At 69.0% G+C, this 44,649-nt stretch carries 51 protein-coding genes (1 of these 51 only partly in view); 20 read left to right on the top strand and 31 right to left on the bottom strand.

The window, feature by feature from the left end:
* Positions 1 to 79 precede the first annotated feature (79 nt).
* Positions 80 to 955, bottom strand: a complete 876-nt coding sequence (locus ACFO5K_RS02600; RefSeq protein ID WP_378555495.1) for an alpha/beta fold hydrolase — start codon at positions 953 to 955, stop codon at positions 80 to 82.
* An 87-nt stretch (positions 956 to 1,042) separates the two neighbouring features.
* On the opposite strand from ACFO5K_RS02600, the gene ACFO5K_RS02595 reads away from it, so the two are divergent.
* Positions 1,043 to 1,627 carry a CGNR zinc finger domain-containing protein gene (locus ACFO5K_RS02595; RefSeq protein ID WP_378555494.1) on the top strand — a complete coding sequence of 195 codons (585 nt, stop codon included), beginning with the start codon at positions 1,043 to 1,045 and terminating at the stop codon, positions 1,625 to 1,627.
* A gap of 104 nt (positions 1,628 to 1,731) precedes the next feature.
* Here the strand turns inward: ACFO5K_RS02595 and ACFO5K_RS02590 are convergent, their stop codons facing one another.
* The 4 genes from ACFO5K_RS02590 to ACFO5K_RS02575 form a co-directional block, all read right to left on the bottom strand.
* Positions 1,732 to 2,547 (bottom strand): SDR family oxidoreductase, encoded by an 816-nt coding sequence (locus ACFO5K_RS02590; RefSeq protein ID WP_378555493.1) that lies wholly within the window; start codon positions 2,545 to 2,547, stop codon positions 1,732 to 1,734.
* A gap of 18 nt (positions 2,548 to 2,565) precedes the next feature.
* Positions 2,566 to 3,327, bottom strand: a complete 762-nt coding sequence (locus ACFO5K_RS02585; RefSeq protein WP_378555492.1) for an ABC transporter permease — start codon at positions 3,325 to 3,327, stop codon at positions 2,566 to 2,568.
* Positions 3,324 to 4,319, bottom strand: a complete 996-nt coding sequence (locus tag ACFO5K_RS02580; protein WP_378555491.1) for an ATP-binding cassette domain-containing protein — start codon at positions 4,317 to 4,319, stop codon at positions 3,324 to 3,326. The genes ACFO5K_RS02585 and ACFO5K_RS02580 overlap by 4 nt, the downstream gene beginning before the upstream one ends.
* A 186-nt stretch (positions 4,320 to 4,505) precedes the next feature.
* A complete protein-coding gene (locus ACFO5K_RS02575; protein ID WP_378555490.1) occupies positions 4,506 to 5,072 on the bottom strand; it encodes a VOC family protein in 567 nt (188 codons plus the stop codon).
* Between the two features lie 80 nt (positions 5,073 to 5,152).
* Here ACFO5K_RS02575 and ACFO5K_RS02570 point away from each other — a divergent pair, with 80 nt between their 5' ends.
* Together ACFO5K_RS02570 and ACFO5K_RS02565 are read left to right on the top strand one after the other, a co-directional pair.
* Positions 5,153 to 6,139, top strand: a complete 987-nt coding sequence (locus ACFO5K_RS02570) for a helix-turn-helix transcriptional regulator (RefSeq protein WP_378555489.1) — start codon at positions 5,153 to 5,155, stop codon at positions 6,137 to 6,139.
* Positions 6,140 to 6,192: 53 nt separating this feature from the next.
* On the top strand, positions 6,193 to 6,432 hold the full coding sequence (locus ACFO5K_RS02565; protein ID WP_378555488.1) for a DUF6480 family protein: 240 nt from the start codon (positions 6,193 to 6,195) through the stop codon (positions 6,430 to 6,432).
* Positions 6,433 to 6,438: 6 nt separating this feature from the next.
* On the opposite strand, the gene ACFO5K_RS02560 is transcribed toward ACFO5K_RS02565, so the two are convergent.
* From ACFO5K_RS02560 to ACFO5K_RS02540, 5 genes are all read right to left on the bottom strand, one after another.
* Positions 6,439 to 7,608, bottom strand: a complete 1,170-nt coding sequence (locus ACFO5K_RS02560; RefSeq protein ID WP_378555487.1) for a zinc-dependent alcohol dehydrogenase — start codon at positions 7,606 to 7,608, stop codon at positions 6,439 to 6,441.
* 2 nt (positions 7,609 to 7,610) lie between these two features.
* The gene (locus ACFO5K_RS02555; protein WP_378555486.1) at positions 7,611 to 8,129 is read right to left on the bottom strand and encodes a hypothetical protein; all 519 of its coding nucleotides are present in this window, start codon (positions 8,127 to 8,129) and stop codon (positions 7,611 to 7,613) included.
* The gene (locus ACFO5K_RS02550) at positions 8,126 to 8,305 is read right to left on the bottom strand and encodes a hypothetical protein (protein WP_378555485.1); all 180 of its coding nucleotides are present in this window, start codon (positions 8,303 to 8,305) and stop codon (positions 8,126 to 8,128) included. Before ACFO5K_RS02550 ends, ACFO5K_RS02555 begins: the two co-directional genes overlap by 4 nt.
* Positions 8,306 to 8,327: 22 nt before the next feature.
* Positions 8,328 to 9,419, bottom strand: a complete 1,092-nt coding sequence (locus ACFO5K_RS02545) for an Rv2629 family ribosome hibernation factor (RefSeq protein WP_378555484.1) — start codon at positions 9,417 to 9,419, stop codon at positions 8,328 to 8,330.
* 79 nt (positions 9,420 to 9,498) lie between these two features.
* Positions 9,499 to 10,677, bottom strand: a complete 1,179-nt coding sequence (locus ACFO5K_RS02540; protein ID WP_378555483.1) for an AI-2E family transporter — start codon at positions 10,675 to 10,677, stop codon at positions 9,499 to 9,501.
* Between the two features lie 219 nt (positions 10,678 to 10,896).
* On the opposite strand from ACFO5K_RS02540, the gene ACFO5K_RS02535 reads away from it, so the two are divergent.
* Genes ACFO5K_RS02535 through ACFO5K_RS02525 form a run of 3 tightly spaced genes read left to right on the top strand, consistent with a single transcriptional unit; the run spans position 10,897 to position 12,752 of the window.
* A complete protein-coding gene (locus tag ACFO5K_RS02535; RefSeq protein ID WP_378555482.1) occupies positions 10,897 to 11,703 on the top strand; it encodes a nucleotidyltransferase family protein in 807 nt (268 codons plus the stop codon).
* Positions 11,704 to 11,707: 4 nt separating this feature from the next.
* A complete protein-coding gene (locus ACFO5K_RS02530) occupies positions 11,708 to 12,442 on the top strand; it encodes a metallophosphoesterase family protein (protein WP_378555481.1) in 735 nt (244 codons plus the stop codon).
* A gap of 40 nt (positions 12,443 to 12,482) precedes the next feature.
* Positions 12,483 to 12,752: a hypothetical protein gene (locus tag ACFO5K_RS02525; RefSeq protein WP_378555480.1), complete on the top strand. Its 270-nt coding sequence runs from the start codon at positions 12,483 to 12,485 to the stop codon at positions 12,750 to 12,752.
* Here ACFO5K_RS02525 and ACFO5K_RS02520 read toward each other — a convergent pair.
* The 11 genes from ACFO5K_RS02520 to ACFO5K_RS02470 form a co-directional block, all read right to left on the bottom strand.
* Entirely contained in the window at positions 12,691 to 14,070 is a 1,380-nt protein-coding gene (locus tag ACFO5K_RS02520; protein ID WP_378555479.1) for a UDP-glucose dehydrogenase family protein, read from the bottom strand. The two genes, ACFO5K_RS02525 and ACFO5K_RS02520, sit on opposite strands and share 62 nt — an antisense overlap.
* Positions 14,063 to 15,013, bottom strand: a complete 951-nt coding sequence (locus ACFO5K_RS02515) for a glycosyltransferase family 9 protein (protein WP_378555478.1) — start codon at positions 15,011 to 15,013, stop codon at positions 14,063 to 14,065. Before ACFO5K_RS02515 ends, ACFO5K_RS02520 begins: the two co-directional genes overlap by 8 nt.
* Positions 15,004 to 15,693 carry an SDR family oxidoreductase gene (locus ACFO5K_RS02510; protein ID WP_378555477.1) on the bottom strand — a complete coding sequence of 230 codons (690 nt, stop codon included), beginning with the start codon at positions 15,691 to 15,693 and terminating at the stop codon, positions 15,004 to 15,006. Before ACFO5K_RS02510 ends, ACFO5K_RS02515 begins: the two co-directional genes overlap by 10 nt.
* A 22-nt stretch (positions 15,694 to 15,715) precedes the next feature.
* Entirely contained in the window at positions 15,716 to 17,107 is a 1,392-nt protein-coding gene (locus ACFO5K_RS02505) for a PfkB family carbohydrate kinase (protein ID WP_378555476.1), read from the bottom strand.
* Positions 17,104 to 17,667 carry a D-sedoheptulose-7-phosphate isomerase gene (locus ACFO5K_RS02500; RefSeq protein WP_378555475.1) on the bottom strand — a complete coding sequence of 188 codons (564 nt, stop codon included), beginning with the start codon at positions 17,665 to 17,667 and terminating at the stop codon, positions 17,104 to 17,106. Before ACFO5K_RS02500 ends, ACFO5K_RS02505 begins: the two co-directional genes overlap by 4 nt.
* Positions 17,664 to 18,704, bottom strand: coding sequence for a glycosyltransferase family 9 protein (locus ACFO5K_RS02495; protein WP_378555474.1), 1,041 nt, complete (start codon positions 18,702 to 18,704; stop codon positions 17,664 to 17,666). The genes ACFO5K_RS02500 and ACFO5K_RS02495 overlap by 4 nt, the downstream gene beginning before the upstream one ends.
* Positions 18,701 to 20,197, bottom strand: coding sequence for an HAD-IIIA family hydrolase (locus tag ACFO5K_RS02490; protein ID WP_378555473.1), 1,497 nt, complete (start codon positions 20,195 to 20,197; stop codon positions 18,701 to 18,703). The genes ACFO5K_RS02495 and ACFO5K_RS02490 overlap by 4 nt, the downstream gene beginning before the upstream one ends.
* On the bottom strand, positions 20,194 to 21,816 hold the full coding sequence (locus ACFO5K_RS02485) for a carbamoyltransferase family protein (RefSeq protein ID WP_378555472.1): 1,623 nt from the start codon (positions 21,814 to 21,816) through the stop codon (positions 20,194 to 20,196). The genes ACFO5K_RS02490 and ACFO5K_RS02485 overlap by 4 nt, the downstream gene beginning before the upstream one ends.
* A gap of 101 nt (positions 21,817 to 21,917) precedes the next feature.
* A complete protein-coding gene (locus ACFO5K_RS02480) occupies positions 21,918 to 22,883 on the bottom strand; it encodes a UDP-glucuronic acid decarboxylase family protein (RefSeq protein WP_378555471.1) in 966 nt (321 codons plus the stop codon).
* On the bottom strand, positions 22,880 to 24,094 hold the full coding sequence (locus ACFO5K_RS02475) for a glycosyltransferase (protein WP_378555470.1): 1,215 nt from the start codon (positions 24,092 to 24,094) through the stop codon (positions 22,880 to 22,882). The genes ACFO5K_RS02480 and ACFO5K_RS02475 overlap by 4 nt, the downstream gene beginning before the upstream one ends.
* Before the next feature lie 31 nt (positions 24,095 to 24,125).
* Positions 24,126 to 25,103 carry a glycosyltransferase gene (locus ACFO5K_RS02470; protein WP_378555469.1) on the bottom strand — a complete coding sequence of 326 codons (978 nt, stop codon included), beginning with the start codon at positions 25,101 to 25,103 and terminating at the stop codon, positions 24,126 to 24,128.
* Between the two features lie 130 nt (positions 25,104 to 25,233).
* Between ACFO5K_RS02470 and ACFO5K_RS02465 the strand changes: the two genes are divergently transcribed.
* The 5 genes from ACFO5K_RS02465 (at position 25,234) to ACFO5K_RS02445 (ending at position 29,581) form a co-directional block, all read left to right on the top strand.
* Positions 25,234 to 26,625 (top strand): aldehyde dehydrogenase family protein, encoded by a 1,392-nt coding sequence (locus ACFO5K_RS02465; RefSeq protein ID WP_378555468.1) that lies wholly within the window; start codon positions 25,234 to 25,236, stop codon positions 26,623 to 26,625.
* Between the two features lie 17 nt (positions 26,626 to 26,642).
* The gene (locus ACFO5K_RS02460) at positions 26,643 to 27,533 is read left to right on the top strand and encodes a polysaccharide pyruvyl transferase family protein (protein WP_378555467.1); all 891 of its coding nucleotides are present in this window, start codon (positions 26,643 to 26,645) and stop codon (positions 27,531 to 27,533) included.
* Positions 27,530 to 28,405, top strand: coding sequence for a glycosyltransferase family 2 protein (locus ACFO5K_RS02455; protein ID WP_378555466.1), 876 nt, complete (start codon positions 27,530 to 27,532; stop codon positions 28,403 to 28,405). The genes ACFO5K_RS02460 and ACFO5K_RS02455 overlap by 4 nt, the downstream gene beginning before the upstream one ends.
* Positions 28,406 to 28,408: 3 nt before the next feature.
* A complete protein-coding gene (locus tag ACFO5K_RS02450; RefSeq protein WP_378555465.1) occupies positions 28,409 to 29,305 on the top strand; it encodes a glycosyltransferase family 2 protein in 897 nt (298 codons plus the stop codon).
* A 90-nt stretch (positions 29,306 to 29,395) separates the two neighbouring features.
* Positions 29,396 to 29,581: a DUF2795 domain-containing protein gene (locus ACFO5K_RS02445; protein ID WP_378555464.1), complete on the top strand. Its 186-nt coding sequence runs from the start codon at positions 29,396 to 29,398 to the stop codon at positions 29,579 to 29,581.
* A gap of 90 nt (positions 29,582 to 29,671) precedes the next feature.
* Here ACFO5K_RS02445 and ACFO5K_RS02440 read toward each other — a convergent pair whose 3' ends face one another.
* From ACFO5K_RS02440 to ACFO5K_RS02430, 3 genes are all read right to left on the bottom strand, one after another.
* Complete coding sequence (locus ACFO5K_RS02440; protein WP_378555463.1) at positions 29,672 to 30,841, bottom strand: thiolase family protein; 1,170 nt, start codon at positions 30,839 to 30,841, stop codon at positions 29,672 to 29,674.
* Between the two features lie 146 nt (positions 30,842 to 30,987).
* Entirely contained in the window at positions 30,988 to 32,487 is a 1,500-nt protein-coding gene (locus ACFO5K_RS02435) for a MutS-related protein (RefSeq protein WP_378555462.1), read from the bottom strand.
* Positions 32,478 to 34,007: a MutS-related protein gene (locus ACFO5K_RS02430; protein WP_378555461.1), complete on the bottom strand. Its 1,530-nt coding sequence runs from the start codon at positions 34,005 to 34,007 to the stop codon at positions 32,478 to 32,480. Before ACFO5K_RS02430 ends, ACFO5K_RS02435 begins: the two co-directional genes overlap by 10 nt.
* A 204-nt stretch (positions 34,008 to 34,211) precedes the next feature.
* Here ACFO5K_RS02430 and ACFO5K_RS02425 point away from each other — a divergent pair, with 204 nt between their 5' ends.
* The 3 genes from ACFO5K_RS02425 (at position 34,212) to ACFO5K_RS02415 (ending at position 35,520) form a co-directional block, all read left to right on the top strand.
* Positions 34,212 to 34,730 (top strand): TetR/AcrR family transcriptional regulator, encoded by a 519-nt coding sequence (locus ACFO5K_RS02425; RefSeq protein WP_378555460.1) that lies wholly within the window; start codon positions 34,212 to 34,214, stop codon positions 34,728 to 34,730.
* A gap of 125 nt (positions 34,731 to 34,855) precedes the next feature.
* A complete protein-coding gene (locus ACFO5K_RS02420; protein WP_378555459.1) occupies positions 34,856 to 35,170 on the top strand; it encodes a DUF2795 domain-containing protein in 315 nt (104 codons plus the stop codon).
* Positions 35,171 to 35,184: 14 nt separating this feature from the next.
* Positions 35,185 to 35,520, top strand: a complete 336-nt coding sequence (locus tag ACFO5K_RS02415; protein ID WP_378555458.1) for a DUF3140 domain-containing protein — start codon at positions 35,185 to 35,187, stop codon at positions 35,518 to 35,520.
* A gap of 87 nt (positions 35,521 to 35,607) precedes the next feature.
* Here the strand turns inward: ACFO5K_RS02415 and ACFO5K_RS02410 are convergent, their stop codons facing one another.
* Together ACFO5K_RS02410 and ACFO5K_RS02405 are read right to left on the bottom strand one after the other, a co-directional pair.
* Entirely contained in the window at positions 35,608 to 36,693 is a 1,086-nt protein-coding gene (locus ACFO5K_RS02410) for an NAD(P)H-dependent amine dehydrogenase family protein (protein ID WP_378555457.1), read from the bottom strand.
* A gap of 10 nt (positions 36,694 to 36,703) precedes the next feature.
* Positions 36,704 to 37,495: an SDR family oxidoreductase gene (locus tag ACFO5K_RS02405; protein WP_378555456.1), complete on the bottom strand. Its 792-nt coding sequence runs from the start codon at positions 37,493 to 37,495 to the stop codon at positions 36,704 to 36,706.
* Between the two features lie 90 nt (positions 37,496 to 37,585).
* On the opposite strand from ACFO5K_RS02405, the gene ACFO5K_RS02400 reads away from it, so the two are divergent.
* On the top strand, positions 37,586 to 38,488 hold the full coding sequence (locus ACFO5K_RS02400; protein WP_378555455.1) for a helix-turn-helix domain-containing protein: 903 nt from the start codon (positions 37,586 to 37,588) through the stop codon (positions 38,486 to 38,488).
* A 27-nt stretch (positions 38,489 to 38,515) separates the two neighbouring features.
* Here ACFO5K_RS02400 and ACFO5K_RS02395 read toward each other — a convergent pair whose 3' ends face one another.
* Entirely contained in the window at positions 38,516 to 38,809 is a 294-nt protein-coding gene (locus ACFO5K_RS02395) for a hypothetical protein (RefSeq protein ID WP_378555454.1), read from the bottom strand.
* A gap of 96 nt (positions 38,810 to 38,905) precedes the next feature.
* Positions 38,906 to 39,346, bottom strand: coding sequence for a nitroreductase family deazaflavin-dependent oxidoreductase (locus ACFO5K_RS02390; protein WP_449289676.1), 441 nt, complete (start codon positions 39,344 to 39,346; stop codon positions 38,906 to 38,908).
* A gap of 200 nt (positions 39,347 to 39,546) precedes the next feature.
* Here ACFO5K_RS02390 and ACFO5K_RS02385 point away from each other — a divergent pair, with 200 nt between their 5' ends.
* Positions 39,547 to 40,629, top strand: a complete 1,083-nt coding sequence (locus tag ACFO5K_RS02385; RefSeq protein WP_378555452.1) for a fatty acid desaturase family protein — start codon at positions 39,547 to 39,549, stop codon at positions 40,627 to 40,629.
* A 71-nt stretch (positions 40,630 to 40,700) separates the two neighbouring features.
* On the top strand, positions 40,701 to 41,519 hold the full coding sequence (locus ACFO5K_RS02380; protein ID WP_378555451.1) for a PIG-L family deacetylase: 819 nt from the start codon (positions 40,701 to 40,703) through the stop codon (positions 41,517 to 41,519).
* 277 nt (positions 41,520 to 41,796) lie between these two features.
* On the opposite strand, the gene ACFO5K_RS02375 is transcribed toward ACFO5K_RS02380, so the two are convergent.
* On the bottom strand, positions 41,797 to 42,324 hold the full coding sequence (locus tag ACFO5K_RS02375) for an SRPBCC family protein (RefSeq protein ID WP_378555450.1): 528 nt from the start codon (positions 42,322 to 42,324) through the stop codon (positions 41,797 to 41,799).
* 94 nt (positions 42,325 to 42,418) lie between these two features.
* Between ACFO5K_RS02375 and ACFO5K_RS02370 the strand changes: the two genes are divergently transcribed.
* Positions 42,419 to 42,991, top strand: coding sequence for a TetR/AcrR family transcriptional regulator (locus ACFO5K_RS02370; RefSeq protein ID WP_378555449.1), 573 nt, complete (start codon positions 42,419 to 42,421; stop codon positions 42,989 to 42,991).
* Positions 42,992 to 43,119: 128 nt separating this feature from the next.
* Here the strand turns inward: ACFO5K_RS02370 and ACFO5K_RS02365 are convergent, their stop codons facing one another.
* Positions 43,120 to 43,521, bottom strand: a complete 402-nt coding sequence (locus tag ACFO5K_RS02365) for a PIN domain nuclease (protein WP_378555448.1) — start codon at positions 43,519 to 43,521, stop codon at positions 43,120 to 43,122.
* Positions 43,518 to 43,742, bottom strand: a complete 225-nt coding sequence (locus tag ACFO5K_RS02360) for a type II toxin-antitoxin system VapB family antitoxin (protein ID WP_378555447.1) — start codon at positions 43,740 to 43,742, stop codon at positions 43,518 to 43,520. The genes ACFO5K_RS02365 and ACFO5K_RS02360 overlap by 4 nt, the downstream gene beginning before the upstream one ends.
* A 191-nt stretch (positions 43,743 to 43,933) precedes the next feature.
* On the opposite strand from ACFO5K_RS02360, the gene ACFO5K_RS02355 reads away from it, so the two are divergent.
* Positions 43,934 to 44,317 (top strand): DUF1304 domain-containing protein, encoded by a 384-nt coding sequence (locus ACFO5K_RS02355; protein WP_378555446.1) that lies wholly within the window; start codon positions 43,934 to 43,936, stop codon positions 44,315 to 44,317.
* A gap of 215 nt (positions 44,318 to 44,532) precedes the next feature.
* Positions 44,533 to 44,649, top strand: partial view of a lipase family protein gene (locus ACFO5K_RS02350; RefSeq protein WP_378555445.1) — the start only. Its footprint extends 1,209 nt past the window's final position; only the first 117 of its 1,326 coding nucleotides appear in the window; it begins with the start codon at positions 44,533 to 44,535; its stop codon lies beyond the right edge, outside the window.

Here is a 44,649-nt window from a genome sequence, read left to right as displayed (position 1 = left end):
TGTCGCGACTCGTTACGACAAGCTGGCCTGCACCTACCGAGCCGGGATCGTCATGGCCCTTACGGTCGAATGGTTGAAGCTATTGGGAGACATGACCTAGGCGATCCAGGAACGTGGCGATGAGTGGGGCGATCTGGTTCAAATGGGTTTCCAGGGCGAAGTGTCCGGTGTCGAACAGGTGTAGTTCGGCGTCGGGGAGGTCGGTGCGGTAGGCGTGGGCGCCGGGGGCGGGGAAGAAGGGGTCGTTCGCGCCCCAGACGATCAGGGTGGGTGGGGTGTGGCGGCGTAGCCAGTCCTGCCACGCCGGGTAGCGGGCGATGTTCGACTTGTAGTCGAAGGCCAGTGCGACCTGTGCTTCCTTGCGGCCGGGCAGGTCCAGGAAGTACTGGTCGAGTAGCCACGATTCCGGGGGCAGCAGGCTCGTGTCCGTCACGCCGGTTTCGTATTGGCCGCGGGTGCCCGCGAGGGTGAGCAGTTGGCGGATGGTGTCTTCGGCGCCGTCCTGTTCGGGACGCAGCGCGGTGAACTCGCGTGCCGCCTCGGAAAGCCCGGCCTCGTAGGCGTTCGCGTTCTGCACGATCACGCCGGTGATCCACTCCGGTCGGCGTTCGGCGAGGCGGAAGCCGACCGGCGCGCCGAAGTCGAAGACGTACACGGCGAAGCGGGTCAGGCCCAGGCGTCGCACGAAAGCTTCGGTGACATCGGCCAGATGGTCGAACGTGTACTCGAAATCGGCTGGGGCGGTGGTGTTCCCGAAGCCCGGATAGTCGGGTGCGATCAGGCGGTAGTGATCACCCAGTACGTCGATGAGTCGCCGGAACTGGTGTGAGGCGGACGGAAAACCGTGCAGCAGCAACAGGGTCGGGGCATCGGTGCGGGTGGGCACCGACTCTCGATAGAACACGCGCACGCCGTCGACATCGAGGTGGCGGTGGTGGACCAGCGGCAGGCTCATGGTAATCACATTCTTTCTGGTCGAGATGATGCATTAGGTGTAGCGCACTGGCACTAATGGGTCAATAGGGTTATGTATCATTAGGTCATGAGTGAGGGAGCGTTCCTGATCGGCGAGCCGCTGGCGCTGGATCTGGTCAATACCCGTCCGGCCGACGCGGATCTCCTGAGCACCCCGGAGCAGTTGGCCGACTGGCTACGGAAACAGTCCGATCGACTGCCCGAACCGCCGCCCGAACACCCGAGCGCCACGGATCTGCGCCACGTACGGCAGGTCCGCGACCACATCTCAGCCGTGCTCGCGGCGCTGCGGCACCACCGTCGCCCGCCGGCTGCGGCCTTGTCCGGACTCGACGCCGCTCAATCCGCGGCACCGGCGATTCAGCATCTGGAATGGGACGGCGCCGCGCTCACGGCCGCGGTGCGCCGCAGTGGGGCCGCCGGTCCGCGACTGGCCGCCGCCCTGGCCGTGGCCGCCGTCGAACTGCTCACCGACCCGGCGATCGCCCGCCTGAAACAGTGCGAGGCCGACGGTTGTGTCCTACTGTTCCTGCCCGCGCACCCGCGCCGACGCTGGTGCTCGGCACAACGCTGCGGCAACCGCGTCCGGGTCGCGCGCTACTACGAGCGTCACACCGCCGAGCACGTCGATGGTGGCGATACCGTGGTCTGATCCTCGGACCCGTGGCTCATCGAGCGGTGGCCCACCTGCGTCATCCGCTCGAACGCCCGGGACCGGCGGCGCCGGATGGCGCGCGCCGGTCCTGGAACAGCGCCCTAGGTGAACAGGTGGGCGTGCTCGGTCGCCCATCGACCGAATGTGCGGGCAGCGTGACCGGTCACCTTCGGCACCGTGTCGAGAACCGCGGCCGCGGCCGCGGGCGGATGTTTCGCCAGGCGGAGGCCGAATTCGACATAGTCGTCGCCGAACCCGTGACCGGCCAGACGCGTGCGCTCCTGCGCTTCGGTGAGCTGTCGGTGGGTGAGTGGCTCTCCGATCGCGGCGGCCAGCAGCTGTGTTCGTTGCGCCGGTGTCAGCGCCTCGGGCCCGGTGAGACGGTAGGACTTGCCCGCGTGGCCGTGCTGAGTCAGCGCGCAGCGGGCGACCGCGGCGATGTCGGCTTCGTGGACCATGGCGCTGGGCCAGTCGGCCAAACTCGAGACCGTGCGGTGTTGTTCGATCTCGTCGAGCCAGTCGAAGGTGTTGTACATGATCTCGACGGGTTCGAGGCGGGTCCAGGCGAGGTCACTGCGCCGCAGCGCGGCTTCGACGCTGGTGGTGGACCAGCCGCCCAGCACCGTGGCACGTCCGATTCCGCAGCGCTGGGCGAGGCCGACGATATCGCGGCCGTTGGTGAGGTCGGCGCCGTCGTCGCCGCCGAAGGTGATGAGGTGAACAGCGTCGACCCCGGAAAACGCCGCTTCGAGGGTGGCGACGTCGGTCAGGTCGCCCCGCACACCGAGCGCGCCCGGTGGCAGTTTCGCGGCATGCGGGTCGCGGGACAACGCCCGCACCTGATGGCCGTCATCGAGTAGCTGCTCGACGAGGTGGCGGCCGATGTGCCCGGTGGCGCCGCAGACGAGAATTTCCATGGTGCAGTCCTTTCCTGCTCAGCGGGTGCTCTTGGCCAGGGCGCGCAGGCCGACCGCGATGCCGACGACCGCGGTGAGTACTGCGGCCAGCCAGCCCAGGGCGACGTCGGAAGTCAGTTGGCCGGCGAACAGATCGCGCTCTGCGTTCACCACGTGGGTCAGTGGATTCACCTGCGAGATCGCCCGCATCCAGCCCGGAGCCTGTTCGAGAGGCAGCAGCATGCCGGACAGGATCATCAACGGAAACAGCAGCGTCTGGTGCACTGTCCAGAAGATCCAGTCCTGGTCGCGCACGACGATGGCCAGCGCGTAACTGAACGAGCCGATGCCCAGGCCGAGCACGCCCAGCAACAGCACGCCCTGTACCGCGCCGAGCGGGTCCGGTCGCAGCCCCAGTGGAATGGTCACCGCGATGATCAGCACCGCTTGGGCCACCAGCGGGACGAACTCCTTCACCGCGCGTCCCAGAAACAGCGCCGAGCGCGCCAGCGGGGTGACCAGCAGCCGCTCATGGGTGCCGTTCTGCAGGTCGAACTGCAGGTTGGACCCGGTGCCCGCGGTGCCGAACAGCGAGGTCATCACGAGGATGCCGGGGACGAACCACGCCCACGGCGAGGTGCCGTCACGCGCCAGCAGCGGCCCGAACAGCAACAGGAAGAACAGCGGCTGCACCAGCCCGAACACCACCGAGAACGGGTCGCCGAGCACCGGGCGCAATTCACGGGTCATGACGAGCACAGTGTCGGCCACGACATTGCGGCGCGGTGAGGTGGTGGTCATCGGAGTTCCTCCGGATCGTGGTTGCCGGTCGCGGCGATTCCCGCATCGCGCAGGCTGCGGCCGGTGAGTTCGAGAAAGACGTCGTCGAGGGTGGGTTCCCTGGTCGCGACGGAGATGACTTCGATGTCGTGCGCTCGCGCGGCGGTGATCAGGGCGGGGACTGCCTTCGGGCCGTTGGTCAGGTGCGCGACGACGGTTGTGCCGGTGTGCGTGACCCGGTGCACGTCTTCGGCTCGGCCCACCACCTCGGCCAGTTCGCCCGCCCCGGTGGCATCCCGGGTCTCGAGGGTGACCTGATCGCCCGCGTGTTCGCTTTTCAGCGTGTGGGGCGAACCGTCGGCGATGACGCGTCCGTGATCGACGATCACGACCCGGTCGGCCATGTGGTCGGCCTCGTCGAGGTAGTGCGTGGTGAGCACGATCGTCATTCCGGACTGCTCGCGGAGCCGGGCGATGTGGTCCCACAGGTTGGCCCGGTTGTGCGGGTCCAACCCGGTGGTCGGCTCGTCGAGGAACAACAGCGAGGGCTGGTGCACCAACCCCATCGCCAGGTCGAGGCGACGCCGCTGCCCACCGGACATGGCCTGGGACCGCCGTGGGCCCAGGCCCTCGAGGCCGAGGGCGGTGAACAGCTCGCCTGCCCGGACCCGCGCGGCCTTGCGGTCCAGCCCGTGAATCCTGGCCTGGGTCACCACCTCGTCCATCGCGCGCTGGGTGTGGCCCGCGCTGTTGCCCTGGCCGACGTATCCGATCACTCGGCGCACCTGCGCGGGCCGGCGTCCCACATCGTGGCCGCCGATTTCGGCGGACCCGCTGGTGGGCGGAAGCAGCGTGGTGAGCATGCGCATCAAGGTCGTCTTTCCGGCCCCGTTCGGTCCGAGGACGGCCACTACTTCTTCCCGCGCGACGGTGAGATCGATGCCGTCTACCGCGCGGACTTCGGTTCCGCCGGGACCGTGGAAGGTCCTGGTCAAATTCCGGGTGGTGATCATGTCCTGCCTTTCGATGGGTACAGGATGATCAAATCCCCAGTTGCGGACGATATATGACCGCAAGTCGATTCTGAGTGGAAGTCGTCCGAATCGAAATATGTTGAGGGGCAGGGGAATACACGAAAACCCTGCGGCGAAGAGGTGCCGCAGGGTGTTTTCCGGGTACTTCGATTCGGCTGGGACAGATCAGCGGGTGCGCGGATCCCGCAGGGCGGCCATCGCCTCCATCAGCGAGGAATGAACGGCCGTCAGCTCCGGCGTCGCGAACGACTCCCAGGACTGCTCGTCGGCGCCGGATTCGGCCTGCGCCCATTCGGATCCGCTGTCGGAGCCCTCGTCCCAGGACGCCGCGGCGGGGTTGTGCTTGTAGACCCACCACAGGTGGCCGAACGGGTCCGCGAAGCGCGACAGCACATCACCCCAGAAGTCGGTCGGCTCGGTGACGATCCGGGCGCCACGATCGGCGGCGCGTTGCAGTGTGGCCTTCGGATCCTCGACATAGACCCGGACGAACGCGGGCATGTACGGCCAGCCGGGTTTGCGATCGGCGATCGTGAGCGTCGAGTCGCCGATCCGCAGCTCGGAATGCAGCACCAGGCCATCGGTGTCGGCGGTGCGCGCCTCGGGGACCTCGAGCGCGCCGAACACCTCGACCAGGAAGCTGATCAGACCTGGCGCGTCATCGGTCCAGATGAAGGGATCGACCGTCGCCGAGCCGGCGGGCGCCGGGGGAACTGCGGGATTGTCGGACATGCTGTCTCCTTTGGTTGGTGACCCCAGTCTTGCCCCACTTCCGGACAGTATGTGTCCACAAGTTCGCCTAATCTCGAGGTGTGTCCACCAGTACTCGCGCCCTCGCCCTACTCGGCCTGCTGCAGAGCCGCCGCCATTGGTCCGGAGCCGAGCTCGCGCGCCGCCTCGGCGTCGGCGAACGCACGGTCCGGCGTGATGTGCTCGGTCTCCAAGAACTGGGCTATCCGATCGTCACCACTCGCGGAACCGGCGGCGGCTACCAGCTCAGTGCCGGTGCCGCGCTGCCGCCGCTGGTATTGAGCGAGGAGGAGGCCGCGGCCACTGTCCTCGGTCTCAAGGAGATCGCGACCGGTATCCACCCGGCCTCCGCGGAAGCCGCCATGAGCGCGATGGCCAAGATCGTCCAGGTACTTCCCGCCCGGATTCGCCGCCGCATCGACAGCCTGCGCACCGTGGCCACCCCGGCGGGCGAGGGATACCAGCGGGCCGCCATCGACGACGTCACCGCGTTGACGACGCTCGCGCTGGCCTGCCGCGACGCCGACACCGTCGCTTTCACCTACCGCGACGGCGAGCGCGCGCTCTCCGACCGTACGGTCCAACCGCATCGGATCGTCAATGTCGAGAACCGTCTCTACCTGGTCGCGTGGGACCTGGACCGTACCGACTGGCGCACGTTCCGCGTCGATCGCATCGCGCGACCACACCGCACCGGCGCGCGGTTCGCGCCGCGCGACCTGCCCGGCGACGACCCGGTGGAATACGTGCGCAATCAGCTCGGGTCGATGCCGGCCAGATACCGGGTGCACGCCACCGTCGAGGCGCCGGCCGAACAGATCAGAGCCGAGATCGTGCACTACGGCACCGTCGCGGCCCTCGACGCCCGCTCCTGCGATGTCCACATCGCCGCGGAATCGCTGGACTGGGCGGCCTTCTGCCTGGCCTCCATCGGCGCACCGTTCGTCGTGCACGGACCACCCGAAGCGATCGAACTCATCACCGGGTGGGGAACCCGGCTCCTGGCCGCCACGGAGAACGGACCCGCACCTGCCACCCGGGCTGATTGAGGGTCTCCCGCAGGGGTAGAGCGGTCGTGAGCGACTGCTGAGGAGGTATGCCCATGGCTTCGACCGCTGACGATCCCGATCCCGATCCCGCACGCACTCCGGATCTCGACCCGGGCGGTGGCGTGCCGCCGGGTTCGACACCGCCGGAGTCGGCGCAGACTTCGGGGCTGTCCGCGCCGGAGCCCCGCACCCGGCACCACTTTCCGCCGACCGGGGTCGCCGCCGTCATCGTCACTGTGCTGATCGTCGCCATGTTCCTCGCCGCGGCGGTGGCGATGCTGTTCGCCTTGTAGGACGGCTCAGTGGCGGAAGACCGCGCGCAGGCACTCCCGCTTGTTGTCCTTGAAGGCCGCGTAGCCCGCGACCGCGTCGCGCAGCGGCAGGTCGTGGGTGATCAGGTAGGTGGGATCGAGCGCCCCGCTGGTGATGAATCCGAACATCCGCTCGATGTCGCGCTGGCCGGACTGCTGGGCGGTGCGCAGCGTCAGCCCCTTGTTGGTGAGCACACCCGTCGGGAACTTGTCGGTGAGACCGTAGACCCCGAGCACCGACACCACACCGGTCTTACGGCACGCCATGATCGCCTCACGCAATGCGGTGGCACGGTCGGTCTCGAGTCGCAGCAACTGCTTGGCGCGGTCGTAGAGCTGCTGCACACCGGTGCCGTGGGCTTCCATGCCGACGGCGTCGATGCAGGCGTCGGGGCCGCGCCCGCCGGTCATCTCGCGCAGCGTCGCCGGAACACTGTCGACGCTGGTGTAGTCGATCGTGTCGGCGTCGCAGTGGCGTTGCGCCAGCGCCAGCCGTTCGGCGAATCGATCGATCACGATCACCCGGCCCGCCCCGAGAATGCGGCTGGTCTGCGCGGCCATCAGCCCCACCGCGCCGCTGCCCCACACCGCCACGGTGTCGCCGGGGGAGATGTCGCAGAAGTCGGCGCCCATCAAACCGGTGGGCAACGCGTCGGAACAGAACAGCGCCTGCTCGTCGGTGACGGCCTCGGGGACCGGGAAACAGTTCACGTCGCCGAAGGGCACGCGGATGTAGTCCGCGTGCGATCCCTGGTATCCGCCGAACGGATGGGTGTAGCCGTAGATTCCGCCGCTGGGCGTACCGAGGATCGGTTGCTGCAGGGCGGCGTTCGGGTTGGTGGTGTCGCACGCGGAATAGTGGTCGGTGTCGCAATAGGCGCAGGCGCCGCAGCCGATGAACGAGGGCACCACCACCCGGTCACCGACCGAGATCCGGTCCACTTCCTTGCCCGTCTCCACGACCTCACCCATGAACTCGTGGCCGATCACATCGCCGGCGCGCATGCCGGGCAGATATCCGTCGATGAAGTGCAGATCCGACCCGCAGGTGGTGCTCAGCCGCACCGCGATGATCACGTCGTGCGGATTGACCAGCCGCGGGTCGGGCACGGTCTGCACCGCCAGGTCGTTCACACCGTTCCAGCACAGTGCGCGCATGCTCAGGCCTCCTGGTCCGCGGCGTCGCGGCGTCCGCTCGGATTGTGCGCCAGCGTCGGCGCCTCACCGGTCTGCAGCAGCGCCCGCGCGCGATACAGGGCGGTGAAGGCAGCCGGCGCGGTGAGCTGTTTCGGCAGTGGGCCCGCGACCCGGATGGTCACTTCGGTGCCCAGATCCTTGGGGGCGTCGGCGAAGAGCAACCGGATCTGGGATCGGCCGGCCGAGTCGTGGCTGCCGACGAACCGGATCTCGTCGGCGGCCACGACGGTGTGGGTCACCCACTGCGTGGCCGCGGCGGTGCCCTCGGCGAACGACCAGGTCAGCCGATCGGAGTCGGTCGCTGTCACCTGCGCGATGCCGTCGAGCACGGCCGACAGGTTGTCCGGATCACGCCAGAACCGCTCGACGGTCGCGCGCGGCCGGGCGATGGTCACCGCCTGGGTGGCCACGCCGGCGGCCGGTGCGACGATCTTGCTCAGCAGCCGTCGCGTCTGATCCTCGAGCGGACCGGCCCAGTTCACGGCGATTCGACGTCGGGCCGGATGCCGACGTCGGGATCGTCGTCGGCGGGCGGCTCCGGGTCCCGCCATTCCTCGGCCCGGTTCGACCGGTTGCCCCGGATCGTGCCTTCCAGCTCGTGGGCGAGTTCGTCATCTTGCGCGGGGCCGTGTTTGGTGTTGCCTCGTTCGACAGCCATGTCGAGCTCCCTTCGGATCGTGTCAGCGGTATCGCACCAGCGCCGCGACGCCGTCTTCGGACGGCAGACCGCTGGTGACCGTGACTTCGGCGCCGGTCAGCAGCGCCGCCACGGGCAGCGCCTCGTCGGCCCGGCAGGTTCGGTGGTCTGCGGTGTCGCCGGTCCAGCCGACCGGTGCATCCAGGTCGACGCTCACCTGGGCTCGGTCGTCGCCGACCAGGACAGTGCGGTCACCGAGCCGGTCGGGGTCGATCAGCAACCGGTCGACTCGCGCCGTCCGCAGTGCTTCGGCCGTGGCACTCAGACCGGCGACGGCGAGCCCGTCCGGGCGCGCGATCTCGGCGGTGAGGGTGTCGAGCACCGCTGCGCGGTCGTGGCGCGATCGCGCGGCGACGACGTCGTGGACCGCGTCGGCGAGTTCGCCGGGGTCGCTGCCCGGCGCCCGGGCACCGGCCTCGACCTCGACGACGTCGGCACCGTGCTCGGGCAGCGACCGGTGCAGGGCGCTGCGCGCGGCGACTTCACCGGCCACCACGATCACTTCGGCGTGCACATGGTCGGCCTCGGCGGCCACCTCACCGGCGAGTTCGTCGATGGTGTGGCGGGTGGTGTCCTCGACCCGCTGCTGGATCGAGCGATGCGACCAGGCGCCGCCGCGGGGTTTGTGCACCGGATACGGGTCTTCGTCGATCACCCGTTCGGTGATCTCGCCGTGTTCGTCGACCGCTTTCAGATCGCACCCGGTCCGATCGACCACGGCGACGACGTGGGGGATCACCGCCTCGTGATGGCGCAGGATCGGCAGGAGATAGGGCAGCGGGGAGACCCGCACGACCTCCTGACCCGGCGGTTCGGGCAGCAGTTCGTCGACGTGGACCGCGGTGTCATCGATGATGAGAACCCGGCCCGCGCGCCCGCGGCCCGGCGGTCCCTCGGCGATCGCCCGGTCGAACAGCGCCAGCATCTGCTCGCTCGCGCCCGCCTCGTGCAGCCGGGCGTGGATGGATCGACGGCGCAGTTCCAGCTGTTGCGCGGCGTCCTCGGTGTCGTGTGACGCGTCCATGTACACGACGGCGAAGGGCCCGCGCCGTTCCGCGATTTCGTTGATGGTCATGTCAGTCACGTCACGCGCGTACCCGGCTCATCGCGTCCGAATCGGATCGGCGGGATTTCTCTGCTCGGTCCCGCTGTGCTCAGCGCACGGGCAACGACTGTTCGTCGCGCTGGTCTTCGTCTTCGTCTTCGTCCGGTACGGCCGGTGCGGTGGCGGTGTCGATCTGTTCGCCGACATAGCGCACGACCACCGCGATCATCGCGACGACCGGCACGGCGAGGAAGGCGCCGGTGATGCCGTAGAGCGAACCGCCCGCGGTGACCGAGAGCAGCACGATGACGGCGTGCAACTCCACGGTCCGGCTCTGCAGGACCGGTTGCAGCACATTGCCCTCCAGTTGCTGCACCGCGATCACCACGCCGAGCACGATCAGCGCGGTGGTCAGACCGTTGCCGACCAGCGCGACGAGCACCGCGAGCGCACCGGCGACGAAAGCGCCGACCATCGGCACGAATCCGCCGATGAAGGTGATCACCGCCAGTACCAGCGCCAACGGAACACCGAGGATGAACAGCGCGGCGCCGATGAGGACGGCATCGACCATGCTGACGATCGCCTGGGTGCGGATGAACCCACCCAGGGTCGTCCAGACTCGCTCCAGCACGGCTTCGAGGTGGCGGCCGCTGCGGTCACCGCACACCTTGTTCATCCAGGGCAGCAGCCGCTGACCGTCCTTCAGGAAGAAGAACACCAGCACCAACACGAGGAACACGGTGATCAGCACCGATGTCGCGGTGGACACGCCGGTGAAGACCCCGTTGGCGATCTGTGTGCCGCTGGACTGCAGACGATCCACGATCGCCTGGACCGCGGAATCGAGTTGTTCGTCGCGGATGTTCAAGGGCGGCCCCTGCGCCCAGTCGCGCACCTGATTGACGCCGGCGGTGGCCTTGTCGGCGAGTTGGGGCGCCTGATCGGCCACCGAGGGCACGATCAAGGCGATGACCCCGCCGAGCAGGGCGAGGAAACCGACCAGCGTGATGGACGCGGCCAGCGCGTTCGGCAGCTTGTGCCGGGTCAGCCACCGAGCCGCCGGCCACAGGACCGTGGTGACCACGACCGCGAGGACGATGGGCAGCAGCACCACCCACAGCCGCGCGGCTATCGTCCCGAGCACCCACGCGCCCAGCGCGATCGCGACGATGCACAGTGACCACTTGGCCAGCCACAGGAGCCCACTGCCGATCACGTCCCCGCGCTCACGCACCGGCCGGCTGTTCGACTGCGTCTTCACGGATTTCTCAACCGTCTCGCTCACCTCGCCAGTCTGGCATGCTCGCCCGACCTGCGGCACGGTCGACGACCGTGCCGCCATCCCGGAGTGTCCCGCCGGTACGGGGCGCCCCGTACCGGTGTGGCGGCACGATGGCACAGAACCGCGTGATTGAGGTGCGGGCAGGCGGGTAGAGCGACCATGTGGCCGTCGAAAAGGGCCACCGAGCTCGGCCCGAGTCCGCATCCGAAAGGTGGTGACCCGATGACCGCCGAGATCGACGACCTGCTGCACACGTTGACGCTGGTGGTCAACACCTTGCAGCGCAGCGGCATCCGTTTCGCGGTGGCCGGTGGTTGCGCGGCGTACGCGCGCGGCGGACCACCCTCGGACCACGACGTCGACATCTTCGTCCGGCCCGCCGACGCCTCGGCGGCGCGATCAGCGCTCGTCGCGGCCGGTCTGCGGGCCGCCGACCCGGTGGAGGACTGGCTGACCAAGGTCTACCACGGCGACATCCTGGTGGATCTGATCTTCCGCACCAACCACCGCACCATAGACGACGAGCTACTCGACCGGGCCGAGCACATGCGGGTCGGTCCGGCGACCGCGCCGGTGCTCACGGCGACGGATCTGCTGGTCGACAAGCTGATGGTGCTCGACGCGCACCGCCTCGACTTCACCCGGTTGCTCGCCACCGCACGTGCGCTGCGCGAGCAGATCGATTGGGCGCGAGTACAGCGCGAGACCACCGAATCGCCGTATGCCCGTGCCTTTCTCGGGCTGGTTGATGACCTCGGCATTCACCGGGGTGGTCTGCACGCCGAGCCGCCGCAGTACGTGGTGGCCCACATCCGGCGCGCGTTCGCCGAGGACCCGCGCACCGCCACGCTGGGCGTGCACGTCACGGTGCGCGGCGATGTCGTGGTGCTCACCGGTGAAGTGTCCGACGAGCAGTGCCGCGACGCGCTGGAAACAGTGCTGCGTGAGCAGATCGGCGCGTTGCGGGTGCACAACGACGTCCGCGTCAACCGGCCGGGCGCGCCGAGCGAGCCGGAAGTACTCAGGTGAGGCCATGCGAGTAGCCGCGGTCGGCGATGTTCACCTCGGCGCGGATTCGCGCGGGCGGTTGCGTCCCGCGCTGCTGGACCTGCCCGCACATGCCGATGCGCTGCTGCTGGCAGGTGACCTCACCCGTCTCGGTACCCGAGCCGAAGCCGAAGCTGTCGCAGCCGAATTCGGTGACCTGGCGGTACCGGTCGTCGCTGTGCTGGGCAATCACGACTATCACAGCGACCTCGCCGAGGAGATGACGGCGTTGCTGGTCGCGCACGGGATCACGGTGCTGGAGGGCGAGGCCACGGTGCTCACGATCGGGGATCGCACCCTGGGTATCGCGGGTACCAAGGGCTTCGGCGGTGGGTTCGCCGGCAAATGCGCGAGCGCGTTCGGCGAACCGCAGATGCGCGAATTCGCCGACCACACCGTCGAACTCGCCGACGGCCTGCACGCGGCGCTGAGTGAGTTGCGCACCGATGTCACGATCGCGCTGACGCACTACTCGCCGATCTCGGACACCCTGCACGGTGAGCCGCCCGAGATCTATCCGTTCCTCGGGTCCTACCTGCTGGGCGAGGCGATCGACGCGTGCGAGGTCGATCTGGCGGTGCACGGTCACGCCCACGCGGGCATCGAGCGGGGCACCACCCCGGGCGGGATCCGGGTGCGCAATGTGGCCCAGCCCGTGATCGGCGCCGAGTACGCGGTCTATGACCTGGCGCCGATCGGCGACCCGGTGGCGGCGGAGTGAGCCGCCGTCCCGGCACGATCCGACAACGAAAGGACATGCGATGAGCACTACCGAAACCGGCCGTTACACCGGGACGAAGGACAAGGACTACGACCTCATCTGGTTCGTGGAAGCCTGCTTGAGCAACGCGTTGCGCATGGAACAGTACGGCGCCGACGCCGAGCGCAACGGTGACAGCGAACTGGCGGAATTCTTCCGGCGCGCCCAGGGCGAAAGCCGCAAGGGCGCCGAGCAGGGCAAGGCGCTGCTCACCCGCCGCCTGGTCGGCGACTACGGGAACACTGAGCCGGTTCCGCCGACCAATCCCTGAATCGGGCCGCAGCGGATGACCCGATTCCCGAAATCGTGAACCCGGTGCCGCTCAGCAGTTGTTCATCGAGCAGGTTCCGGGTGTCCACGATGACCGGGCGTTCGACGTCGCCGGCGAGCTTGTGCCAATCGAGGGCCCGGAATTCGGGCCACTCGGTGAGCACGACGATCGCGGCGGCGTCTTTCGCCGCGAGGTAGGGGTCGTCGACGACCTGGATGCCGTCGGGGTCGGCCGCCAGGTCGTGCGCCCCCGACTGTGGCACGCAGGGGTCGTAGGCCGAGACCACGGCGTCGTGATGGGCGAGCTGGCGGGCGATGGCGACGGCGGGGGAGTCGCGCAGGTCGCCGGTACCGGCTTTGAACGCGAGCCCGAACACCCCGATCCGCATACCGGCCAGGGAGCCGTCGACCGCGCCGGTGACCGCGTGCCGGACTTTGCGCAGCACCATGGCCCGCTGGTGTTCGTTGGCGCGCACGGCGTCGCGAACGATGGCGAAGTCGACCCCCGAGGACTCCGCGACCGCCAGCAGCGCCCGGGTGTCCTTGGGTAGACACGATCCACCCCAGCCGGGGCCCGGCGCCAGGAACGCCCGCCCGATCCGCTCGTCCATGCCCATCGCGTCGGTGACCTTCGAGATGTCGGCGCCGACCTTTTCGCACAGTTCGGCGAGGGTGTTGACGAAGGAGAGTTTGACCGCCAGAAACGCGTTGCTGGCGTATTTGGCGAGCTCGGCGCTGGCGGTGTCGGTGCGCCGGACCGGTGCACCGGTGCCCACGTACAGCGCCGCGACGCGGTCGGCGGCGTCCTGGTCGTCGTCGGCACCGATGAGGACGCGGTCGGGGTGCAGGAAGTCGTGCACCGCGTAACCCTCGCGCAGGAACTCCGGATTGCTGACGACCGGATGCCGGTGACCGGTCAGCGTGGGGATGCGTGCCGCGGTGCCCACCGGGACGGTCGACTTGGTGACCAGTACGCACTCGGGCGACAGCAGCGGTCCCAAGTTCCGGAGGGCGTCTTCGAGGACTCCGAGATCGGCGGTGCCGCCGGCGCCCATGGGGGTGGGCAGGCACAACAACACCACTTCCGACTCCGACAGTGACCGTGGGTCGGTCGTGAACGCCAAACGGTCCTCGGCGAGTCCTTCGCGGACCAGTTCGGGCAGCTCCGGTTCGACGATCGCGACGGTACCCGCGCGCAGCGACTCGACCTTGGCCTCGTCGTTGTCCAGACAGGTCACATGATGGCCCAGGTGGGCCAGACACGCGGCGCTGGTGAGGCCGACATATCCGGCGCCGACCACGCCTACCCGGTTACCCATGACGCACCCCCTGTCCGACGAGTTCGGTTGCCGCTGACAGCACTTGTTCCGGTGTGATCGAGAGCAGGCCGGGGTCCGGCCGGTCGGCATGCGGGTCGCCGGCTGCGCCCGCCCAGAGCGCGATGTGGTTGCCCGCGTCGGCGGGCGGCCCCCACGCCTGCGGCGGGGTCGGACCGAAAAGCAGCACCGATGGTGTGCCGAACGCGGTGGCCAGATGACCGACACCGGTGTCACCGCACACCACCAGCGCCGCGTCCGCGACGATCGCGGCGAGTTCGGCCAGGTCGGTGCGCCCGGCGTACACCACCGACGGCGACAGTCCGGCATCGCGGGCGAGCGCGGTGGCCAACGGGACCTCATCGGCCGAGCCGGTGATCACCACGCGATGGCCCTGCGCGCCCAGCGCCCGCGCCACCGTCGCGAAATGCGCTGTGGGCCATCGTCTCGCGGCCGACGCCGCGCCGGGATGGATGACCACCACATTCGACTCCGCGGCGGCCATGTTCGGCGCGGGCAGCGCCAGTGCGCGCGGATCGGCAGCGATGTGGGCGTACGCCAGCAACCGGCACCACCGCCGCACCTCGTGCAGTTCGTCGGGCCACCGCGGTCCGGGGAACTCGGGAAAGTCCGGATGCCGGTGTGTCAGCAGCGTTTGCGCACCCACTGCCGCCAGGTCCCGGATGCTCTGTGGCCCGCGGCCGTGCAGGTTCACCGCGACCCGTGGCGCGCCGCCACGCCACCGGAGCGAGCCCAATCCGGGGGTCGGCAGCAGCTCGTCGACCGCATCGATCAGCTCGACCAGCGGGCGCAGCGGCTCCGGCGCGGCGAGTACCAGATGATCATCCGGGTACGCCGCCCGCAGCCCGCGCAGGGCGGGCACGCCGGTCAGCAGGTCGCCGAGTCCGAGCGCGCGGAGCACCAGAATGGTGCCGGTCAAGGCCACGACCCCTCTTCGGAGGCGCAGATGACCATTTCCCGCACCTCGCATCCGGGCGGTTGGCTCAGCGCGAAGGCCACCGCGTTGGCGACGTCCTCGGGCTGGTTGAGTTTGGCGTCGGCCGGCGGCTTGTACTGCTCGTCGCGGTCGTCGAAGAAGGCGGTGTGCATCCCGCCGGGAATCAGCAGGGTCACGCCGACACTGCCCGCGGTTTCCGCGGCCAGCGCCCTGGTGAATCCGACGATGGCGAACTTCGAGGCGCAATAGGCCGTCGCGTCGCCGACCGCCTTGATACCCAGGGTCGACGCGCACGTGACCACCGTGCCCCGGCTCTCGCGCAGCAAGGGGAGCGCGGCACGGACGACGGCGGCTGTGCCGAGCAGGTTCACCCGGATGACCTGTTCCCACTTCTCGGTCGAGACCTTGTCGAGCGGCCCGCAGGCATCGGTGCCCGCGGCGGTGAACACACCGTCGATCCGTCCGCCCGCGCGTTCGGCGATCTCGTGCACGGCCTGCTCGGCGGCGGCGCTGTCGGCCAGGTCGGCCCGGACGAAATCGACCGGTGTCCCTGGCTCCACCCGGTCGATCACGAACGGGCGACCCCCGTTCTCGCGCACGGCGGCCACGACCGCCGCACCCAGGCCCGAAGCACCACCGGTGATCAGCACATTGCCAAGATTTCGCATCCGGACTTCCCTTCTTCTCGATTCAGTCGTGGGCGCGGGTGGCGGCGACCAACCGCGAGGTGGAGTAGCCGTGCACCGTGGGGACCAACGCGATCTCGCCGCCGTGCCTGCGCACGACGTCGGCCTCGGGCAGTTCCGCCCCGGCGTAGTCGCCGCCCTTGACCCAGACGTCGGGGCGCAGCCGTTCCAGCAGCGCGGCCGGCGAGGATTCGTCGAACACGGCGACGGCATCGACGGAGGACAATTCGGTGAGCAGCCGCGCGCGGTCGCGTTCGGGCACGATCGGCCGGGCCGGGCCCTTCAGTCCGCGTACCGACGCATCGGAATTGAGGCACACCACCAGTGCGTCGCCCATCGCGCGGGCCCGGCGCAGCAGCGTCACGTGGCCGGGATGCAACAGGTCGAAACAGCCGCCGGTGGCGACGAGGCGCCCGCCGCGCGCCCGGACGGCGGCGGCCAGCTCGAGGGCCGACCCGTCGGCGTGCGCGGGCGGGAGTCCGGGCACGGCGGTGGTGTCCCCGTCGCGTGCCGACAGGGTCGCCGCACCGCCCGCGGCCACGAACCTGGCCGCCACCTCGACGGCATGGTCCACCGCTTCGGCCACGGTGGCGCCGGCGAACAGGGCCGCGGCCGCCGCCGAGGCGAAACGGTCACCGGCGCCGCAGGTGTCGGCGGCACCGAGGTGATCACCGTGGCGTACCTCGGCGGGCACCGGCACAGCACTGAGACGCTTGCCGTTGGCCAGCACGGCACCGCCCGCCCCGATGGTGACCGCGACGGAATCGGCCGACCACTCGTCGCGCAGCACCTTGGCCAGCTCCTCGGGTTCGGTGTACCCGGGAGCGAACTGGCGGGCCTCTTTCATGTTCGGTGAGACCAGCGAGACACCCCATACCGGCTGCGGACCGCGCGGGTGCGGGTCCCACACGATCGGCACCCTGCGGTCGAGTTCGCGCAGCAGGCGGCGGATCTGCGGATGCGCCGCGACACCACGGCCGTAGTCGGCGACGAGGATCGCGCCCGCCGACCGCAGGGTGTCGACCACCGCGGCACCGAGCGGGCCGCCCTCGGCCACCCCGTCGCCGGTGTCGAGCCGCACCAAGGACTGGCCCGCGGCGCGCACGCGTGCCTTGCGGACGGTCTCGCCCCGCAACGGCATCGCGACGACCTCGACGTCGCGGTCGAGCAGGTGCCGGAGCACGCGACCGTTGGCGTCATCGGCCACGGCCGTGATCAGCGCGACCTCCGACACCGACTCGGCCGCCAACGCGGCGGCCAGGCCCGCGCCGCCGGGACGCATCCGCTGACGTTCCACATCCACCACCGGCACCGGCGCTTCGGGGCACAACCGCTCCGCGGACCCTTCGATATCGACATCGAGGATGGCGTCGCCGAGCACCACCAGCGGCCTCATGTCGGGACTCCCAGTGCCTCGTCCAGCGCCGCGCACAGGGCGTGCACCATCGCCAGGTGGACTTCCTGCACCGTGGCCGTGCTCGGCGCCTCCACCGCCAGCGCGTCGTCACACAGTGCCGCGAGCGGATTGGGCGCGGGCCCGGTCATCGCCCAAGTGAGCACACCGATCTCCTGGGCGGCCTTGGCCGCGGCGACCACGTTCGGGCTGGTGCCGCTGGTGGACAGCGCGATGAGCACGTCCCCGGTTCGGCCGTGGGCGCGGACCTGGCGTGCGAACAGCTCGGCCTCGCCGTAATCGTTCACGATCGCGGTGCCCGCCGAGGTGTCGGCGTGCAGCGCGATCGCCGAGAGCGGCTGTCGCTCGTTGCGGAAGCGACCGACCAGCTCGCCGGTCAGATGTTGGGCTTCGGCGGCGCTGCCACCGTTGCCGCAGGCCAGCAATCTGCCGCCGTTGTCGAGTACTGCGGCCAGTTCGCGACCCCACCTGCGGAGTTTCGGTGCGAAGGAACTGTTGCGTTCCAGCGCTGTGCACAAGGCGGCGAAATGATCCTCGATCACGACATACCTCCTGTTCGCAGACACTCACGTCCGGCGGTGAGTTCTTCGGCCACGGCGACGACCTGCTGGGGGGAGATGGACTCCAGGCACGGATGCCCGAGCACGAAGCACTCCCGTGCCCGGCTGTCGCGACACGGCGCGTCCTGATCACCGAGCATCGCCACCGGCACCCCGTAGGGCGCCCAGCGTTCGGCGGGCACGACCGGCGCGAACAGCGACACCACCGGTGTTCCCACCGCGGCGGCGAGATGAGCCGGCCCGGTGTTGGGCGCCACCACCACGCCGGCGGCGTCGAGTACCGCGGCGAGTTCGGCCAACGAGGTGGCGCCGCCGAGGTCGATCGCGTGCGTACCGGCGACCGCCGCGGTGAGCGACCGTTCGGACGGTGCGCCGGTGACGACCACCCGATGTCCGGCCTCGGCCAGTGCGGCGACGATCGAGGCCGAACGCAACGCCGAGGGTTGCCTGGCCGGTACCGACGCGGCGGGGTGGACCACCACATAGCCCGGCTCGCCGGTGAGGCCCTCCACTTGCGGCAACGGCCGTCGGACGGCGAGTTTCCCGTCGTCGCCGGGCGGCAGCCGGAACCCCGCCGCTTCGGCCAGCGACAAGGCCCGCTCGGCCTCGGGCGGGTCACCGTCGACGCGGTGGCGCAGGTCGAGCAGCGAACCGGGGTAGTCCTCGGAGATCGCGCCGATCCACCCGACACCCGCCATCCGCAGCAGCAGTGCCAGCGGCAGCGGTGACTGGTGGAAGGAGGTGAGGATCAAGGCGGTGTCCACGTCGAGGGCGCGGATCCGGTCGATGAACGCGTGCGCGTCGGCGGAGGTGAGCGGCGGCGGCTCCGGATCGATCCACGGTGCGCACCAGGAGATGACCTGATCGACTCCGGGCAGCAGTTCGCCGCCCGCGCGACCGCGCGGGCCGGTCAGCAAGGTCAGCGAATCGACGTGTGCGGCCACCGCGCGCACGCACGGACCGGCCAGCAACACGTCGCCGACGTTGTCCATGCGCGCCACCAGCGCCCGCGTGCTCATCGCGCACCTGCCATCGCCAGTCGCACGGCTTCGGAGATGTCACGCGCCACGATCGCTTCGCGGCGCGCGCGGTGCACCTCCTCTGGCAGGGTGCGCGCCGTCGGCACGAGGATCGCCCGCGCGCCCGCGGTGGTCGCGGCGTCCACGTCGGCACCGGTGTCACCGATCAGCACGCACCTGCTGACGTCGACACCCAGGTGCGCCGCCGCCCGCACCACCATGCCCGGACGAGGTTTGCGGCAATCGCAGCCGTCGCCGTCGCCGTGCACGCACACCTGCCACGTCTCGAACGGCCCCAGCATCTCCTCGACCCTGGCGTTCACCGCGGCGAGCTGTTCGGTACTGATCAACCCCCGCGCGACACCGGACTGGTTGCTGACGATGCCCAACGCGATCCCGGCCGTCCGTAACAAGCGCAGCGAATCGAGTGCACCCGGCATCGGTTCGACCTTCGACGGGTCACCCAGGTAGGGGACGTCCACGATGAGGGTGTCGTCGCGGTCGAACAGCAGGGCCAGCGGTGCGTCGTGGGTCGCGTGCCGGTGCCGTACCTCGCCGCGGGCCCGATGCCAGCACGCGGCGGGCGGGATCAGCGCACTGCTCAGCACCATCCGGCCGATCTCGTCCCGGGTCCGGGGTCCCGGTGCGATCCGGCGCGCGGCGAACCGGGCCGTCAGCGCCGTCCAGGCGGCCGCGAACCCGAACGCGGTGCGCCACCGGCGCGCGACACCGAACCCGAGGGCGCCCGCACCCAGAGCCGCGGTGAGCGCGTGGTGGCCCAGCATGCCGGGTTGCTCGCCGATTCGCTGCCGCCACCGCCGCCCGTACTTGCGTCGCATCAGCGCGTTGTCGGCGTTGCCGCGCTGGGCGCGAACACTGGCCATCGGCCCGGATCGTCGGGCCGGATGGCAGGTGACCCGCTCGCCCCGCACGATGTGGTAACCGGCCAGGCAGACTCGCATCGCGAGGTCGGCGTCCTCGCGGAAGGCCCGGGGGAAGCGTTCGTCGAACCCGCCCACCTCGGCCAGGACCGACCGGCGATAGGCCATGTCGGCGGTGATCCAGCGGGCGGTGGCCAAGCCCGCCGTGCCGCGTTCGTCGTCGGTGGGTTTGCGGTCGGTCGGCAGCGGAACCTCGATGTGCGCGGTGGACGCGGCCGTCAGCTCGTCGAGGCCCGCCAGGTCGGCGGTCAGACGCAGTGGCCAATCCGATGCGGTGACGACATCGTCGTCGAGGAAGGCGATCCAAGTACCCGCGGCCTGCCGCCAGCCCGCGTTCCTCGCGGCGGCCGGCCCACGACCACCGGAACGGATCACCGTGACCCGAGGCTCGGTCTCCACCAGCGGCAGTTCCGCATCCGCGGGGCGATCGTCGACCACGATGATCTCCCTGGGCCGGGGCCCGGTCGCGGTAGCGAGGGCCCGCAACAGGGTCCGCAGACTCTCCCGGCCGGTGGTCGGGATGACGATGCTGTAGTCGATGCCCGGATTCATCGGCGTCGCACCAGGAACGGGCCGATGGCGAGCAGGTCGATCGGCGCGGAACCGAAGCATTCGAGTGCGTCGCGGGGAGAGTCGACCATCGGCCGGCCCGCGGTGTTGAGGCTGGTGTTGATGACGACGGGCACCCCGGTGCGCCTGTCGAACTCCGACAGCATCCGGCCCAGCAGCGGGTTGTCGGCGCGGTCCACCGTCTGTACCCGGGCGGTGCCGTCCACGTGGGTCACCGCGGGAATCCGGTCGGCCCATGGTGCGGCGACGTCGTGGACGAAGAGCATGTAGGGACTGGGCAACGGTCCGCGCGAGAATATCTGCGCCGCTCGATCGGCGAGCACCATCGGGGCGACCGGCCGGAACTGCTCGCGGCCCTTCACATCGTTGAGGCGCTCGAGGTTCTCGGCGCGACCGGGGTGGGCGAGCAGCGAACGGTGCCCGAGCGCGCGCGGACCGAATTCGGCGCGGCCCTGGAACCAGGCGACGATGCCGTCCTCGGCGAGGGTCCGCGCGACCTCGGCGGCGACATCGTCGGAGCGGGTGTAGGGCACTTTCGCGGTGCGCAGCACGGCTTCGAGTTCGGAGTCGCTCCACTCGCGGCCGAGGTCGGCGCCGCGCATCGGCGCGGCCGGTTCACCGAACTCCGCGGCCAGTTGCAGCGCCGCGCCCAGGGCCGTGCCCGCGTCGCCCGCGGCCGGTTGCACCCAGATGTTGTCGAACGGACCTTCGTCGTGCAGGCGCGTATTGGCCACGCAGTTCAGCGCGATGCCGCCGGCGAGGGTGAGGTTGGGCTGGCCGGTCTGCTGGTGCAGCCAGGTGATCAGCTCGAGCAGCACGTCCTCCAGCCGGCGCTGGACGGTCGCGGTCAGGTCGGCGTGGTCGCTGGTGAAATCGCCGCCACGACCGGCCGGCGCGAATTTGTCCCACGGCACCGGTTCGGTGCGGAATCCGCCGTCGCCGGTGGTGTACAACAATTCCCGGAATTCGTCGAGGAAACGCGGCGTGCCGTAGGACGCCAGCGCCATCACCTTGTATTCGTCGCTGGAGCGCTCGAATCCGAGGTGCTGGGTGAGGTCCTCGTACATCAATCCCAGCGAATGCGGCAAACGCTGCGAAGCCAGTTCCACGAATTTTCCGTCGCGGTATTCACCGGCCGAATAGGACGTGCTCTCGCCGCGTCCGTCGGCGACCAGGACCGCCGAATCACCGATCGGCGCCGCCAGCGCCGCCGATGCCGCGTGCGCGACGTGATGGCGGACGAAGCGGACGATCGAGGGGTCCAGACCGGGCAGCGCCGCGCGCAGGAAGGCGGGGGCGCGACGCGCGTAATCGGTGCGCGTCCGCTCGCTGTGCTGGTCGAGACCGCCGAGCGAATGGTCGACCAGGCTCGGATCGTAGGAATAGCCCACCGCGTCGAGCTCGTCGGGACCGATGCCCGCCTGTTCCAGGCACCACGCGGCCGACTGCTCGGGCAGCTCCCACGCCGAGAAGGGCACCGGCCGCTTGCCGTGCTTACGACGACTGAACCGCTCCTCTTCCGCGGCCGCGACAATCTTGCCGTCCACGATCAGCGCGGCGGCGGGATCGTGGAATACCGCATTGATTCCGAGAATGCGCAACGGGTCGCCTTTCTCCTCGAGGACGCGGGAATTTCCCCCGCCGCTACTTTCCTACGCGCTACCCGGTGAAGTCAGCGCTAAACCGTCGCAAGACGGCCTGGTCAGCGCACTGGCTGCGCGGCCACCACCGCAGGCCGGCCGGCGAACCACTCGATCGTGCGACGCAACCCCTCGGTCCGTGGGATCAGTGGCCGCCAGCCCAATTCGCGGGCCGCCAGCGAGATATCCGGACAGCGCCGCTTGGGATCGTCGACTGCTTCCGGGATGTATTCCAGCGACGACCGGCTGTGGGTGGCGCCGCGGATCTCCTCGGCCAGCGCGCGCACGGTCAACTCGTGCGGATTGCCGATGTTGATCGGTCCGGGATGATCGGCGGCCGCCAGCGCCCGCAGCCCGAGCACGGTGTCTTCGACGTAGCACAGCGAACGGGTCTGCTCACCGGTGCCGGCGATGGTCAGCGGGGCGTTCGTCAACGCCCGTGCGATGAACGTGGGCACCACGCGGCCGTCGTCGGCCCGCATCCGCGGCCCGTAGGTGTTGAAGATCCGGGCGATGCCGGTATCGACTCCGCGCTCGCGGCGGTAGGCCATCGTCAACGCTTCGGCATACCGTTTGGCTTCGTCGTACACACTGCGCGGGCCGATGGAATTGACGTTGCCCCAGTAACTCTCGGGCTGCGGGTGCACCACCGGATCGCCGTAGACCTCGCTCGTCGACGCCAGCACGAAACGCGCGTGATCACGTTCGGCCAGTTCGATGGCGTTGGCCGTTCCCAGCGAGCCGGCCCGCAACGTCTCGAGCGGCAACCGCAGGTAGTCCGGCGGTGAAGCGGCCGAGGCGAGGTGGTAGACGACGTCGAAGGTGCCCAGGTCGGGGAACGGCTCGGTCACGTCGTGGCGCACCAGCTCGAATCCGGGCCGACCCACCAGTTCGGCCACATTGGCGGGGGTGGAGGTGGCGAAGTTGTCCACGGCGACCACGTCGGTACCCGCGGCGAGCAACTGCTCACACAGATGCGACCCGACGAAACCGGCACCCCCGGTGACCAGGGCGCGTGCGGTACTCACTGGGCTTGCCTCCGCGCACCGGGAACCCGGCCGCCGGCCGTACGGCGATAGGCGCGCAGCGTCTCCACCGCGACCCGGTCCCACGAGTAACGGGAATGCACGCGGTCGTGCCCGGCGGCGCCGTACTGCCGGCGCAGCGCCGGGGCGTCGAGCAGTTCGCGGATCGCGGCCGCCAGCCGGTCGGGTGCCCGTGGCGGCACCAGCTTTCCGGTGTCACCGTCGACGACCGTGTCGATGAGACCGCCCACCGCGGCGGCCACGACGGGTACACCACACGCCATGGCCTCGAGCGGGGTGATGCCGAACGGCTCGTACCACGGGGTGCACACCGCGACGTCGGCCGAACGCAACAGCGGAGCCATCTGCGTTCTGGGGACCTGGCCCAGCAGGTGCAGCCGGTCGCCCACCTCGAGGTCCGCGGCCAGGGCGAGCAGCCGCTGCGCTTCGGGGTCCTCGGCCAGCCGGCCGTCGTCCGGCCCGCCGACGAGCACCAGTTCGGTCACGGGCAGCTCGGCGAGCGCGGTGACGGCGATGTCGAAACCCTTGCGCGGCACCAGCCTGCCCACACTGACGATGCGGTGTTCGGCTGTCCTGGCGGCACGTGGTCCGTCGGGGGCGAACTGCTCGAGGTCCACCCCGCACGGCACCACCGAGGTCCGGGAACGCGGAACACCCATCCGCGCCAGTTCGAAGACCTCGTCGGTGCAGGTGGCGATGATGCGGTCGGCCTGCTCGGCCACCTGCTGTTCGAGCCGCAGCCGGTCGGGTGGGCTGGTGTCGGCGGCGCCCTGATGACGGCGTTTCACCACACCCAGTGCGTGGAAGGTCTGCACCACCGGGACATCGGTGTCGCGTGCGGCGGCGAGTGCGGCCAGACCCGACATCCAGAAATGCGCGTGCACCACATCGGGCCGGTCGTCACGCCAGTGCTCGCGTAGGAAGTCGCCGAATTCCGGCATATAGGGCAGAAGTTCGTCCTTCGGCAGCGGTTGCGCGGGACCGGCCGGGACGTGGACCACGCGGTAACCCGCTGCGGTGGTGACGGTGTCGGGGGCCTGGGCGCTCTCGCGCCGCGTGTACACCGTGACGTCGTGTCCGTGCCGGCACAACGCCGCGGACAATTCCGCGACGTGCACGTTCTGCCCACCGGCATCGACGCCGCCCAAGGTGGCGAGCGGGCTGGCGTGTTCGGACACCATCGCGATCTTCATGTCTCCGCCTTTCCGGAAATCGATGCCGCCTTCATACGGTTACCTCGGCCAACAGGTCCTCCCAGCGCTGCAGAAAGCGCTCCAGGCCGTAATGCTCGAGCGCGAACTGCCGTCCCGACTTGCCCGCGAGTACCGCCAGATCGGGTTCGTGGAGCAGTTCGCGGAATCTCGCGGTGAGCGTGGCGACGTCCACCGACAGGGCGCCAGCTTCCGGCGGCACCGCGCTGACGGCTTCGGTGGTGGCCAACGCGACCACCGGCATACCGAGATGCATGGCCTCGAGCAGCGACAGCCCCAGCGAGGTCCAGCGCGCGGTGTGCAGGTACACCCGCCTTCTGGCCATCTCCGGATGCAACGACGACTGCCGCAGATCCGCGATCCCGTTGATCGGATGCGCCGTGGCCGTTTCCGGCGCGAATTCCCGCGCCCCGATCCCGAAGAGATCGACCGGTCCCGCCTGCGCGAAATCGGCCAGTAGATCGCTGCCGGTGACCCGCCCCCGCCGGGTCGGTTCGTTGATCAGCGCGACGCCGTGGGGCAGCTCGCCGGTGTACAACTCGCCGGGGTCCACGATGCCGTGCCCGATGACGTGTGTGGGGGCTTTCCCGTTGTCCCACATCAAGTCGTTGAAATGGGTGACGTGCACGATCGGGATGTCGTCGCGGTCGGCCAGCGGGTGCTCGGTGAGCGCCGCGTGCGGACGTGGCGTGTTGTGCTCGACGTAGACGGCGGGCAGATCGCGCCCGGGCCGGCGCCCGAGCCAGCGGTGCGCCAGCTCGATTTCCTCGGGGCGCTGCACCACGATGAGGTCCACCTCGGTTTCGCGCAACGCCTCGGCCGACACCTCTTCGGTAGCGGGCCAGTCGCGCCCGCAGCGGCCACGGCCCCATGGACCGCCTTCTTCGGTCGTGGGCAGCAGATAACGGTGTGGGCCCTGGACGAAAGAGGTCGTCCAGGAACCGTGCACGTGCCACAGCAGAATGCGCAGCTGCTCGATCGCGTTCACCATGTCGGTAGTTCTTGCCGTTCGCCACCAGCTCAAACAACGCACCGTCGCGGCGGCACTCGGTCGCCCGGGGATTGCCCACGCGCGTGGGCGGCCGGTGTTTGAACTCCGAACGCGAGGCAATGCCCGGGGTATGAGCCGATCACGCGCTGTCACCACCGCAGAGGGCCATTCGACCACCGAACTGATCGAGATCATCGATCCGGGAACCGGTGTCACCGTGGGCACGGTGCCCATGGCCGACCCCGCAGAACTCGACCGGCAGGTGCGCCGCGCCGCGCACGTGCAGCCGGAGTGGGCGCGGACCCCACCCGCCGAACGAGCCGCCGCGTTGCGGGCGGCCGCCGCGCTACTGCGCGAGCACGCCCAGGAACTGGCGCAGTGCAATCACGCCGAAACCGGACGGCCACCGGCAGAAGCCGAAGAAGGGGTGCTGGCCGGCGCCTCGACGCTCGAGCAGTACGCCGAACTCGGTCCCGTGCATCGCGGCAGGAGCCTGCAGGGCGAATTCGACGCGATCGATCTGATGGTGTGGGAACCGCGCGGCGTCGTCGTGGCCCTGACGCCGTGGAACGACCCGGTCGCCGTGTCGTGCGGACTGCTCGGCGCGGCGCTGGTCACCGGCAACACGGTCGTCCACAAGCCGAGTGAACGCGCACCACACACCGGGGCGTTGCTGGGTGAGCTGCTGGCCCGGACCCTGCCCGAGGCCGTGCTGCAAACGGTGCAGGGCGACGGGACAGTGGGCGCGCTGCTGGCCGCACGCGCCGATGTCGACGTCGTCGCGCACGTCGGCAGCACCGCCACCGGGCGGTCGATCGCGCGCAGCGTCGCCGCGACCGGGGCGAAGGCCCTACTGGAGAACGGCGGCAACGACGCGCTGCTGGTCGACGCCGGGGTGGATCCGGTCTGGGCGGCGGGACAGGCGGCGCTGGGCGCGTTCGCCAACTCCGGCCAGATCTGTGTCTCCGTCGAGCGGATCTTCGTGCACCGGCAAATCGCCGAGGCGTTCATCGCCGCGCTCGCCGCCGAAGCCGAGTCCCGGTCGTTGGCGCCGCTGGTCGATCGCCGCCATCGCGATCACGTCCACTCGCACGTGCGCGATGCCCTGGAGCGGGGGGCCGAGGCGGTCGTCGGCGGTGCGATCCCGGAAGGCAACGGCGCGCACTACCCGGCCACCGTGCTCACCCACTGCGACCCGTCCATGCCGATCATGCGGGAGGAAACGTTCGGCCCGGTGGCGCCGGTGCGCGTGGTGGACAGCTTCGAGCAGGGCCTCGCGGAGGCGGCGGCCGACGAATACGGGCTCGCGGCGACCGTCCTGACTCCGTCGATGGCCAACGCCCAGCAGGCGTGGCGGGAACTGCCGGTGGGCACGGTGAAGATCAACGCGGTCTTCGGTGGCGCTCCCGGCGGTGCGGCGCATCCGCACGGCGCCAGTGGCAGCGGGTACGGCTACGGCCCCGAACTGCTCGACGAGATGACCCAGACGAAGGCGGTGCACATGCGGCCCGCGCCCCACTGACCGGAAGGTGTGCGGACATGCGTGTTCTCGTCGTCGGCTGGGCCAGTTTCCTGCACGGTGAGGCGACCGCGGGCGACGTGCTGAGCATCGACCGGGTGTGCGCCGTGCTGGCCTCGGCCGACATCGCCCACGACAGTGCGTGGAGCCCCGGGTTCCGTGCCGATGCGCTGCACCTGCCCGAGGCCGACGCCGGTCGCTACTCACACGTGGTCTTCGCCTGCGGTCCCGCGCACGGGGAGCAGGTGCGGTCGCTGCACGAGCGATACGCGAACTGCAGGCGCATCGCGGTGGGGGTGTCGGTCATCGATCCCGACGATGCCGCGGTCACCGGGTTCCACCGGGTGCTGGCCCGCGACGGGCAATCAGCGCCGCGGCCGGATCTCGCCGTCGGCGCCTCGACGGCCAGCGTCCCGGTGGTCGGTGTCGCCCTGGCTCCGGGGCAGGCCGAGTACGGCGCGGCCCGCCGGCATCGATCGGTCCACGAGGCACTCACGAGCTGGCTGCGTGAACTCGACTGCGCGCGGCTGCCGGTGGACACCCGGCTGGCCGCCGACGATTGGCGGCACTGCCGCACCCCCGACCAACTCGTCTCGATGCTCTCGCGCCTGGACATGGTGGTCACGACCCGGTTGCACGGCGTGGTGCTGGGGCTGGGCGCGGGTGTTCCGGTCCTGGCGGTGGACCCGATCAGCGGCGGCGGGAAGGTGAGCGCGCAGGCGCGGGCACTGGACTGGCCCGCCGTGGTCGCGGCCGAGGACGCGTCCGACAGCGCCACGCTGGACCGGTGGTGGCACTGGTGTCTGTCACCGGCCGGACGTGAGTGGGTGACCCGGCGTGATCACCTGTCCACGGCGGACTCGCTCACCTCGGAGCTGCTCGATGAACTGCTGTCGGAACCGGCGTCATGAGCGCGGCGCGAACGACGGTGGTCATCGCCACCCGCAATCGCGCGACCGAACTCGCGCGCACCCTCACCGAGCTGTCCGCGTTGCGGCCGCGACCACCGATCCTGGTCCTCGACAATGCGTCCGACGATGGCACCGCCGACACGGCCGAAACGTTTCCGGGCGTGCGGGTCGTCCGGCTGGCCGACAACCAGGGCGCGGCCGCGCGCAATCTCGGCGTGACGCTGGCCCGCACTCCCTACGTCGCCTTCAGCGACGACGACTCCTGGTGGGCCGGTGACGCGCTCGCCGCCGCGGAACGGATACTCGACGCCCATCCGCGGGTCGGGCTGCTCGCGGGCCGAACCCTCGTGGGGCCCGCGAATCGCGACGACCCCGTCAACCAGCTGATGGCTGACAGCCCGCTCGGGCACCACCCCGACCTTCCCGGCCCCTCGGTGCTCGGTTTTCTGGCGTGTGCGGCGATCGTGCGGAAAGCGGCCTTCGACCAGGCCGCCGGATTCAGTTCACTGCTGCATTTCGGCGCCGAAGAACGATTGCTGGCGCTCGACCTGGCCGCCCACGGCTGGCAGCTGTGTTACGTGCCGACGGTGCGCGCGCACCACCACCCGTCGGCCCACCGGCCCCCACCGGCGTGGCGGCGGCGCGCCGAACAACGCAACAACGCCCTGATCACCTGGCTGCGCCGACCGTTGCGGCAGTGCGCCGCGGAGTCGATCGACCTGGTCCGCCGCAGCGTGCGCGAGCCGCAGACGCTGCTGACCCTGGCCGAGATCGGTCAGCGGCTGCCCAAAGCGCTGGCGCAGCGGCGCCGGCTGCCGCCGGAGGTCGAACACCGAGCCCGCACACTCGAACTCGCCCACCCGAGGAGCTGACCGATGTCAACGCACCGGATGACGGTCGTCATCATCACCCGCGACCGGCGTGACCAGCTACTACAGACTCTCGCGCACATGACGGCCCTGCCCGACGCGGCCCCGATCATCCTCGTCGACAACGGATCCGGTGACGGCACGGCCGACGCCGTCGCGGCGAACTTTCCGCAGGTGGAGTTGATCCGCTCGTCGGAAAACCTCGGTGCACTGGGCCGCAATCTCGCCGTCGAACGGGCGCGAACGCCCTATGTGGCCTTCTGCGACGACGACACGCGCTGGCAGCCCGGTGCCCTCACCCGGGCGGCCGACCTGCTCGACGCGTATCCCGGCCTGGGTTCGGTGACCGGACGCTGTCTCGTGGCGCCCGACCTGCGCGAAGACCCGATCACCCCCGAATTCCGCGATTCCCCGATCACCGGCCCCGACTGGTTGCCCGGGCCCGCGCTGCTGGGCGTGATGGCCGCCCTCTCCGCCTTCCGTGTGCGCGCCTTCGAGGAGGTGGGCGGTTTCTCCCGGCGCCTGTGGTTCGCGGGTGAGGAGGAACTGCTGGCCTTGGACCTGGCGGCCCGGGGCTGGTGGATGTGCTGGGTGGAGGACATGATCATCCACCACGAGCCGTCCCGCACCCGCGACTCCACCCACCGCCGCGCCCTCGGAATCCGCAACACCCTGTGGACCCTGTGGTTGCGCCGCCCGGTCCGCAGCGCGGCCCGGCGCACCGCCGCGGTCCTGCGGTCGGCTCCGGCCGACCGCGCCACCGCCGGAGCCGTGTTCGCCGCCCTGCGCGGGCTGCCATGGGTGCTGCGCGAACGCGACGTGGTGCCCGCCGACGTCGAGGCGGGCCTGGTACTGCTGGAAGCCTCGCAACGCGACTCGCCCGCCCGGCGCTACGTCGGCTGACCCCGCCGACCTCGGAAAATCGTTTAGAAACCCGGGCCGGAGGTAAGAGCCTCACGTCGTTCGCAACCCCACACCGAAAGGGAGCACAGCATGAGTCAGGTCAGCCCGATCCAGGTTCAGAAGTACCTGTCCGGCATCGACTACCCGTGCGACCGCGACGGCCTCGTGAGCGCCGCCCGCGACAACGGTGCCGATTCCGAGATCATCGACACCTTGCAGGACCTGCCCAACCGCACGTTCGACGGTCCCAATGCCGTGAGCGAAGCCATCTTCTGACCCGGATCAATCTTTGCGACTGGCCGGGACCACCCCGGCCAGTTCGCCCTCCACCCACCGCGCAGCCGCCTCGTACCCGCGACTGTGCGCTCAGAGTCGTTCGTAAATCGTGGCGTTCGCCAGGCCACCCGCTTCACACATCGTCTGAAGGCCGAACCGTGCTCCGCGTTCACGCATGGCGTGCACCAGTGTGGTGGCCAGGCGAGCACCGGACGCGCCGAGGGGATGACCCAACGCGATCGCGCCACCGTTGACATTGACCTTGCCGAGGTCGGCGCCGGTGTCCTTGGCCCAGGCCAGTACCACCGGCGCGAACGCCTCATTGATCTCGACGAGGTCGATGTCGTCGAGGCTCAGACCCGCTCGCCGCAGTACTCGACGCGTCGCGGGAACGACGGCGGTGAGCATGAGCAGCGGGTCGTCGCCGACCACCGCGGTGCTGTGTACCCGCGCGATCGGCTCGAGCCCGAACTTGGCGGCATTCTCGCTGGTCGTGATGAGAACGGCCGAACTGCCGTCGCTGATCTGGCTGGCGTTGGCGGCGGTGATGTCCCACCGGATCTCGGGGAATCGGGCCGCGACCTTCTCGTCGTAGTACGCGGCGCGCAGTCCGCCCAGGGATTCGACCGTACTGCCGAGCCGAATGCCCTCGTCGGTGGCCAGACCTGCCAGCGGTGCCAACTCGGCCCCGAACGCACCGTTCTTTGTCGCGGCCGCGGCTTTTTCGTGGCTGGCGAGCGCGAACTCGTCCATTTCGCGGCGGGACAGATGCCAGCGAGCCGCGATCAATTCGGCGCTGATCCCCTGACCCACCAGCCCGTCCGGATAACGCTCGTCGAAGCCGGTGCCATTACGGTCGGCCGTGCCCGCGGCATCGGAACCCATCGGGACGCGGCCCATGGATTCGACGCCGCCGGCGATGACGAAATCGTAGGCCCCGGCGATGACGCCCTGTGCCGCGAAGTGAATCGCCTGCTGGCTGCTGCCACACTGACGATCCACGGTCGTCGCGGGCACCGATTCCGGGAAGCCGGCGGCGAGCACGGCCCGGCGCGTCATATTGGCACTCTGTTCCCCCGCCTGAGTGACCACGCCACCGATCACATCGTCGATGAGGGCCGGGTCGATTCCGCTGCGCCCCAAGATCTCTCGGAGACTGTGCGCGAAGAGGTCGACCGGGTGCACACCACGCAGCGCCCCGTTTGCCTTCGCCTTCCCGATCGGCGTACGCACGGCCTCGACAATGACGGCATCTCGCATGTGAGTCTCTTCCGGACGAGCCGGCCGATCCACTGACCGGCCAGCACTGACTATTGTTGACAATAGTCAGGCTAGGTGATGGTGCTACTGCGAGCAAGCCCTCCTGGCGATCGAGGCCGCCGGCGCAGTGCGCAGGCACGCGTCGGTCAGTCGGCCACGGAACAGTTCGGCCATTCATCGGGTGCACGGCCGAAGACACGCTCGAAGACATCGTTCGCGTGACTGGTGGGCCCAGGGGGCGCGGGGGCGAATCGGAAGGTGCGGGTGCCGTCGGACAGATGGTCGGCGCGGAGGAACAGGTCCGTGGTGTTGCCGAATTGATAACGCTGGTGTGCGTATTCGTAGAGGTGGGTCACCAGGATCACCGCGACGCCGCTCCCGAGAAGTGCGTCGACCAGTGGGGCGATGATCTTCGCGGCATCTCGTTCACTGGTAGACGAGAACGATTCATTGCACAGCAGTACGGAATTCGGCCTCATCCTGTCGACGGCGCGGCTCATGCGGGCCAGTTCGTCCACCAGCTTGCCGTGTGACATCGTTCGGTCTTCGTCGGTGACGAAGTGTGTGAACACCCCGTCGCGCACGTCGGCTTCGAAGCTGTCGGCGATGACGAACATGCCGGCTTGCATCATGACCCGAGCCGCGCCGATGCTGCGCAGCAACGTGGACTTTCCGCCGCTGTTCGCGCCGGTGACCACGATCAGCGAACGGTCCATGGCGTCGATGTCATTGCCCACCACCTCCTGGCCGCCGCCCACGCTCATTGCGGCGTCGCGCAGGCCGGCACAGCGAAGACGGGGCGTCCCCGCGGGGTGCGGTGTCGGCAGACACAGCGGTAGTCCGGCGCGGCTCAGCCGGTCGTACAACGCGACGCAGCCCAGATAGAAGGCGAGCTCCGAGCGCAGGCGAAGGAAGAATTCCTGCACGTGGTCGGCGGCATCGTTGACGACATCAGCGATGACCGACAGGGTCCGGCCACGCAGTCCCATGACCGGATCGAATTCGACCTCCGGTTCCTCGATGACCCGGAAGGAATTGTCGCTACGACGATCGAAACCGAATCGGCGGCGCCGGGGCGGCGGATGCAGCACGATGTCGGCGATCCTGTTCCCGGGGCCGAGTCCGGCGCTGATCTGTACTCCGTAGTCGAAATCCATTGCCGCCAGTTGTGTCTCGACGCTGTCGAGGTAAGCGTCATTCAGTTCGGCGGCGACCGAGTCCATCAGATCGGTGAATCCGGGCGAGTCGAACAGCGGACCGGCACGGTCGCAGGCATCGCGTAGCGCCCGCAGAAATCCGACCAGTTCGGTGAGCGGCTGCAGCGCCAGCAGCAGCTTGCCGTCGGCATGATGTGCCGGGCCCACCTTCCACCGTTTGACTGCTGTTGCTCGGTTGGCGATTGCGTAGAGCTCGCGCACCGGCACCGGATGCGCACGGCAGTCCGCCAGCACTGCGTGCCGGTACCGGATCACCTCGGGATCTGTCACCGGGGCGGCCAGCACTTCGCGGACCGCCTCGAGCATGACGGGGTCGGCGCCGGCCATGGCGTCGCAGAGCAAGTCGATACCGAGGTCACCGAAGGCTTCCTCGCCGTGGACAGCCGCATGGAGGGCGTGGTGCGCGGGGTCGAGGAGGTTCACCTGCACGCTGAGATCCTGGCTGTGATGTGGTCGTAGGTCAGCCCGAAGTGTTGTGCGAGCCCCACGGCAGGGGAGTCACCATCCGGCGGTCGGCGTTCGATCCGGAATGTGCGCCGTGCGGGATCCTCTGGGTCCGTAGCGGCAACCATGCTCACCGTGGTCGGGTTGCCGCGCGCCAGTTCGTGAAAGAAGGTGACCCAGACGCCGATCGATCCGCGCTCGGCGATTCGGGCGAGCACATCTCGGCTGATCCGGAGCCCATCGAGGGTACTGGTGGCACTGAAGCTCTCGTTGAGGACGATCACGCTGACGGCGGTGGCCATCTCGAGCACCCTCCGTATCCGCACCAGTTCCTCGGCGAGCCGGCCGTCGGGGTCGACCGCTTGTTCCGCGCGTTCGAAGTGCGTGAACAATCGGTCCGGTAGCGGCAGGGACGCGGTGCGAGCGGGCACCGGACATCCGAGCGCCGCGAAGTAGAACAGTTGACCGACGGTGCGGGCGAAAGTCGTCTTCCCGCCCTGGTTCGGCCCGGTCACCACGAGCACTCGTTCTGGATCAGATATTCGCCATCCGTTGCACACCACCGCGGTTTCGGCGCGACTGCGGACGGTGAACAGGGCGAGGTCGAACGCGTCCTCGGCATGGACGCTCGCGCCGGGATCCGCTATCCGGGGCAGGCACATCGATCGAGTCGTACCGCTGACGCGTCGCACGAATGCGAGGTAGGTGAGGTAGAACCAGATCTCCCGCTCGAAGCCCAGCACCGCAGGATGGGCGAATCCCTCATGCCGCCGAGCGAATTCGGCGAGTTGGCCGAAAGCTGCCGGATGTAGTGCGGCAACACGATCGAGTACCTGCTCCTCCATCTGATTCAGGTCGTCCCATTCCGAGCGCTGCCGTGGTGGGCGGGGGACAGCGGAACCGAAGCGGGAGAACAGATCTGTGATCAACACGCTGTAGTCCGGTGCGGTCCCGGCGGGTGTGACCGTGAGGGTGCGTTCGATGATCCGGACGCCATAGCGCACCTCGTCCAGTGCCCGCTGGACGCGGCGGACGTCCTCGACCAGCCGGCCGAAGTCCGGCCCCGCGACGTAGGCGGTGACGTATTCGCGCCATCGTCGGAGTGCGCGGGAGGTCAGGGGCAGTAGAGCTACGGCCTGAGCGAGACGCGTTACGGCATCGAGGTATTCGGTGCTCGCGCTGAGTTGCCAGCGTTGCCGCTGGCATGGGTGTTGCGCGCGAGCTCGCCGCCCCAGCAGCTCGCGCGTGTTCTGCATGCTCGCGGCGAAGTCGGTGAATGTCGTCCGCACCGATTCATCGGTCAGATCGGCGAATACCTCCTGGCGGTACCGCACTGTCTGCGCGCACCGCACCGGGCGGTTGAACCAAGGCCTCAGCTGGTATTCATCTCCTGCGACGATCGCGGTGATGATCTGATCAATGTTCAGATCGGCCAGCGCATCGTCATCCACCCCCAGATCCGGGCCGACGGTCGACCTCGGCCACAGCACGCTGATCCCGGACATTCCGCCTCCACCTCCATGTCGGTTTTTCCGCCGACCACTCGGTCGTGCGCGGTACCCCGATTCCGGCCGGGCCATCCAGGTAACTTGCCGACCGGCTAGTAATCTCACCGGGGACGTTAGGCTTCGCCTTGCCGACCGTCAAGGAGATCCGGAAAGGTTGTGATGGACAGGCGACGTAGCGATACCCGGGAACGGATCCGATCGGTGGCCATGGAGCTGTTCGGCGAGCGGGGATACGACAAGACCTCGTTGCGGGAGATCGCCGAGCGTCTAGGGGTGACGAAAGCGGCGCTGTACTACCACTTCCGCACCAAGGAAGACATTGTGATCAGCCTGTCGGAGGATCTGCGGCGGGGTATCGACGACATCGTCGACTGGGCCGAGGCCATGCCGTCGGGGCGCGAGCGCGCTGATCAGATCGTGCTCCGCTACGGGGCGTTGCTGCACGGCCTCGGCAAGGACATGATCCGGTTTTGGAGCGAGAACCAGACCAGTTTTCGTGACCTAGGGATCGGCGCGGGTCTGCGATACCAGTTCAGATTGCTCGCCGATCTGATGGCTGAACCCGCGAACACCCCGATCGCCGTCTTTCACGCTCGTCAAGCCTTGCTCGCGATCAGTTGGAGCCTGTCCATGATGGGCGATCTGGATTTGAATGATGACGACAGCAACGCTGCCGCTACGGGCATCGCCCTCGACATCCTTGCCCGCACCCCGTCGTGACTGCACCCCGCGGAGGACGCCTGGCGGTGGCCGAATCTGTTTGACGCAGGCCCGCCCGGGTACTGCCGCAGCGGATCGAGAAACTGATGAGGGGCGCTGGTGCGTTCCGGGAAGGTTTCGTGATGGTGACTACCGATGTAGAGCGGGTCGAGCGGGCGTTGTCGGAGGCCGACTTTCCGGCCGGGAAGGACGATCTGGTCGGGTGCGCGTCCGCGGCGAACGCCGACGAGGACACCGTGCGCGCGCTGCGGGCGATGCCGCCGGTGGTGTACGCGAACATGGCGGAGGTGTTGCAGTCGGTGAGTCTCGACGACGGTCGATCCGCGGCCGAGCGCGCCGCGCAGAGCCGTGATCACGCGCATCCGGGAGTGGCCGAGCCGGAGCGGGACGTGCCGCCGAATCCGATCGTCGAGGAGCTGGGGGAGAACCGGGGGAGCTGAAGGAGGTGAGGTTCATGGCCGAGACTCAGGTCGACGATGAACTCTGGGACGAATTCCATCGCGTGGTGAACATGTCCTCGCGCGAACTGAGCGATTGGTTGCGCACCGCGGCGGCCGGGACCGACACCGAGCGGGTACCCGACCTGTCCGGACCCGAGATCGGCCGCCAGGTCCTCGCGATCCTCGGCAAACGCCGCACCGATGTGAACGCCGACGATGTAGCGGTGATGCGGCAGGTGGTGGACGAGGTCACCGCGGCGCGCCGAGCCGACCTCGAACCGGTCGCGGGCGGAGCCGAGTTCCGGCACCGGCTGATGTGCCTGGGCCACGACCCGTTGAAGCCGCCCTGATCACCGGCGAACCAGAGCGGCCCCGGGGCGGCTTCATATTCGCGGTCATCGCCACACCGCGAGGAACCGATCGGGGTGTCACCGACCTCAGGTGGGTGGCACTCGGCCCGGATCGGCCAGTCCCGTGCCGGTGACGAGCGGCAGGTCGAGCGTGGTGCGAATGCCCGGCGGTGCGGCGATGACAGCGGGGATCGCATTGACCAACCGCATCGCGGTGCCGACGAGGCTGGCGTGATTGTGGTCGCCGTGGTCGCTGAACATGGCCAGATCCAACGTGTAGTTCGGTTCGCCGGTGACCTCCACCCGGTAGGAACCGCCGGTGCGGGCGGGCTGGGGCCAGTCCGGGGCCAGATCCGCCCGCAGGCGGGTGACGTGTTCGAGGACGGTGACGACCCGGTCGCCGACCATGCCGCGCACTTCGAAGCGCAGCGCCGCCGCGGTGCCCGCTTCGATGGTGCCCGAGGAGATGTCGAAGGTCTCCGGTGCGGGCAGCCGCTGGAACTCCTGGGTGACCGCGTCGAGCGTGATGCCGAGTCCGGCGGCGAGCTGGCGCACCACGCTGCCCCACGCCAACGACAGGACACCGGGTTGCAGCAACAGCGGTGTCTCGTCCATCGGACGCCCGAAGCCCATGATGTCGAACATGACCGACGGATTGTCGTAGGTCGAGTAGTCGACGATCTCCAGGCAGCGCACCTGCTCGACGTATCGGCAGGTTCCCAGCAGGGCCAGCGGCAACAGATCGTTGGCGAATCCCGGGTCGATGCCGTTCACGAACAGCGACGAATTACCCTCTGCCGCGGCCCGTTCGATCGGCTCGAGCAGGTCGGCGGGCAGCACGTCCCAGGGGTACTGCAGGAACACCGGCGCGCTCGCCACCACGTTGATGCCCGCGGCGAGCAGCATCCGCAGGTCGGCCAGCGCCTCCATGAGCCGGTTGTCGGTCATCGCCGTGTAGACCACGCAATCGGGACGCCGGGCGAGGATCTCGTCGGTGTCGGTGGTGGCGAGCACGCCGGAAGCGGGTGCGGTGCCGGCGAGTTCGGCCGCGTCGCGACCGGCCTTGGCCGGTCCGGAAACGTGCACGCCGACCAGTTCGAATCGGGGGTCGGCCAGCACGCCGGCCAGTGCATGCTGTCCGACGTTGCCTGTGCCCCAGTGTATTACGCGCATCAGTGGTTCCTCACAGATCCGGGAGGGGGATGGTCAGATTCGGGGCGACGAGTCCGCCGTCGACCTCGAGTACTTTCCCGGTGAGGAAAGAACCGGCGGGGGAGGCGAGATACAACGCGGCCGCGGCGATGTCGCCGGGTTCGCCGAGTCGCCGCAGTGGTGTGGCCTGTTCCATCGCGGTGCGCATCTGCTCGTTGTCCGCGACGACGGCCAGTGCCGAGGTGAGGATCGAGCCGGGCGCGATGGCGTTGACCCGGATCCGTGGGCTCAGATCCGTTGCGGCGGTGCGGGTGTAATGCGCCAGCGCGGCTTTGGCCGTCGCGTACGCGGCGAACGCGCGGCCGGGCAGCCTGCCCATCGTCGAGGTGATGTTGATGATCGAGCCGCCGCCCGCCGTGGCCAGCATCTTCGGCGTCGCGGCGCGCACCAGGGCGTGCGCTGTCGCGACATTGAACGCGAACGCTTCGGCCAGATCGTCGGGGCTGGTGTCGAGCAACGGTTTCGGTAGCGCCCCGCCGACATTGTTGACGGCGATGTCCAAGCGGCCGAACTGCTCGACCGCCGCATCGGCGAGCGCGGCGGTCGCGTCCGGGTCGGCGAGGTCGGCGACCACGACCAGCGCGCGCCGTCCGGTGGCCGCGACTTGTTCGGCGACCTGGCGCAGGTCGGTCTCGGTGCGCGCGGCGATCACCACGTCGGCGCCGGCCTCGGCGAAGCCGAGGGCGATCGCGGCGCCGAGGCCGCGCCCGGCCCCGGTGACGACGGCGACGCGGTCGTCGAGCCTGAATTGGTCGAGAATCATGAGCCTCACCTCTGCGTCGAATATTCGACTAATATGTGGCGAATAGTCGAAGCAGTGTAGGGCGAGTCCCACTCGCAGACAAGGGGTGTCATGCCGGAATCCGCGTCGCCGCCGACCCGGCGCGTCATCCAGGTCATGGAGTTGCTGACCAGGGCGAACCAGCCGCTGACCGCCTCGGAGGTCGCCACGGCGCTCGCTCTGGCTCGGGCCACGGTCACCGCTGTGCTCACCGAACTCACCCAGGCGGGCTGGGTGCGCCGCGACCGCGAGCGCCGCTTCGCTCCCGGACCCGCACTGAGCGCGTTGCGCACCACCCGGCCCGACCTGCCGGCACCGGCGGTGAGCGCGGAGCTGAAGGCGCTGGCCGTCGCCGCGCGCTGCGGGGTAACGCTGAGCCGGATCGACGACGGACGACTGACCGTCGTCGCCAAGGAGTACCCGCCCGGCGCCCGCGTCGTGCCCGGACTCGCGGTGGGGCAATCGATCCCGCTGGCCTATCCGGCGGGTGCCGCGGTGATGCCCTGGCGGACCGGCGCCGAACGCGACGCGTGGCTGACGAGCGCAACCGGGCCCGCACGGCGCGGAGCTCCCGCGCTGTTGCGTTTCGTCACCGCCCACGGCTGTGCGGTGTTTCGCCCCGACTCCGATGACGCCGGCCTGGTGGACGTGCTCACCGAACTACTCGGCGCGCTGGGGGGAGAAGTCGTGCAGCCAGAGCTGCGCGCGCGGGTACTGCGTCAACTGGCGCGGCTCACGGCCCGCCCCTATCGCGAGGAGGAACTCGCCGACGAGGAACCACTGCCGGTCAGCTACTTGTCGGCACCGGTGATCGACAACGGCAGCGCACCGTACGAAATCCAGATCGGACCACTGCGATCAGCGGTGGGTCGCGCCGAACGTGCGCAGTACCTCGAAGCGATCACGTATGGGGCCCAAGCGGTTTCGGCCGCACTACGGGGCCCTGATCCGGGCGCGGTGTCGCAACGGGGCTAGGAACGCATGGTCATGGGGGCGTGGCCCTCAGGCGCCCAGCAGGCCCACCTCGGTGTTCAAGACCGCGGCCTGCTCCGACAGTGCCGTCGGGTCCGGGTCGGAGCCGAGCCGCTGCGCCAGCTCCGCCTTGCTGATGATGACCATCCCGCCCTGCTGGCTCTCGGCTCCCGCCGCCACCCGGACCCGGCCCGCTTCGAGCACCAGACACCCGTCGGTGGCGCCCAGAAGTTCCTGCACCAGGCCGACGGTCACCTTGCCGGCGGACCCGCCACCTTCGGCCGGATCGGACGGGACCGCTTTGCCTCGCTCATCAGGTTCCATGCCCGGCGTTTGCCCGATCGGTCCCGCCCGAAACACGCCGCGGTGTCGCCGGCGTGTGTGTGTCCGGTGCGGTCGCGCACCTGCCGCCGGCGAGGATCAGCGCGGGGTGAGGATGACGACCGGGATCTCGCGCTCGGCCCAGGATTGGTAGGTGCCGAAGTCGGCGTAGAGATCGAGCAGTTCCGGCCACAGGACCGCCCGCCGTTCGGCATCGGCGACGACTGCGCGAACGGGTCGCCGCTCGCGCCCGACCTGGATGTGCGCGTCCGGATCGGCGAGCAGATTGCGGTACCACTGCGGGTGCTCGGCGCGGCCGCCTTGGGAGGCCACGACAATGATGTCCGCGCCGTGGGCCAGATACAGCAGGGGCACGGTGAAGAGCCGGCCCGTCCTGCGTCCGCGATGTTCGAGCAGCAGGGTGGGCACCGGTTTGCGGAATCCGGCCCCGATCCGCCAGGTGCCGCCCACGCGTCCACCGGTGCGCCGATAGACCGCGGCCTGGGCGCGCCCGACGATTCTGAAGATCTTCGGCAGCATCGGAGAGTCGAGCTGACGAGGACGAGGTGGGTGGGTCACGTACTGCTCCTGGAGATGTCGCCGAACGCCGAACGGTGTGCCCAGCACACCGAACATACATTTTGTCGGCCTGTGTATGGTGCGGTGTCACCCCACAGTGCCATGCCCGGCCCTACCGCAGGGGGACGAGCAGCGAGAATTCGGCCGATAGCTTCGAGGTCATGACGACATCTGCCCTGGCCCCCGAACCAGCTCCGAGGTCACCACGGCGTGGTGCCGGCGGTGACTACGCGCCGCTGTTGCGCCGGATCTCCGCGGCCGGGCTGATGGACCGGCGACCTGTCTACTACGCCGTCCGGCTCGGTCTCGTCGGTGCCGCGTTCGTAGCCGGCTGGGTGGCCTTCTTCGGCATCGGTGATTCGTGGTGGACGCTGCTCGTCGCGGCGTTCATGGCCGTGACCTTCGCGCAGGTCGCCCTCGTGATGCACGATGTCGCACACCGTCAGGTCTTCCGGCTTCGGCGTCCGACGGAACTCGTGGGACGACTGGCGGGCAATGCCGGGATCGGCCTGGGCTACGGCTGGTGGCAGGACAAGCACACCCGCCATCACGCCAACCCCAACCACGAAGAACTCGACCCCGATGTCGCACCCGACATTCTGGTCTGGTCACAGCAGCAGGCGCGGTCCAGTCGCGGCCTGCCGCGGCTGATCGGGCGGGCGCAGGCTTTCCTGTTCTTCCCCCTCCTGCTGCTCGAGGGTCTCAATCTCCATCTGGCCGGTGTGCGTGCGCTCGCCGATCGATCGGTGAAACAGCGCGGCTGGGAGGGTGCGCTGCTGTTCGGTCACTTCGCCCTCTATCTGACCGCCCTGTTCGCGGTGCTGCCCGCCGACAAGGCCCTCGCGTTCCTGGCTGTCCATCAGGGCCTGTTCGGGCTCTACATGGGCTGCATCTTCGCCCCGAACCACAAAGGTATGCCGACGATGACCGGCGACGACCGCCCCGACTACCTCCGTCGCCAGGTGCTGACCTCCCGCAACGTGCGCGGCGGTACGTTGACCGATATCGCCCTCGGCGGCCTCAACTATCAGATCGAACACCACCTGTTCCCGAGTATGCCGACGCCGAACCTCCGGCACGCCCAGGTGATCGTGCGCGAGTACTGCACCGAAATCGGCGTGCCCTATCACGAGACCGGCCTCATCTCGTCCTACCGCGAGGCGCTGCGGCACCTGCACCAGGTGGGCGCCCCGCTGCGTACTCCCGACCGGGATCCGGCGCTGATCGGGGGAGGCGGGAAATAATCAGCGGCCCGCGATGACTTCTACAGTGGACAGTGTTACCGGCGAACGACCGCATCGAACCACGGGGACTCATGGCTGACCAACTGACGATCATGGCTGTACACGCTCACCCGGATGACGAAGTCATCAGCACCGGAGGGGTTTTCGCGCGATACGCCGCCGAGGGTGTGCGGACGGTCCTGGTGACCTGTACCAACGGTGAGCAGGGCGACGGCCCGGGCGGAATCAAGCCCGGCGACCCGGGACACGACGCGAACGCGGTACGGGCGCAACGCCTGGCCGAGCTCCGCGAGTCGGCGGCACTGCTCGACATCGAGCACGTCGAACTGCTCGGCTACCGCGACTCCGGCATGGACGGCTGGGGTGGCAACAGCGATCCCGAAGCTTTCTGGAACACCCCGGTCGAGCAGGCCGCGGCCCGGCTCGCGGAACTCATGCGGCACTACCGCCCACAGGTCGTTGTCACCTACGACGAGAACGGCAACTACGGCCACCCCGACCACATCCAGGCCAACCGCATCGCCTTGGCGGCGACGGAATCCTCGGGTGTCCCCGACAAGCTCTACTACACCGCCGTCCCCCGCGAATCGGCCCGCGCGATGTTCACCGCCATCAAGGAAAGCGGGCAGGACATGGGCGATTTCGAGCCACCGGAAGACTTCGGCACACCGATGGCGGAGATCACCACCGTCGTGGACGTAACCCCCTACGTGCGGCGCAAGGTGAAGGCACTCGAGGCGCACGGCAGCCAGCGCGACGGCATGCCCTTCCTGCACCTGCCCGAAGAACTCCAGCAGCTGATCTTCGGCACCGAAAGCTTTGTGCGCCAACTCAACCGCGTCGAGTCCGCACCCGCCACCGAAACAGACCTGTTCGCCGGCCTGCGCTGATCACCCGGTCGGCGCCGGTGAGGAACGGAACCGACCACCGCGCGTTCGACAGCCGCCAGGGAATGGCCCGCAGCGCCCCGTGAAGGCGCCCGCGGGCCACAGCTGTATCTCGGCAAGTATGCGAGAGCGCTGTTGCATGCGGTCATCCTCGAAATGGCAGCTGAGACGGTGCAGCGTCGACCTGAATGGGTCGCCGCACGGTGACCTGAGCGGGGCTATCGAACGTCGTGTCAGGCACGCCGAGGTCGCCTCGATCACTCATGGCCGCAAGGTCCGTTCAGCTGCGGGCCTCGGCGAGGGTGACGAACTCGTCAACGGCGGCTGGAACCTCCTCGCCGAAGATGCTCTCGAGGACGGGAAGCGAGATCAGCGACAGCGGCCCCCGCGTCTCGAGACGCCAGGTAACGTCGTATCCTCCGTGCTCGTTCGTTTCGATGGTGTGCTGCCAGTCTGTATGGGTGCCGGGCAGGCTCTCGAAGCGATCGGTGAACCGTTCCTTTGCAGCCACCTCGATCACCTTGTACTTGATCGGATCCTGTCCTTCGACCTTGACGGTGCCGGAGGCGCCGGCCTCGAAGGGGCCGTCGAGCTTGATGTAGTCCAGCCCCTTGTCCCACTCGGGCCGGTGCTCGACGTCGGCCCAGAGCTCCCAGATGACATCACGGTCAGCGGTGGTGGACCTGGTCACAGTGACCACGTGGGTGTCTCGCAGCGAGCCGACCACGGCCAGCCCCGCTATGAGTCCAACCGGCACGACGAGTGCGAGCAAGATGATCTTGCGACGTCGGGACACGAGCTTCTCCAAGCGTTGTGGTGTCGTAAAGTTCAGGAACGATCCGTACATACGTATCGCACAACTGTACGACACATATGTATCAACTTGGAGGAGGTACCTGCACGTGCGCACCGACAACCGAGAGGCCCTGCTGCGCGGGGCACGAACGTGCCTGAACCAAAAGGGATATGCGAGAACCCGGGCACGGGACGTCGCGGCGGCTGCCGGCGTCAGCACCTCGGCCATCGGCTACCACTTCGGCACCACGGACGTGCTACTCGTCTCCGCCTTGCTCGACGGCCTGGAGGAGTGGTCCACCCAGCTGGACGCACTGTTGCAGGACGTTCCTCGCCATCCGATGCGGGCGCGAATCGCGCAAAGCTGGGCCCGCGCCGTCGAGTCGTTCGCCGGCTACCGCGGCCTTCTCGCCGCATCCTTCGAGCTGATCGCCCGCGCCGACGACGATCCAGAAACTCAGCGCAAACTGCGCGCGGCCGTCATCGGAGCTCGTAGGGAGCTGGCACAGCAACTCCTCGGGATCGACCCGACCGCAGACGCCGATATCGCGGAGCAGGCGGGCGCCTTCTGCTACGCCTTGCTCAGCGGGCTCATCGTCCAATGGTTGGTCGACCCCGACGGCCTGCCCGACCCCGACGCCGTTGCTGCCGCCGTTCTCGACTCCTTCAACCCAGCGTGAAACCGCCGCGAAGTACCGCAGCGCGATGAAATCACACTCGATATGGTTCAACCGCCTGCAGTTCAGGTGCCGGCCGGGTTCATCGTCGCCAACGTCGAGGGCGAGTAGCTCCGCTGCGTTCTGGGACGTCAGTCGATGCGTTGAACGGGCTGCCCGGTGAGACGGGCGATGGCCTCGTAGTCCGAATCTGCGTGTAGCACAGTCAGTTTGTGGTGAGCGGCGGTTACCGCGACAAGTAGATCGACCGGGCCCGCGCACTGATGCCAGCCCTTCGCGGCGAGACGATCCTGCAGCTGCGCGGAATGCTCCCAGCAGGAATCGGGCATCGAGAAGTAGGGAAAGATCTCGTGGAGCAGACTGGCTGCCTCATAGTAAGCGGGACGTCCACCCGCGGCTCGCAGGTATTCCTGGCGAACAGGCTCGCAGATTCCCAGCAGGCCGGAGGCGGCCAACTGGTCCCATTGCGCACCGGTCTGGCCGCGAAAGAACCGCACCAGGGCGCTGGTGTCGGCGAGGAATCGTTCGGTCACGCCGCCGACTCATGGCCTGGGCGTACCGGCTCGGATTCGGGCAGGTCGATCTCGCCACTGGCGACCAGTGCTCGCATCCGGGCGATCGCCTCAGCGCGGCGGCGGCGATCGATGATCTCGCGCAACGCGGCGTTGACCGTGTCCTTTTTGGTCGTTGTTCCGAGGTATCGAGCTGCCTCGGCTAGCGCGGCGTCATCGAGGTCGACCACTGTCCGTGCCATCCGAACCTCCGGTTGATATCTATTTTCCAAATAGTATATCCGCGTAGCAGGCCGCCGTCACGCCGTCAGCCGGCCGATGGCGCCGGGGTGTGGCGCGCGGCGGTACGGCGAGGTGCGGCCCCTCCCGGGGTCCGCGGGCGACAATTGCGCGTGAGCCCGGTAGGCGCCGGGGCACGGCGGGAGGTGGGTCGATGACTGCGATCGGATCGGTTTTCATCGGGGTGGCGGTGCTGGTGCACGCCTACATCTTCGTGCTGGAGTCGCTGCGGTGGACGGCACCGCGTACGCGGGCGACCTTCGGGATGTCGGCAGTGGCGGCGGAGTCCACCAAGGAGATGGCCTTCAATCAGGGTTTCTACAACCTGTTTCTCGCCGTGGTCGCGGCCGTGGGGTTGGGGTTCACCGTCGTCGGCGATGAGGGGATCGGGCTCGCGCTGGTATTGGCGGGGGCCGGTTCGATGGTGGCGGCCGGTGTGGTTCTGCTGGTGTCGTCGCCGAGTAAGGCGCGGCCGGCGCTGATCCAGCTCGTTCCGCCGCTGCTGGGGTGCCTCGCGTTGGTGATCGCCCGGCTCTGAGCTGCGTGTCGCGGACCGCCTTCCATCCCTGACAAGCGCGGGCACGTCGTGCAGGGCCGGCTCCTCTCGGGTGTGCAGTCCCGGTCGGCGCGAAAGAGTAACCGTGTTACTCTTTCGTCGGCGCTGGTGTGACGGGCTTCATCATCTCGACTCCCTGCGACCTGAGTCACCCCGGCGACGAGGCCGGTGCGTGGGTGTCGACTGAGAGGTTCTCGATGGATCAGGGTGTTCGGCGATGGCGGCCGCGAATGGGCCGGGTCGCGGTGGCGTTGTTGGTGGCCGGTGCGACGGCGGTGGCCGGGGTGACGACGCAGGCGCAGGAGTCCGCGGCC

The organism is Nocardia halotolerans, assembly GCF_042650145.1.
GTDB classification, from domain to species: Bacteria; Actinomycetota; Actinomycetes; order Mycobacteriales; family Mycobacteriaceae; genus Nocardia; species Nocardia halotolerans.
The sequence above is the reverse complement of the archived record's forward strand: the minus strand, read 5'-3'. Positions and strand labels throughout refer to the sequence as shown.

What these genes read in the sequence shown, in the direction of transcription:
- ACFO5K_RS02600 (WP_378555495.1), bottom strand. Translation starts at nt 955, where the DNA reads ATGAGCCTGCCGCTGGTCCACCACCGCCACCTCGATGTCGACGGCGTG.
- ACFO5K_RS02430 (WP_378555461.1), bottom strand. Translation starts at nt 34,007, where the DNA reads ATGTCCGGGATCAGCGTGCTGTGGCCGAGGTCGACCGTCGGCCCGGAT.
- ACFO5K_RS02440 (WP_378555463.1), bottom strand. Translation starts at nt 30,841, where the DNA reads ATGCGAGATGCCGTCATTGTCGAGGCCGTGCGTACGCCGATCGGGAAG.
- ACFO5K_RS02520 (WP_378555479.1), bottom strand. Translation starts at nt 14,070, where the DNA reads ATGGGTAACCGGGTAGGCGTGGTCGGCGCCGGATATGTCGGCCTCACC.
- ACFO5K_RS02360 (WP_378555447.1), bottom strand. Translation starts at nt 43,742, where the DNA reads ATGGCACGGACAGTGGTCGACCTCGATGACGCCGCGCTAGCCGAGGCA.
- ACFO5K_RS02415 (WP_378555458.1), top strand. Translation starts at nt 35,185, where the DNA reads ATGGCCGAGACTCAGGTCGACGATGAACTCTGGGACGAATTCCATCGC.
- ACFO5K_RS02455 (WP_378555466.1), top strand. Translation starts at nt 27,530, where the DNA reads ATGAGCGCGGCGCGAACGACGGTGGTCATCGCCACCCGCAATCGCGCG.
- ACFO5K_RS02580 (WP_378555491.1), bottom strand. Translation starts at nt 4,319, where the DNA reads ATGATCACCACCCGGAATTTGACCAGGACCTTCCACGGTCCCGGCGGA.
- ACFO5K_RS02475 (WP_378555470.1), bottom strand. Translation starts at nt 24,094, where the DNA reads ATGAAGATCGCGATGGTGTCCGAACACGCCAGCCCGCTCGCCACCTTG.
- ACFO5K_RS02530 (WP_378555481.1), top strand. Translation starts at nt 11,708, where the DNA reads ATGCGAGTAGCCGCGGTCGGCGATGTTCACCTCGGCGCGGATTCGCGC.
- ACFO5K_RS02545 (WP_378555484.1), bottom strand. Translation starts at nt 9,419, where the DNA reads ATGACCATCAACGAAATCGCGGAACGGCGCGGGCCCTTCGCCGTCGTG.
- ACFO5K_RS02575 (WP_378555490.1), bottom strand. Translation starts at nt 5,072, where the DNA reads ATGTCCGACAATCCCGCAGTTCCCCCGGCGCCCGCCGGCTCGGCGACG.
- ACFO5K_RS02585 (WP_378555492.1), bottom strand. Translation starts at nt 3,327, where the DNA reads ATGACCACCACCTCACCGCGCCGCAATGTCGTGGCCGACACTGTGCTC.
- ACFO5K_RS02595 (WP_378555494.1), top strand. Translation starts at nt 1,043, where the DNA reads ATGAGTGAGGGAGCGTTCCTGATCGGCGAGCCGCTGGCGCTGGATCTG.
- ACFO5K_RS02465 (WP_378555468.1), top strand. Translation starts at nt 25,234, where the DNA reads ATGAGCCGATCACGCGCTGTCACCACCGCAGAGGGCCATTCGACCACC.
- ACFO5K_RS02445 (WP_378555464.1), top strand. Translation starts at nt 29,396, where the DNA reads ATGAGTCAGGTCAGCCCGATCCAGGTTCAGAAGTACCTGTCCGGCATC.
- ACFO5K_RS02380 (WP_378555451.1), top strand. Translation starts at nt 40,701, where the DNA reads ATGGCTGACCAACTGACGATCATGGCTGTACACGCTCACCCGGATGAC.
- ACFO5K_RS02385 (WP_378555452.1), top strand. Translation starts at nt 39,547, where the DNA reads ATGACGACATCTGCCCTGGCCCCCGAACCAGCTCCGAGGTCACCACGG.
- ACFO5K_RS02400 (WP_378555455.1), top strand. Translation starts at nt 37,586, where the DNA reads ATGCCGGAATCCGCGTCGCCGCCGACCCGGCGCGTCATCCAGGTCATG.
- ACFO5K_RS02525 (WP_378555480.1), top strand. Translation starts at nt 12,483, where the DNA reads ATGAGCACTACCGAAACCGGCCGTTACACCGGGACGAAGGACAAGGAC.
- ACFO5K_RS02510 (WP_378555477.1), bottom strand. Translation starts at nt 15,693, where the DNA reads ATGCGAAATCTTGGCAATGTGCTGATCACCGGTGGTGCTTCGGGCCTG.
- ACFO5K_RS02395 (WP_378555454.1), bottom strand. Translation starts at nt 38,809, where the DNA reads ATGGAACCTGATGAGCGAGGCAAAGCGGTCCCGTCCGATCCGGCCGAA.
- ACFO5K_RS02560 (WP_378555487.1), bottom strand. Translation starts at nt 7,608, where the DNA reads ATGCGCGCACTGTGCTGGAACGGTGTGAACGACCTGGCGGTGCAGACC.
- ACFO5K_RS02550 (WP_378555485.1), bottom strand. Translation starts at nt 8,305, where the DNA reads ATGGCTGTCGAACGAGGCAACACCAAACACGGCCCCGCGCAAGATGAC.
- ACFO5K_RS02450 (WP_378555465.1), top strand. Translation starts at nt 28,409, where the DNA reads ATGTCAACGCACCGGATGACGGTCGTCATCATCACCCGCGACCGGCGT.
- ACFO5K_RS02355 (WP_378555446.1), top strand. Translation starts at nt 43,934, where the DNA reads ATGACTGCGATCGGATCGGTTTTCATCGGGGTGGCGGTGCTGGTGCAC.
- ACFO5K_RS02505 (WP_378555476.1), bottom strand. Translation starts at nt 17,107, where the DNA reads ATGAGGCCGCTGGTGGTGCTCGGCGACGCCATCCTCGATGTCGATATC.
- ACFO5K_RS02565 (WP_378555488.1), top strand. Translation starts at nt 6,193, where the DNA reads ATGGCTTCGACCGCTGACGATCCCGATCCCGATCCCGCACGCACTCCG.
- ACFO5K_RS02495 (WP_378555474.1), bottom strand. Translation starts at nt 18,704, where the DNA reads ATGAGCACGCGGGCGCTGGTGGCGCGCATGGACAACGTCGGCGACGTG.
- ACFO5K_RS02405 (WP_378555456.1), bottom strand. Translation starts at nt 37,495, where the DNA reads ATGATTCTCGACCAATTCAGGCTCGACGACCGCGTCGCCGTCGTCACC.
- ACFO5K_RS02410 (WP_378555457.1), bottom strand. Translation starts at nt 36,693, where the DNA reads ATGCGCGTAATACACTGGGGCACAGGCAACGTCGGACAGCATGCACTG.
- ACFO5K_RS02390 (WP_449289676.1), bottom strand. Translation starts at nt 39,346, where the DNA reads ATGCTGCCGAAGATCTTCAGAATCGTCGGGCGCGCCCAGGCCGCGGTC.
- ACFO5K_RS02535 (WP_378555482.1), top strand. Translation starts at nt 10,897, where the DNA reads ATGACCGCCGAGATCGACGACCTGCTGCACACGTTGACGCTGGTGGTC.
- ACFO5K_RS02490 (WP_378555473.1), bottom strand. Translation starts at nt 20,197, where the DNA reads ATGAATCCGGGCATCGACTACAGCATCGTCATCCCGACCACCGGCCGG.
- ACFO5K_RS02590 (WP_378555493.1), bottom strand. Translation starts at nt 2,547, where the DNA reads ATGGAAATTCTCGTCTGCGGCGCCACCGGGCACATCGGCCGCCACCTC.
- ACFO5K_RS02460 (WP_378555467.1), top strand. Translation starts at nt 26,643, where the DNA reads ATGCGTGTTCTCGTCGTCGGCTGGGCCAGTTTCCTGCACGGTGAGGCG.
- ACFO5K_RS02470 (WP_378555469.1), bottom strand. Translation starts at nt 25,103, where the DNA reads ATGGTGAACGCGATCGAGCAGCTGCGCATTCTGCTGTGGCACGTGCAC.